This is a genomic window from Arthrobacter sp. BPSS-3 (assembly GCF_044628475.1).
In the GTDB taxonomy this organism is placed as follows: domain Bacteria; phylum Actinomycetota; class Actinomycetes; order Actinomycetales; family Micrococcaceae; genus Arthrobacter.
The window spans coordinates 55,701-110,252 of sequence record NZ_JBIMMV010000001.1; the positions used below are offsets into that span (position 1 = coordinate 55,701).

The 54,552-nt window shown below is 70.3% G+C and carries 56 protein-coding genes (2 of these 56 running past the window's edge); 33 read left to right on the forward strand and 23 right to left on the reverse strand.

All coding sequences use genetic code 11. The annotated features are described in order from the left end of the window. The 3 genes from ACFVY3_RS00280 to ACFVY3_RS00290 all read left to right on the forward strand — a co-directional run. Positions 1–92, forward strand: partial view of an aminoglycoside phosphotransferase family protein gene (locus ACFVY3_RS00280; RefSeq protein ID WP_400158375.1) — the end only. 1,132 nt of this gene lie to the left of the window's left edge; 92 of the gene's 1,224 nt are visible here — the last part of the coding sequence; the start codon falls outside the window, past its left edge; its stop codon occupies positions 90–92. 87 nt (positions 93–179) lie between these two features. Continuing rightward, positions 180–1,868, forward strand: coding sequence for a long-chain-fatty-acid--CoA ligase (locus tag ACFVY3_RS00285; RefSeq protein WP_400158376.1), 1,689 nt, complete (start codon positions 180–182; stop codon positions 1,866–1,868). A 282-nt stretch (positions 1,869–2,150) separates the two neighbouring features. Then, a complete protein-coding gene (locus ACFVY3_RS00290; protein WP_400158377.1) occupies positions 2,151–4,001 on the forward strand; it encodes a hypothetical protein in 1,851 nt (616 codons plus the stop codon). Positions 4,002–4,144: 143 nt separating this feature from the next. Here the strand turns inward: ACFVY3_RS00290 and ACFVY3_RS00295 are convergent, their stop codons facing one another. Next, the gene (locus tag ACFVY3_RS00295) at positions 4,145–5,599 is read right to left on the reverse strand and encodes a lipopolysaccharide biosynthesis protein (protein ID WP_400158378.1); all 1,455 of its coding nucleotides are present in this window, start codon (positions 5,597–5,599) and stop codon (positions 4,145–4,147) included. Continuing rightward, the gene (locus ACFVY3_RS00300) at positions 5,596–6,771 is read right to left on the reverse strand and encodes a glycosyltransferase (RefSeq protein WP_400158379.1); all 1,176 of its coding nucleotides are present in this window, start codon (positions 6,769–6,771) and stop codon (positions 5,596–5,598) included. Before ACFVY3_RS00300 ends, ACFVY3_RS00295 begins: the two co-directional genes overlap by 4 nt. 166 nt (positions 6,772–6,937) lie before the next feature. Here ACFVY3_RS00300 and ACFVY3_RS00305 point away from each other — a divergent pair, with 166 nt between their 5' ends. Further along, positions 6,938–7,531: a DUF1992 domain-containing protein gene (locus tag ACFVY3_RS00305; protein WP_290256220.1), complete on the forward strand. Its 594-nt coding sequence runs from the start codon at positions 6,938–6,940 to the stop codon at positions 7,529–7,531. A 15-nt stretch (positions 7,532–7,546) separates the two neighbouring features. On the opposite strand, the gene ACFVY3_RS00310 is transcribed toward ACFVY3_RS00305, so the two are convergent. The 6 genes from ACFVY3_RS00310 to ACFVY3_RS00335 all read right to left on the reverse strand — a co-directional run bounded on the left by ACFVY3_RS00310 (position 7,547) and on the right by ACFVY3_RS00335 (position 14,164). Then, positions 7,547–8,188, reverse strand: a complete 642-nt coding sequence (locus ACFVY3_RS00310; RefSeq protein ID WP_377971703.1) for an NADPH-dependent F420 reductase — start codon at positions 8,186–8,188, stop codon at positions 7,547–7,549. A 125-nt stretch (positions 8,189–8,313) separates the two neighbouring features. Next, a complete protein-coding gene (locus ACFVY3_RS00315; protein WP_400158380.1) occupies positions 8,314–8,643 on the reverse strand; it encodes a DUF6221 family protein in 330 nt (109 codons plus the stop codon). Between the two features lie 94 nt (positions 8,644–8,737). Further along, the gene (locus ACFVY3_RS00320) at positions 8,738–10,612 is read right to left on the reverse strand and encodes a Na+/H+ antiporter (RefSeq protein ID WP_400158381.1); all 1,875 of its coding nucleotides are present in this window, start codon (positions 10,610–10,612) and stop codon (positions 8,738–8,740) included. Positions 10,613–10,654: 42 nt separating this feature from the next. Then, positions 10,655–12,025, reverse strand: coding sequence for an ammonium transporter (locus tag ACFVY3_RS00325; RefSeq protein ID WP_400158382.1), 1,371 nt, complete (start codon positions 12,023–12,025; stop codon positions 10,655–10,657). 290 nt (positions 12,026–12,315) lie between these two features. Further along, positions 12,316–13,737 carry a S8 family peptidase gene (locus ACFVY3_RS00330; protein WP_400158383.1) on the reverse strand — a complete coding sequence of 474 codons (1,422 nt, stop codon included), beginning with the start codon at positions 13,735–13,737 and terminating at the stop codon, positions 12,316–12,318. Between the two features lie 175 nt (positions 13,738–13,912). Beyond that, the gene (locus ACFVY3_RS00335; protein ID WP_290256214.1) at positions 13,913–14,164 is read right to left on the reverse strand and encodes a DUF2630 family protein; all 252 of its coding nucleotides are present in this window, start codon (positions 14,162–14,164) and stop codon (positions 13,913–13,915) included. Positions 14,165–14,431: 267 nt separating this feature from the next. Here ACFVY3_RS00335 and ACFVY3_RS00340 point away from each other — a divergent pair, with 267 nt between their 5' ends. Together ACFVY3_RS00340 and ACFVY3_RS00345 are read left to right on the forward strand one after the other, a co-directional pair. Next, positions 14,432–14,998 (forward strand): type 1 glutamine amidotransferase domain-containing protein, encoded by a 567-nt coding sequence (locus ACFVY3_RS00340; RefSeq protein WP_364133985.1) that lies wholly within the window; start codon positions 14,432–14,434, stop codon positions 14,996–14,998. Positions 14,999–15,189: 191 nt separating this feature from the next. Further along, positions 15,190–15,603, forward strand: coding sequence for a VOC family protein (locus tag ACFVY3_RS00345; protein WP_400158384.1), 414 nt, complete (start codon positions 15,190–15,192; stop codon positions 15,601–15,603). Here the strand turns inward: ACFVY3_RS00345 and ACFVY3_RS00350 are convergent. After that, a complete protein-coding gene (locus ACFVY3_RS00350; protein WP_400158385.1) occupies positions 15,600–15,842 on the reverse strand; it encodes a hypothetical protein in 243 nt (80 codons plus the stop codon). The genes ACFVY3_RS00345 and ACFVY3_RS00350 overlap by 4 nt on opposite strands. 199 nt (positions 15,843–16,041) lie before the next feature. On the opposite strand from ACFVY3_RS00350, the gene ACFVY3_RS00355 reads away from it, so the two are divergent. From ACFVY3_RS00355 to ACFVY3_RS00365, 3 genes are all read left to right on the forward strand, one after another. Then, positions 16,042–16,383 carry a cytoplasmic protein gene (locus ACFVY3_RS00355; protein ID WP_364133976.1) on the forward strand — a complete coding sequence of 114 codons (342 nt, stop codon included), beginning with the start codon at positions 16,042–16,044 and terminating at the stop codon, positions 16,381–16,383. A 181-nt stretch (positions 16,384–16,564) separates the two neighbouring features. Then, positions 16,565–17,413, forward strand: a complete 849-nt coding sequence (locus ACFVY3_RS00360; RefSeq protein WP_400158386.1) for an alpha/beta fold hydrolase — start codon at positions 16,565–16,567, stop codon at positions 17,411–17,413. Then, a complete protein-coding gene (locus ACFVY3_RS00365) occupies positions 17,410–18,090 on the forward strand; it encodes an esterase/lipase family protein (protein ID WP_400158387.1) in 681 nt (226 codons plus the stop codon). The genes ACFVY3_RS00360 and ACFVY3_RS00365 overlap by 4 nt, the downstream gene beginning before the upstream one ends. Here ACFVY3_RS00365 and ACFVY3_RS00370 read toward each other — a convergent pair. Beyond that, positions 18,087–18,821: a GAF and ANTAR domain-containing protein gene (locus ACFVY3_RS00370; protein ID WP_364133967.1), complete on the reverse strand. Its 735-nt coding sequence runs from the start codon at positions 18,819–18,821 to the stop codon at positions 18,087–18,089. The genes ACFVY3_RS00365 and ACFVY3_RS00370 overlap by 4 nt on opposite strands. Positions 18,822–19,120: 299 nt before the next feature. On the opposite strand from ACFVY3_RS00370, the gene mgtA reads away from it, so the two are divergent. From mgtA to ACFVY3_RS00385, 3 genes are all read left to right on the forward strand, one after another. Beyond that, positions 19,121–21,856, forward strand: coding sequence for a magnesium-translocating P-type ATPase (gene mgtA / locus ACFVY3_RS00375; RefSeq protein WP_400158388.1), 2,736 nt, complete (start codon positions 19,121–19,123; stop codon positions 21,854–21,856). A 102-nt stretch (positions 21,857–21,958) separates the two neighbouring features. After that, positions 21,959–23,311 (forward strand): phosphoribosyltransferase family protein, encoded by a 1,353-nt coding sequence (locus tag ACFVY3_RS00380; RefSeq protein ID WP_400158389.1) that lies wholly within the window; start codon positions 21,959–21,961, stop codon positions 23,309–23,311. Positions 23,312–23,314: 3 nt separating this feature from the next. Beyond that, a complete protein-coding gene (locus ACFVY3_RS00385; RefSeq protein WP_400158390.1) occupies positions 23,315–23,740 on the forward strand; it encodes a DUF302 domain-containing protein in 426 nt (141 codons plus the stop codon). 37 nt (positions 23,741–23,777) lie between these two features. Here ACFVY3_RS00385 and ACFVY3_RS00390 read toward each other — a convergent pair whose 3' ends face one another. The 3 genes from ACFVY3_RS00390 to ACFVY3_RS00400 all read right to left on the reverse strand — a co-directional run bounded on the left by ACFVY3_RS00390 (position 23,778) and on the right by ACFVY3_RS00400 (position 25,348). Then, positions 23,778–24,044, reverse strand: coding sequence for a DUF6480 family protein (locus tag ACFVY3_RS00390; protein ID WP_290256203.1), 267 nt, complete (start codon positions 24,042–24,044; stop codon positions 23,778–23,780). Positions 24,045–24,146: 102 nt separating this feature from the next. Further along, positions 24,147–24,857, reverse strand: a complete 711-nt coding sequence (locus ACFVY3_RS00395) for a hypothetical protein (protein WP_400158391.1) — start codon at positions 24,855–24,857, stop codon at positions 24,147–24,149. Positions 24,858–24,874: 17 nt separating this feature from the next. After that, positions 24,875–25,348, reverse strand: coding sequence for a universal stress protein (locus ACFVY3_RS00400; protein WP_400158392.1), 474 nt, complete (start codon positions 25,346–25,348; stop codon positions 24,875–24,877). Positions 25,349–25,507: 159 nt separating this feature from the next. Between ACFVY3_RS00400 and ACFVY3_RS00405 the strand changes: the two genes are divergently transcribed. Then, on the forward strand, positions 25,508–26,380 hold the full coding sequence (locus ACFVY3_RS00405) for an NAD-dependent epimerase/dehydratase family protein (RefSeq protein ID WP_400158393.1): 873 nt from the start codon (positions 25,508–25,510) through the stop codon (positions 26,378–26,380). A gap of 8 nt (positions 26,381–26,388) precedes the next feature. Continuing rightward, entirely contained in the window at positions 26,389–27,420 is a 1,032-nt protein-coding gene (locus ACFVY3_RS00410; RefSeq protein ID WP_400158394.1) for an aldo/keto reductase, read from the forward strand. Between the two features lie 6 nt (positions 27,421–27,426). Here the strand turns inward: ACFVY3_RS00410 and ACFVY3_RS00415 are convergent, their stop codons facing one another. Beyond that, a complete protein-coding gene (locus ACFVY3_RS00415) occupies positions 27,427–28,230 on the reverse strand; it encodes a FadR/GntR family transcriptional regulator (protein WP_400158395.1) in 804 nt (267 codons plus the stop codon). A gap of 133 nt (positions 28,231–28,363) precedes the next feature. Between ACFVY3_RS00415 and ACFVY3_RS00420 the strand changes: the two genes are divergently transcribed. The 7 genes from ACFVY3_RS00420 to manD all read left to right on the forward strand — a co-directional run bounded on the left by ACFVY3_RS00420 (position 28,364) and on the right by manD (position 35,761). After that, the gene (locus ACFVY3_RS00420) at positions 28,364–29,659 is read left to right on the forward strand and encodes an ABC transporter substrate-binding protein (RefSeq protein ID WP_400158396.1); all 1,296 of its coding nucleotides are present in this window, start codon (positions 28,364–28,366) and stop codon (positions 29,657–29,659) included. A gap of 109 nt (positions 29,660–29,768) precedes the next feature. After that, on the forward strand, positions 29,769–30,737 hold the full coding sequence (locus ACFVY3_RS00425; RefSeq protein WP_400158397.1) for a carbohydrate ABC transporter permease: 969 nt from the start codon (positions 29,769–29,771) through the stop codon (positions 30,735–30,737). Further along, a complete protein-coding gene (locus ACFVY3_RS00430) occupies positions 30,734–31,627 on the forward strand; it encodes a carbohydrate ABC transporter permease (protein ID WP_290256195.1) in 894 nt (297 codons plus the stop codon). Before ACFVY3_RS00425 ends, ACFVY3_RS00430 begins: the two co-directional genes overlap by 4 nt. A gap of 6 nt (positions 31,628–31,633) precedes the next feature. Beyond that, positions 31,634–32,782 (forward strand): galactonate dehydratase, encoded by a 1,149-nt coding sequence (gene dgoD, locus ACFVY3_RS00435; RefSeq protein WP_290256194.1) that lies wholly within the window; start codon positions 31,634–31,636, stop codon positions 32,780–32,782. Between the two features lie 5 nt (positions 32,783–32,787). Then, positions 32,788–33,453, forward strand: coding sequence for a bifunctional 4-hydroxy-2-oxoglutarate aldolase/2-dehydro-3-deoxy-phosphogluconate aldolase (locus ACFVY3_RS00440; RefSeq protein WP_400158398.1), 666 nt, complete (start codon positions 32,788–32,790; stop codon positions 33,451–33,453). After that, positions 33,450–34,469, forward strand: coding sequence for a sugar kinase (locus ACFVY3_RS00445; protein WP_400158399.1), 1,020 nt, complete (start codon positions 33,450–33,452; stop codon positions 34,467–34,469). The genes ACFVY3_RS00440 and ACFVY3_RS00445 overlap by 4 nt, the downstream gene beginning before the upstream one ends. Before the next feature lie 62 nt (positions 34,470–34,531). Continuing rightward, complete coding sequence (gene manD / locus ACFVY3_RS00450) at positions 34,532–35,761, forward strand: D-mannonate dehydratase ManD (protein WP_290256191.1); 1,230 nt, start codon at positions 34,532–34,534, stop codon at positions 35,759–35,761. Between the two features lie 175 nt (positions 35,762–35,936). Here manD and ACFVY3_RS00455 read toward each other — a convergent pair whose 3' ends face one another. Continuing rightward, entirely contained in the window at positions 35,937–36,146 is a 210-nt protein-coding gene (locus ACFVY3_RS00455; RefSeq protein ID WP_290256190.1) for a hypothetical protein, read from the reverse strand. Between the two features lie 236 nt (positions 36,147–36,382). On the opposite strand from ACFVY3_RS00455, the gene ACFVY3_RS00460 reads away from it, so the two are divergent. Beyond that, positions 36,383–37,165: a phosphatase PAP2 family protein gene (locus ACFVY3_RS00460; protein ID WP_400158400.1), complete on the forward strand. Its 783-nt coding sequence runs from the start codon at positions 36,383–36,385 to the stop codon at positions 37,163–37,165. Positions 37,166–37,188: 23 nt separating this feature from the next. Here ACFVY3_RS00460 and ACFVY3_RS00465 read toward each other — a convergent pair whose 3' ends face one another. Next, positions 37,189–37,494: a MerR family transcriptional regulator gene (locus ACFVY3_RS00465; RefSeq protein ID WP_400158401.1), complete on the reverse strand. Its 306-nt coding sequence runs from the start codon at positions 37,492–37,494 to the stop codon at positions 37,189–37,191. A gap of 170 nt (positions 37,495–37,664) precedes the next feature. On the opposite strand from ACFVY3_RS00465, the gene ACFVY3_RS00470 reads away from it, so the two are divergent. From ACFVY3_RS00470 to ACFVY3_RS00485, 4 genes are all read left to right on the forward strand, one after another. Beyond that, complete coding sequence (locus ACFVY3_RS00470; protein ID WP_290256484.1) at positions 37,665–38,090, forward strand: Hsp20/alpha crystallin family protein; 426 nt, start codon at positions 37,665–37,667, stop codon at positions 38,088–38,090. A 106-nt stretch (positions 38,091–38,196) separates the two neighbouring features. Then, positions 38,197–38,517 carry a J domain-containing protein gene (locus ACFVY3_RS00475; RefSeq protein WP_400158402.1) on the forward strand — a complete coding sequence of 107 codons (321 nt, stop codon included), beginning with the start codon at positions 38,197–38,199 and terminating at the stop codon, positions 38,515–38,517. 56 nt (positions 38,518–38,573) lie between these two features. Beyond that, complete coding sequence (locus ACFVY3_RS00480) at positions 38,574–38,963, forward strand: hypothetical protein (protein ID WP_377971828.1); 390 nt, start codon at positions 38,574–38,576, stop codon at positions 38,961–38,963. Positions 38,964–39,083: 120 nt separating this feature from the next. Continuing rightward, positions 39,084–40,610: a GH1 family beta-glucosidase gene (locus ACFVY3_RS00485; RefSeq protein WP_400158403.1), complete on the forward strand. Its 1,527-nt coding sequence runs from the start codon at positions 39,084–39,086 to the stop codon at positions 40,608–40,610. On the opposite strand, the gene ACFVY3_RS00490 is transcribed toward ACFVY3_RS00485, so the two are convergent. Then, on the reverse strand, positions 40,607–41,677 hold the full coding sequence (locus ACFVY3_RS00490; protein ID WP_400158404.1) for an App1 family protein: 1,071 nt from the start codon (positions 41,675–41,677) through the stop codon (positions 40,607–40,609). The genes ACFVY3_RS00485 and ACFVY3_RS00490 overlap by 4 nt on opposite strands. A gap of 20 nt (positions 41,678–41,697) precedes the next feature. After that, positions 41,698–42,468, reverse strand: coding sequence for a DUF72 domain-containing protein (locus ACFVY3_RS00495; protein ID WP_400158405.1), 771 nt, complete (start codon positions 42,466–42,468; stop codon positions 41,698–41,700). Positions 42,469–42,510: 42 nt separating this feature from the next. Here ACFVY3_RS00495 and ACFVY3_RS00500 point away from each other — a divergent pair, with 42 nt between their 5' ends. The 4 genes from ACFVY3_RS00500 to ACFVY3_RS00515 all read left to right on the forward strand — a co-directional run bounded on the left by ACFVY3_RS00500 (position 42,511) and on the right by ACFVY3_RS00515 (position 46,674). After that, a complete protein-coding gene (locus tag ACFVY3_RS00500) occupies positions 42,511–44,304 on the forward strand; it encodes a glycoside hydrolase family 15 protein (protein ID WP_400158406.1) in 1,794 nt (597 codons plus the stop codon). Between the two features lie 111 nt (positions 44,305–44,415). After that, positions 44,416–44,715, forward strand: coding sequence for a DUF1508 domain-containing protein (locus ACFVY3_RS00505; protein WP_290256181.1), 300 nt, complete (start codon positions 44,416–44,418; stop codon positions 44,713–44,715). Then, a complete protein-coding gene (locus ACFVY3_RS00510) occupies positions 44,702–45,394 on the forward strand; it encodes an HAD family hydrolase (protein WP_400158407.1) in 693 nt (230 codons plus the stop codon). The genes ACFVY3_RS00505 and ACFVY3_RS00510 overlap by 14 nt, the downstream gene beginning before the upstream one ends. Positions 45,395–45,498: 104 nt before the next feature. Beyond that, positions 45,499–46,674, forward strand: coding sequence for a zinc-dependent alcohol dehydrogenase (locus ACFVY3_RS00515; RefSeq protein WP_364133903.1), 1,176 nt, complete (start codon positions 45,499–45,501; stop codon positions 46,672–46,674). Between the two features lie 13 nt (positions 46,675–46,687). Here ACFVY3_RS00515 and ACFVY3_RS00520 read toward each other — a convergent pair whose 3' ends face one another. Further along, the gene (locus ACFVY3_RS00520) at positions 46,688–47,593 is read right to left on the reverse strand and encodes a CHAD domain-containing protein (protein WP_400158408.1); all 906 of its coding nucleotides are present in this window, start codon (positions 47,591–47,593) and stop codon (positions 46,688–46,690) included. Positions 47,594–47,677: 84 nt separating this feature from the next. On the opposite strand from ACFVY3_RS00520, the gene ACFVY3_RS00525 reads away from it, so the two are divergent. Beyond that, positions 47,678–48,436 (forward strand): SDR family oxidoreductase, encoded by a 759-nt coding sequence (locus ACFVY3_RS00525; protein WP_400158409.1) that lies wholly within the window; start codon positions 47,678–47,680, stop codon positions 48,434–48,436. Positions 48,437–48,551: 115 nt separating this feature from the next. Here ACFVY3_RS00525 and ACFVY3_RS00530 read toward each other — a convergent pair whose 3' ends face one another. From ACFVY3_RS00530 to ACFVY3_RS00540, 3 genes are read right to left on the reverse strand one after another with little or no spacing between them, the layout of a single operon-like run. Next, on the reverse strand, positions 48,552–48,917 hold the full coding sequence (locus tag ACFVY3_RS00530) for a sterol carrier family protein (RefSeq protein ID WP_400158410.1): 366 nt from the start codon (positions 48,915–48,917) through the stop codon (positions 48,552–48,554). Between the two features lie 4 nt (positions 48,918–48,921). After that, positions 48,922–49,938, reverse strand: coding sequence for an asparaginase (locus ACFVY3_RS00535; RefSeq protein WP_290256175.1), 1,017 nt, complete (start codon positions 49,936–49,938; stop codon positions 48,922–48,924). 36 nt (positions 49,939–49,974) lie between these two features. Further along, entirely contained in the window at positions 49,975–51,513 is a 1,539-nt protein-coding gene (locus tag ACFVY3_RS00540; RefSeq protein WP_400158697.1) for a molybdopterin-dependent oxidoreductase, read from the reverse strand. Positions 51,514–51,679: 166 nt separating this feature from the next. Between ACFVY3_RS00540 and purD the strand changes: the two genes are divergently transcribed. Continuing rightward, complete coding sequence (gene purD / locus ACFVY3_RS00545; RefSeq protein ID WP_400158411.1) at positions 51,680–52,984, forward strand: phosphoribosylamine--glycine ligase; 1,305 nt, start codon at positions 51,680–51,682, stop codon at positions 52,982–52,984. Positions 52,985–52,986: 2 nt separating this feature from the next. Continuing rightward, the gene (locus ACFVY3_RS00550; RefSeq protein ID WP_400158412.1) at positions 52,987–53,928 is read left to right on the forward strand and encodes a phosphoribosylaminoimidazolesuccinocarboxamide synthase; all 942 of its coding nucleotides are present in this window, start codon (positions 52,987–52,989) and stop codon (positions 53,926–53,928) included. Positions 53,929–53,946: 18 nt separating this feature from the next. Here ACFVY3_RS00550 and ACFVY3_RS00555 read toward each other — a convergent pair whose 3' ends face one another. Beyond that, positions 53,947–54,552, reverse strand: partial view of a helix-turn-helix domain-containing protein gene (locus ACFVY3_RS00555; protein WP_400158413.1) — the end only. It continues 678 nt past the right edge of the window; the window shows 606 of its 1,284 coding nt (coding positions 679–1,284); its start codon lies off the right edge, out of view; it ends in the stop codon at positions 53,947–53,949.

Genomic DNA, 54,552 nt, shown 5'->3' on the forward strand with positions numbered 1-54,552 from the left:
CGCCGCGCGGCCCGGCCGAGGTGCGGCGGGCGGTCTTCGGGGACCGGGATTTTTGGCTGTGGCGGCACGCCGCCACCGCCGGGGTGCTCTGACCCGGCGCGGACAACTAACCGCCCCCGGACCTGGCCCCTGACCCGGGAAATTACCTGTCCGCTGACAGTTCACGGCAAGATGTGACCATGCACAACACGGACTCCCGGCCCTGGCTGAAGAACTACCAGCCGGGCGTCCCGGCCGACATCGAGCTGCCCACGGAGTCGCTCGTGTCCATGTTCGAACGGTCCGTGAGCGAGGCCGGTACCGCCCCCGCCATGGAGTTCTTCGACCGGCGGACCAGCTACACCGAGCTCGGCGAGCAGGTGGACCGGGCAGCCGAGGGGCTGCGCCGCCTGGGCGTGCGCGCCGGCGACCGGGTGGCCCTGATCCTGCCCAACTGCCCCCAGCACGTCGTCGCGTTCTACGCGGTCCTCCGCCTGGGCGCCGTCGTCGTCGAACACAACCCGCTGTACACCTCCCGCGAGCTGCGCCACCAATTCGAGGACCACCAGGCACGCGTGGTGATCGCCTGGGACAAGGCCGCCGCCGCCGTCCGCGAGTTCCCGGCCGACATCGAAATCGACCACGTCGTGTCCGTAAACCTCCTCGAGGCGTTCCCGGCCGTCAAACGGCTGGCCCTCTCCCTGCCGGTGAAGAAGCTCCGCCGGACCCGGGAATCGCTCTCCGCATCGGCCCCCGGCACCACGCCGTGGAAGGAGCTGCTGGGTCACGGCCGGATTGACCCCTCGCACCCCCGCCCGGTGGTCACGGACCTCGCCGCAATCCAGTACACCTCCGGCACCACCGGCCGGCCCAAGGGCGCCATGCTGACGCACTTCAACCTCTACGCCAACGCGCTGCAGGGTGAGGCCTGGATGGCCGGCGCGGAATACCGCAAGGAGATCTTCTACGCGATCCTGCCGATGTTCCACGCCTTCGGCATGACGCTCTACCTGACCTACGGGATCCGCAAGCAGGGCCTGCTGGTGCTCTTCCCCAAGTTCGACCCGGACCTGATCCTGGCCGCCATGAAGAAGTCGCCCGCCACCGTCTACTGCGCCGTTCCGCCAATCTACGAGCGCACCGCCATGGCGGCGAAGGAGAAGGGCATCTCCCTGCGCTCCTGCAAGTACTGCATCTCCGGGGCAATGAACTTGCCAGACCACGTGGTGGAACTCTGGGAATCGGTCTCCGGCGGCCTGCTGGTGGAGGGCTACGGGATGACCGAGTCCTCCCCGGTGGCGCTCGGCAACCCCTTCCACCCCACCCGCCGCACCGGGACCATCGGCGTGCCGTTCCCCTCCACGCTGATGAAGGTGGTCGAGGTAGACGATCCCTCCGTGGAGGTCCCGCAGGGCCAGCCCGGGGAGCTGTTGATCAAGGGCCCGCAGGTCTTCCAGGGCTACTGGAACAACCCCGAGGAAACCGCCAAAACCCTGACGGCCGACGGCTGGCTCCGGACCGGCGACGTGGTGACCGTCGATGCCGACGGGTTCACCACCGTGGTGGACCGGGCCAAGGAACTGATCATCACCGGCGGCTTCAACGTCTCACCCACCGAGGTGGAGGCCGTGCTGCGCCTGCACCCGGACGTCCGCGATGCCGCGGTGGTGGGCAAGCCGCTGGAACGTGGCGGCGAGATGGTGGTGGCCGCCGTTGAACTCGAACCCGGCACCGCCCTGGACGAGGAAGCCCTGCGGACCCACTGCCGGGAGCACCTGGCCGGCTATAAGGTTCCGCGCCGGGTGGTGGCGGTCCCCGACCTGCCCCGGTCCATGCTCGGCAAGATCCTCCGCAAGCAGGTCCGCGAGGACGTCCTGCCGCGGCTCTGATCTTCCGGCGCCGAGCCGGGTTCGCGTTTACGGGTAGCGGCCAAGTACCCGGGCGCCGGCATCCCCGTGCCGCTACTCGTGACAGGCGGGGCGGCCGCTCCTAGGCTGGAAACACATTTTCCGGCGGCGGCAACGCCGTGCCAGCCCCCTGCGGGCTGATTGTCCCCGGGCTGACAGCGGCCGTCTTTGCGGCCGTGGGCGGGAGTCCGCGGGACTGGCCGGATCCGGTCTAGGAGGTCTCGCGGACATGGCACACTCGACGGACGACGGCGGGTGCGCGCCGTGAGCATCCACCCCCAGACTCGCCTCCCGGCCGCCCACCCCACCGTGCTTGAAGCGTTTCGCGCCCTCGAGGACACCGGCCTGCCGTGGGTGCTGCTGCGCGGCGAGGACGACTTGGCCTGCCCGGACGGCGACGTGGACCTGCTGGTGGATCCGCGGATGCTGCCGCAACTGGACGGGCTGATGGCACGGATCGGACTGTGCCGCGTGCATGCCACCGGGCACGGCAGCCACCGGTTCTACTTTGGCTACATGGACGCCGACGAATTCTGGCTCAAACTCGACGTCGTGTCCGAGGTGTCCTTCGGACGTTTCCAGCAGTGGAGCACACCCTTGGCCGCCGGCTGCCTGGACCGCCGTGTCCGGCAGGATGGGCTGTGGCTCCCCGCGCTGGCCGACAAGGCGTGGCTGCACCTGCTGCACCTGGTCCTGGACAAGGGCGGGATAGCGGCTGACCGCCAGGCCGCGGCGCTGGCGTCCGCCGGCGTCGCCTCTGCCGCCGGACCGGTCGCCGAGTACGTGGACCGGCGAAGTGGGGGCGGGGCGGCGTCCGCCCTGCTCGACGCCGTCAACGCGGGGAACTTCGACGGCGTCCGCGATCTCGCCGGACGGTGGCGGCGTACTTGGACCCGGACCCAGCCGCTGGCCAGTCGCGGCCGCTGGTTGGGCCACCGCACGCTCCGGCTGATGACCCCGCGGCTCCCCGGCCCCGGCCCGGTGGTGGGCGTCATGGCGCCGGACGGTGCCGGCAAAACCACGCTCCTGCACGGGCTCCGGGCAGACTTTCCCATCCCCACGTCCTATGTCTACATGGGGCTCTGGGGTGCCGGCCCGTGGGACCGGTGGCTCGAGCGGCTGCCCGGCGGCCGGACCGCCAAGAAGATGTTCCGGGTGCTCAAGGGCGGCACCAAGGCCCGCTATCACAGCCTCCGCGGCCGGGTGGTGCTGATGGACCGGGTGGCTTACGACGCGCTCCTGCCGCAGGTCGGCGGCGGCCACACCAGTGCTGGCCTGACCAATACCCTGGCGGTGAAACTGGGACCGGCGCCCGACGTGCTGCTGGTACTCGATGCCCCCGGCGAGGTGATGTTCGCCCGGAAGGGCGAGCACACGGTGGAGCTGCTGGAGCACTGGCGCAAGTCTTACCTGCAGCTGGCCACTAGGCTGCCCGGCGCCCGCGTGATCGACGCCGGGCTGTCCCGTGAGCTGGTCCGCCGCCTGGCCACCGAAACGGTCTGGAACAGCATCTCCTCCCGGACCCTTCCGGCCCCGGAGGCGGATCCGGGCGGACGTCCCGGACTGACCCTGCACCGCTGGCGGATGCTGGACTGGCGTTTCCTGACCCCCGTGCTGCAGCCCCGGCACCTGGGCTACGGGGGATCGATCGACCCGGAGCTGCTGGCCGCACTCCAGCTGCTGGACCCTGATGCCCGGCCGGTGGGCACAGGCACGGGCGCGCCCGGGGCGCAGTTCGACGTCGTGCTCCTGCGTGAACCCGACGCCGGCCTCTTCGAGCGGGCGGCAGCGGACGTGGAACCCGGGGGATGGGTCTGCGCCCAGGTCCGGCGCACCGCCGCCGGGCGCGGACCGCACACGGTGGCGGGCTGGAAGCGGACGTTCCGCAAGCACGGCTTCGAGGACATCACGGTGCACTGGAACGTCCCCGGCCTCGACGGCCCGGCCCGGCTGGTGCCGGTCGATTCCCCGGAGGCGGTACGCGGTACCCTGGCGCTCCGGCAGGGGGTCCGCTTCGGCCTGCTGAAGGCCGTCGCGGGGCGCATGGCACTGGGGCTGCGGCTGTTCCCGGTTGCCATCCCGGCCGGCACCGTCACGGGCCGGCGGCCGGCCTAACAGCACTACCTGCCGCCGGATCATCACGGCGGGTCGACATAGCGGTCCCGCCGGACCGCCTCAGCGGGCCCCTAGCCGGTAAGTCCTCCTCCTAGGAGCTGCGGACCATGCCTGCTACTAGGAGCTGCGGACCATGCCTGCTACTAGGAGCGGCGGACCATGCCCAGCAACTCGTCATGCAGCGGCCGGTAGGCGAACCGTACGATCGCGTAGACCGCCCCGACCGCCACCACGACCACCAGCACCATGCAGGGCACGGACCCCAGTTCCGGAGCCAGGAGGTTCCCCAGTCCGGTCAGCGCCACCGCGGCACCGCAGACCAGACCGGGGGCGATGGCGCCCAGCAGTGCACGGGGCCGCAACTGGATGACCTTCGCCGCGACCACCTGCATTCCCACCGCGAACACCACGGCCACCACCAGTTGCGCCACTGCCACGCCCACGATGCCCCAGCGGGTGGCATAGAGCAGGACGGGCAGGAGGATCAGGAGGCGAACCAGGGACACCACGATCGAGAGACCGGGCCGGCCCAGGGCCTTGTAGACATCATTGGCGCCGGCGCCGAGGGACCGGGCCGCGGCGTAGAGGGCCAGGAAGACCAGCGGCAGCACGGCCTCGTCCCACTTATCGCCGAACACCAGCGGCACCAGCACCGGCGCCACCACCGAGAGGCCCACCCCGGCGGTGACGCCGTAGAGGGACTGGATCCGCACGCTGGTCAGGTAGCCGGCACGGAGCCGTTCGGGTTCGCCGCGGACGCGGGCGTAGAGCGGGAAGAGGACTGTTGAGAGGACGAAGAAGACGTTCAGGATCACCACTTCCGGAAGCCGGAACGCCAGCGTGTAATAACCAAGGGCCTGGGCGCCCAGGATGATCCCGATGATCAGGTAGTCGATGTCGAAGATCAGCCGGGCGAGCAGGCTGCTGCCGGCCACGGGTGCGCCGTATTTGACGTTGGCCATCAGCGCTGCCTTGCTGATCCGCCAGATCTGCCAGGGTGCCTGCCTCCCGACCAGATACCAGCAGGTCGCCGCATACGCCACGGATCCGGCGGCGGTGCCCACGGCAAGCGACCATGCACCGTGGCCGGTGAACGCCAGGGACAGGGTCACCGTCCCCATGGTGACGGCCTTCAGGACCGGGGCGGCAGTGAGCTTCTTGAAGTGCAGGTCCCGGCGGAGCAGTGCCTCGGGGACCGCGCCTAGCGACGTGGCCAGCACGGAGACGCCCAGGATCTGCACCAGGGGGACCACATCCGGGAGCTGGAACAGATCGGCGATGAGGGGCGCGGCGAGGAAGGCCGTGAGCCCCAGCAGGGAGCCCAGGATCGCGGAGATCATGAGCGCGGACCGGGCGATGATCCCGGTCCGGGGGAGGTACACCAGGGCCTGGGCCACGCCGGCGTCGGCAATCGTCTCCGCGTAGCCCATCAGGACCAGGGCCAAGGCCACCAGGCCGTATTCGTGCGGGGACAGCAGCCGGGCCAGGACCACGGTGGTGATGAGGACGATGATGCGGCCGCCGGCGAAGGCCAGGCCCTGCCACATCGCGCCGCGCACGCCGGTCCGGGCCAGTTCCCCCGGCGGTGCCTGCGTCATGCGGAGCTACTCCGCGCCGGAAGCCCCGCCCCCGCGGAGCCGATGGCCGCGTGCAGTTCCGCCAGGTACTCCAGCGTTGCGGTCTGCCAGGAGCGGACCGATGCCGTGGTCTCGGGTCCTGCCGTCCCCGCGCCGCTCCCGCGGTTCGTGAGCGCCTCCACGACCCGCCGGGCGAAAGCCTCCGGGTCCCCGACGACGGTCAGCAGCGGGTGGGCTTCCTGCTCCCGGGCCGCCACGGGCGTTGCCACGACGGGCACACCGGCGGCCAGGGCCTCCCGCACCGAGTTGCGGATCCCGACGCCGTGTTCGTCCGGGAAGGCGGCCACGTCAGAGGCCCGGTAGATGTCAAGGACGGACGGCACGTTGCCGGCGACCTCCACCCGCGGGCCGGCCAGGGCCAGGACGGCGGGGTCCGGCCGGCGCCCGGCGAGGACAAAGGTGGCCCGGGGGACGCTTTCCCAGACCAGCGGGGCGATGGTCCGGACCAGGACCTGGGCGCTGTCGATGTTCGGGCCATAGTTCAGGCTGCCGAGGAAACAGACCACGGGGTCCTCGCGCCGGGCGGCCGGCTGCGCTGCCTGGTCGGCGCCGTTGGGGATGCTGCGGACAGGGCGGCCCAGGCTGGCGGACCACCGGGCGGCGTCCTTGGCTCCGACGGTGAGCAGGCGGGCCCGGGCGGGGAGCCGGCGTTCGGCGCGCAAGGCCAGGAATTCCCGGGCCCGGTAGGCGGCCTTCAGCCGACCGGCGATGGCAGTGTCCATCTGCGTCCGGACTGACCAAGGGTCAACGGTCTGCAGCACCAGAGGACCGTGGACGTACCGGGAGAGGAACAGGGCGTGGGGTCCGTGAATGAGGGTGGCGTCGGCGCGGGCGGAGAGCGAAGCGGTCAGCTCCGCCGCCTCGCGCGTCGCCCGTTCCTGCCGGCCGGCACCGTTGAGGCCGCCCAGGGAGCGGACGAGGGCGGCCGCACGCGGGCGGGGGGTGAGCATCTGGACCTCCGCGCAGCGCTCGCGGATCTCCTCCGGCAGCCCGACCCGGCCCTCGAAGCTGAGCAGGGTCACGTCGACGTCGCCGGGCAGATTCCGCAGGATTTCGTACGGGATCATGGAGCTGCCATCCCCGTACACGGGGTCGCGGTTGGGCGCACTTTCTGTGATGTACAGAAGCCTCATTGCATGAGTGTACTTGACCCCACCTACCCGTTATCGGGGGCCACATGGCCCTGTTCATAGGGACAAGGAGGGTCTAGATTACCGCCTGCGAGATGCTGGGGTTCCGTCGTCGTGGCCCGGCTGGTCATACTGGAGAAAGGCATCGGACCCGGGAAGGGGTGCAGGTATGGTCGACGGCGGGAACCCGGCATTCCGGCGCCGGGTGGAACGGGCCGCCGAGCTGAGGTCCCTCCGGATCAGCGGCAGTTCGGTCGAGGAACAGGCCGAGTTGGACGCCGCCGAGGAGAACCTGAGGCGGAAGCGCGCCGCGGTGGACGACGCCGCCCGGGCCGAGTACCTGGTCCGGGACGCCATGGCGCAGGGGAAGTTCGACAATCTCAAGTACGCAGGCAAGCCGATTCCGGGCCTGGGCGAGGTCTACGACCCGGACTGGTGGGTCAAGGGGTTGCTGCAGCGTGAGGACCTCAGCGGACTGGGTCCGGCCGCGATCCTGCTGCGGACCGAGGACGCCGCCTTGGATGACCGGCTGGACCAGCAGGTGGCGGAATCCCAGGTGCGGGAGATCATCGCCGACTTCAACGCCCGCGTCATCGAGGCGCGGCGCCAGTTGCAGGGCGGTCCGCCGGTGATTACGAAGACCCGGGACGCCGACGTCGAGGTGGCCAGGTGGCGGGAGCGTCGTGCCGCGGCGGAGCCGGAGGTCCCGGCAACGGAGCCGGACCGCCGGCGCCCGTGGTGGCGCCGGCGGTCCGGGGGGTAGCGCCGGAGAGCTCGGCTAGAGGGTGCGGGGCGCCTTGGCCAGGTTCTCGCGCAGTTCCTCGGCGTTTTGGCGGCTGCCGTAGGCAGGGCGGTCGCGTTCCACGCGCCAGCTCTCGGAGAGCGGGCCGATGTTGACGGTGTCGAAACCGAACTCGTCGTACAGCCGGGTGACCAGTTCCGCGGCCTCCGGGTAGTCACTGGCGGTGGCCAGCGCCCGGCGGTTGTCTGTGCCGGCCGGGGTGCCGTCTGTGGTGATCTGGGTGTACATGATGTGGTTGAAGCCCTTGGCCACCTTGGACTGCGGCAGGAGGTCCTGCAGCATGCCGGAGGTGGTGGCCTCGCCATTATCCAGCGCGGCGATGCGGCCGTCGCGCTCCCAGTAGTAGTTGTTGGTGTCCACCACGATCTTCCCGGCCAGCGGTTCCGCCGGGATGTCGCCGATGTTCTTCAGCGGGACGGTGACGACGGCGAAGTCGCCTGCCGCGGCGGCTTCGGCGGCCGTGGCCGCGCGGGCCTTCGGGCCCAGTTCCGCGACGAGGTCGCCCAGCGTCTCGGGTCCGCGGGAGTTGCTGATGACGACGTCGTAGCCGAGTTCGACCGCCTTGCGGGCGACCTGGCTGCCAATGTGACCTGCACCGATGATTCCAATAGTTGTCATAGTGGGGGCAACGGCCCGAGGTCCCGGGATATTTCGTGGTGTGCGGGCCGTTCGCTCTGCGCGGAGCTTTCCGTTCCCGGACGAACGCCAGAGGGACGAACGCCAGAGGCCTGACGGCCGGCGCGTCAGGGCCTCAGCCAGTCCTCGTTGAAGTCGGGGTGGTCGACGTAGGGCAGCGCCACCGCCCGCAGCGACCGTTCCATCCAGTCCAGTGACCGGGGCGCCCAGCCGCCGTCCCCGGAGCCCCCGTCAACCGATTCGGTGACCATGGCCGTCAGGGCGGATTGCCGGGCGGCCTCCACCACCTGGATCAGCCGCCGTTTGGCCTCGCACTCGAGCAGCAGCCGCTGTTCGTACCATTCGCCGGACTTGGAGAGGGTCCTGTCGGTCAGCAGCGATTTGGCCGCGGCCTCGTCCTCGCCGATCCGTTGGGACAGGAATTCAACGATGTCCACAGCTCCGAGGGTACGCCCGGGTACCACCGGCAGGCACGTGCCGGCGCCGGGATCCGTCTGCAGTTGGCCCCGGCCGATGCAAGCGAAGCGGTGCCTAGCCCAGCAGGTCGTCCTCGTAGCACCAGCGCCACTCCTCGCCGGGTTCGGCGCTGCGCATCACGGGATGGCCGGTAGAGCGGTAGTGCTTCGTGGCGTGGGTGCCGGGGGAGGAATCGCAACAGGCGACGTTTCCGCACGCCAGGCACATCCTGAGGTGGACCGGCGTCGTGCCCTCCCGCCGGCATTCGGCGCAGAAGGGGTCCTCGGGGACCTCGCGGTCCGGGGCGGATTCCAGGTGCCCGCAGGCGCCGCCGGGCTGCGCGAGGCCCTCGCCGCCGCCGTCGCCGGCCGTGTCCAGCTCATCGAGGGAGATATCCAGCATCGATTCCTCGACGTCCAGCCGGTCCAGGACCTCGCTGAGCACCTCGTGGGCGTACTCCCCGCCGCGCCTAAGCTCCAGCACCTTGGCCCGTTCCGCCTCCAGCATGGCCAGGCGCAGCTCCGCATAGCGCTGGCTGGGGGTGGCGGCCTCGGAGGTGGGCCGGCCCAGGCGCTCCCACGCTGCCAGGCCGCGCTCCTGGGTGCGCCGCTTCAGCATCGCCATCACTTCGGGCGGGTCGTTGTCGGTGCGCAGTTCCTGCAACCGCTCCACGCCCGCCGCCGTCGCCAGCTGCATCAGGGACGCCTGGTTGAGCGCGTCCTCGCGCCGGTCGGGACCCTGCACCCGCAGCCACCGGACCAGCGGGGGCAGCGTGAAGCCCTGCAGGGTGAGGGTGCCGGCCACCACCACCAAGGCCGCGAGGATCAGCACGGAGCGGTGTTCCAGGTCCGCCGGCAGCACCAGCACCGCGGCGAGGGTCACCACCCCGCGCATGCCCGCCCAGGACACGATCGCTGCGAACTGCCAGGGCGGGGCCGGGTCCTTGCGCTTGATGCTGGGGATGAGCCGCGGCAGGTAGGTTGCGGGAAAGACCCAGACCGGCCGCAGCACCAGCACCGCCAGCAGGATCACGGCGCACCCGGCCCAGATCCGGCCCGCGCCGAGCGAATCGTCCTGGACACCCTCGATGATGGTCCGGACCTGCAGGCCGATCAGCAGGAAGACGGAGTTCTCCAGCAGGAACTGCACGGTGTTCCAGTTGCTGCGCTGGCTGAGCCGGGCCGCGCCGTTGGGCATCGACGGCGCCTTCATCCCCATCACCAGTCCGGTGACGACGACGGCGAGGACCCCGGAGGCGTGGATGGCCTCGGCCGGGAGGTAGGCGACGAACGGGGCCATCAGCGACGTCGAAGTGTTGATCGCGACGTTGCGGATCCGCTTGCGCAGCATGGTCAGGACGTAGGCCGCGGCCAATCCCACCACCAGGCCGCCGCCCGCGGCGAGCACGAAGCCCCCCGCGATGCCGGCCGCCGAGACGGTTCCGGCGATGGCGGCGATGGCGCTGCGCAGGCAGACCAGGGCGGTGGCATCGTTGACCAGCGATTCGCCCTCGAGGATGGTCACGATGCGGCGCGGCATGCCCACCTTGCGGGCGATAGCGGTGGCGGCCACGGCGTCTGGCGGGGCGACGACGGCGCCGAGGGCGATCGCCGCCGCGAGCGGGATTTCCGGGAACAGCCACCAGACCACCAGACCCACGGCGATGGTCCCGAAGATCACGTAGCCCACCGAGAGCAGGCCGATGGCGCGGCGGTTGGAACCGAAGTCGAACAGCGAGGTGCGCAGCGCCGCCGCGTAGAGCAGCGGCGGCAGCAGGCCCACCAGCACCAGTTCGGGGTTCAGCTCGATGTCCGGGACGAAGGGGATGAAGGACCCCGCGACGCCGGCGAGGACCAGCAGGAGCGGGACGGAGATGTCCAGCTTCCGGCCCAGGGCGCTTCCGGCGCAGACAACCGCTACGAGCACCAGCAAACCGAGGGCTATGTCCATAGGCTCATTCTGTCAGGCGCTCACCGCGGTGCAGGCCGGCACTCAGGCGGCGTTGCCCGCCGTGACGGACTCCTTGACACGACCATGTTCTTCTGCCGGTTCCCCGGTCCGTTGGTGGTCCGCCGGAGCCGCCGCGTGCACGGGGTGGGGGAGGCCGTGGTGTCCGAAGGGGTTGAAGCGGCTGTGTGCCAGGCCGTCGAATTCGTAGGCGGTCTCGGCGTGCTCGGACCGGTCGACGCCGGCCACCTCGGCCTCGTGGCTGACCCGGAAACCGATCGTCTTGTGGATGGCCAGGCCGATGACCGCCGTCGCCAGTGCCGAGAGCAGCACGGTGATCAGCACGGCAACCGTCTGGGCCACCAGCTGCTGCAGCCCGCCGCCGTAGAACAGCCCGCCGCCCTGGCCGTCCACGGGCAGGGCGATGAAGCCCAGGGCCAGGGTGCCGATCAGGCCGCCGCCGAGGTGGACGCCGACGACATCGAGCGAGTCATCGAAGCCGAAGCGGAACTTCAGGTCCACGAACACGCAGCAGGCGGCGCCGGCCAGCAGGCCCAGGCCGACGGCGGCGAGCGGGCTGACGTTGGCGCACGACGGCGTGATGGCCACCAGGCCCGCGACGACGCCGGACGCGGCGCCGAGCGAGGTGGGGTGGCCGTGGCGGACCTTCTCGACGGCGAGCCAGCTGAGCATGGCGGCAGCGGGGGCGGCGAGGGTGTCGACCCAGATCAGGCCGGCCTGTTCCACGGTGGTGGCGGCGCCGGCGTTGAAGCCGAACCAGCCGAACCAGAGGATGCCGGCGCCCAGCATGATGAAGGGGATGTTGTGCGGGCGGTGCGAGGGGTCCTTCGCGAAACCGTGGCGGTTGCCGACGATCAGGACCATGACCAGGGCCGCGGTGCCGGAGGCGATCTCGACGACGGTGCCGCCGGCGAAGTCGATGACCTGGCCGAAGATCTTGCTGACGGCCCCGCCGGGGCTCATCAGCCCGCCGCCCCAGACCATGTACGCCAGCGGGCAGTAGACGGCGGTGATCCACACCGGGACGAAGAGGGCCCAGGCGGAGAATTTGGTGCGGTCTGCGATGGCCCCGCTGATGAGGGCGACGGTGATGATGGCGAAGGTGGCGCTGAAACCGGCCTTGATCAGGTCCGGGGAGCCGATCAGCCGGGAGAGACCAGCGTTGGCGAACGGGTCTCCGAAGATGCCCAGCACGCCCTGGCCGGTGGACATCGAGTAGCCCCAGAGGACCCAGACGACCCCGACGATGCCCGCCGAGACGAAGCTCATCATGATCATGTTCAAGGAGGCCTTGGCGCGGGTCATGCCGCCGTAGAACAGGCCCAGGGCCGGGGTCATGAGCAGCGCGAGGGCTGCAGAGATGATGATCCAGACGCTTCCCGCGGTGAGCTGCACCTGCGTGTCCCTTCGTCAACCGTCGTACCGGGACACTTCGCCGCCGGCCCCCAACCGGGTTTAATCCTCGCGTCGGAGTGTTTCAGGCAGTCGGGCTCTGCGTTGCGGGAAAGTTACAGGATTCGGGCTTTCGTGTCAGGGCGTTAACGGGCATGTTTCGGGGATGTTAACGATGGCTCACGCGAGCCGAATCGACGGTTCCCTGCCGGCTCGACGTTTGGAAGCGTCGAAACTGCAGGGAACCGTCGAAACGGGCGCGACAAGAGGCAACCGGAGCGGGCGGCGCAAAATCAGAAGTGGGCGATTTCCGTCAGGTAGCCGTAGTACTTGGCGTCAACGGGCCGGAGCGGGTCGCCGGTGAAGCCGAAGTCCCGGTGCCGGTGGTTGTACGCCTCGATGTGGTCCAGGAATTGCTCGCCCACCTCGGCCCCGGAACCATGGCAGGCCCCGTCGCTGATGCAGAGGGCGACGGCGCCGGCCACGGCGGGGCTGGCGAAGCTGGTGCCGTGGTTGATGCCGTAGCCCCCGGGCGCGGTGGAGAGGACGCAGACCCCCGGCGCCGCCACCGTATGGCGGCGCTCCTTGGCGGCTACCGCGTAGTTGGAGAAGAAGGCCGGGGCGTCGTCCTTCTGGCCGAAGATGCCGAAGTCCACCGTCCCGCAGACGGTGCCGGCGAGTCCGCCCGGCTGTCCGTCAAAGTCGGCGACCGCGGTGGCCGTGAGGACCTCGTGGTAGCTGGCCGGAACGGTGCCGGCCAGGTTGGAGGACTCGTTCCCCGCGGCCACGGCGTAGGTGACGCCGGCGCGGATCGAGCGGCAGATGGCGTAGTGCATCGGGTCGGTGCCCTTGCCGCAGTTGGCCGTGTCCGAGCCGGGGCCGCCGATGCTGATGTTGGCCACGGAGATGTCGTTTGTCGGGTCGTCGTCGCGGCGGGTGGAAGTGGCCCAGTCGATCGCGCAGATGAGGCTCGCCTCGGTGATGACGTCGTCGTCCGTCACTACCCGGACCGACCAGAGCGGGGTGCCGGGCGCCGTGCCGATGATGCCGAGGTTGTTGTTGCGGGCGCCGATGACGCCGGCCACGGCCGTGCCGTGGCCCAGCTTGTCGATGGGGGTGACTTTGACGGGCTGGCCCGAGGTGCAGTCGACGCCGCCGCGGACGTTCAGGTCCGGGTGGTTGCCGTCGATGCCGCTGTCGATCACGGCCACGTTCACGCCGGTGCCTTTGTCGCGGGCCGGGTTGGCCCGGGCCGATTCCTGGGCCTCCTCGGGGTCGCCGCCGATGCGCTGCCACCACGCCGGCGCCACCTGGGACCCGGCCGGTTTCGGCTCGTCAGGCTGGCCGAAGCGCCGGTCCGCGGTGACGAAGTCCACGCGCGGATCCTTGGCCACCTGGGCCGCCTGGGCTTGGGTCATGGTGCCGGCGTAGCCGCTGACGGCGTTGCGGTAGACGGTGGCGGCGGTGACCCCAAAGCTGCTCCGGTGCGCGGCCGCGATTGCCCCGGCGTCGCCGGTGCCGTCCTTGAAGACCACGATGAAGCTTTGAGTGGGTGCGGCCGCGGAGGCCGGGGAGCCGCCCAGAGTCGCCGCTCCGAGCGCGACGACGACGGCGGCGGCCGCTGCCCAGGGCCGGGAGCGGCGGGGGCGGCCCGGCGGGGCGGCCACGGACTCCTTCTGCGCCGACGGGAAAAGTGTGCGGACAAAAGTGAACATCGTGGCCTCCATTAAGCGACAGCGCTTCCGGGTGCCCCCCGTCCATATGGTAGGCCGGTGCCACCGAAAAATCAGGGGCCCTTTGGTCCTTGGCCGCCCCGTAAAGTGCCGGCCGCCGTCGGGCGCCGCCTCCGTGCGCCGCGCCAACCAAGGGCGCTTCGGCCGCCCTGCCACGTCAGCCCTTGTAGCCCTCCACCTGGCTGACCGGGCGGGCCTCGGCTTCATCCGGGTTCTCCCCGTACTGCCGCTTCGCGCGCCGCTGCCGGAGCAGGTCCCAGCACTGGTCCAGGTCCTCCTCGAGCTGCTGGAGGCGGAGACGGTCCGGAGCGTGGTCGTGGTCCGGGCTGGACGCCTCGGCCTGCTCCCGGAGTCCGCGCTCCTCGTCCACCAAGGCGGTGATGCGCTGCAGAATGTCGCGTTCGTCCATGATTGCCTGCTTCCTGCGGTGAGCCCGCGGTTCCGGTGCCGGATTGACCCCGACAGCGTAGCCACCGCCCGCCCCTGCTGAATAGAGGGCTGGTCCAGAGGGCCGGTGTGCCGGGCGGCGACTCCGGGCGGCTTACACCCATCATATGATCAGCTTGCTTATTATTTTCGAAGTTCCTAGAGTGGGAACCGCAAGCCACCAATCTTTCTGCGCGGGGCACCGCGGCCGGCAGGCCGCCAGCGACGCGCACCGCTTAGAGGAGGACGTATGTCGGAACACAACATCTCGGGCAAGAAGGTCGCTTTCCTGCTGACGGACGGCGTCGAGCAGGTCGAGCTGACCGGCCCCTGGAACGCGGTCAAGGAAGCCGGCGGCGAGCCCACCCTGGTGTCGCCGAAGAGCGGCACCCTGCAGGGCTACGACGGTACCGACAAGGGTGAGACGTTCACCGTGGACCTGACCGTCGACCAGGCCAACGCCGACGATTTCCACGCGCTGGTCATCCCCGGCGGCGTCGTCAACGCCGACCACCTCCGTGCCGACAAGGGAGCCCAGGCCTTCGCCCGCAGCTTCTTCGAACAGCACAAGCCGGTCGCCTCGATCTGCCACGGCCCGTGGCTGCTGATCGACGCCGGTGTGGCCAACGGCCGCAGCCTGACCTCGTACTACACGCTTGAAACCGACCTCAAGAACGCCGGCGCCAACTGGTCCGACGAGCAGGTCGTGGTCGATCAGGGCCTGGTCACCAGCCGGACCCCGGACGATCTCGAGGCTTTCAACGCGAAGCTGATCGAAGAGATCGCCGAGGGCGAGCACGCCGGCCAGACCGCCTAGCAGGCAGCCCCAGCCGCGCCGCAGGCCGCGTCCCCATCACGGTGGGAACGCGGCCTGCGGCGTTTGGACCCTGTGCAGCGCGACCTCGATCCGGCAGGATGTCACCCAGCGGGAACCGGTCCCTCCGCGGGGTCCGGCACCCGCGGGCAACTGACCAGCAGCACCTGACCAGCACCCGGGAGGCCGGAACTATGACCACGCTGAACCCCTACCTAGGCTTTCGCGACACCGCCAGAGAGGCCATGACGTTCTATCAGTCGGTCTTCGGCGGCAAGCTGACCATGAGTACCTTCGCCGATTTCCACGCCAGCGAGGACCCCGCCGAGCAGGACAAAATCATGCACGCCATGCTGACGGCGGACTCAGGCATGGTGCTGATGGGCGCGGACACGCCCAACAGCATGGATTACACGCCCGGCAACAACTTCTCCGTGTCCCTCAGCGGCGCCGACGAGGCCGAGCTGCGCGGCTACTGGGACAAGCTGTCCGACGGCGGATCGGTCACGGTCCCGCTGGACCGGGCGCCATGGGGCGACATGTTCGGGATGTGCAAGGACAGGTTCGGGGTGGACTGGCTGGTCAACATCGCCCCGCCCGCGACCTAATCCGGGGTGGTGTCGGTGGTGAGACCGCGGTCATCCGTCGTCTCGGCGTCGTCCTCTTCCGCGGGGCCGGGGACCTTACGCGAGTCGGGGGTCCCGCCGCCGTCCTGCTGACCGTCCGTCCCAGGCTCGCCGGCGGACCGGCCGGCGGCGTTGCCTTCCTCTTCGCGGGGGACCGGATTGCTGCCCTCCTGCACTCCGTCGCTGACGATCTCTTCGGGTTCAACCGGCTTGTCGCTCACGTGTTCCTCCGATGACTCGCATATTTCGATGACTCGCGCGGACCGGCGGACCCGGGCCGTCCTGCCACGCTACAGGGACCCGCCGCGGCGGTACAGGCCCGCGGCTGCGGACCGGCGTGGCTGTTCCGGCGCGGCACCGCGGGGGCGGCCGGGCAGTTAGGCCGTGGTGCCCGGGGCCGTCCGGGGCTACAGTCCGGACATGAACCAGGATCCCGTGGAGACCAACCCCGCCCTCTACCGGGTGGTCTTCGAAAATGAGAGGGTCCGCGTGCTGGAATACGTCGATGCCCCGGGCGACAAGACCGTGGAGCACCGGCACCCGGACTCGGTGATGGTCACCCTCAGCAGCTTCCGGCGCCGCCTCACCGCCAACGGACGGGAGACCGCCGTCGAGCTCCCCGCCGGGCAGGCACGGTGGCTGCCCGCCCAGTCCCACTCCGGTGAGAATATCGGCGCGAGCGCCACGCACGCCCTCTTCGTCGAACTCAAGGAACCGGCTCCGGCCCCGTCCACCGGTCCGGCGCCGCTCGGTCCGGCCTAGCCGCACTGACCGGGGCGGGCGCCCCAACCGACCCGCCCGCGGCACGCCTCCGATTCGACGGTTCCGCGCCGGAGCGACGCTTCCGCGCGTCATATGGGCAGGCAACCGTCGAAGCGGCGCCCAGCACCCGCTCAGGTGTAGTCAGTATGCTTACGGGACGCCGAAAGAAACGAGATACCCCATGAGCAGGCCCGTGCGCATCGAGGTTAAGGTGGCCGGGCACCTGGGCCACGTGTTCGCCTCCCGCAGGACCGCGGACACCGACGACGCCGGAACCGCCGGCAGCGGCATCGGAACCAAGGGCACCGCGGAGTCTGCGCCGGGAGCGCCCGCCGTCGTCCTGATCCACGGAATCGGCGCCTCCCACCGCTACCTAGAGCGGCTGCACCGGAACCTCGCCGCGACGGTGGACACCTACTCGATCGACCTGCCGGGCTTCGGGGCCACACCGGAACCGGACCACACCCTCAACGCCGCCGAACAGGCCACCTACATCATCGGCGCGCTGGAGCGGCTGGGAGTGCTGGACTTCGTCATCGTCGGGCACTCGATGGGCACCCAGTTCGCCACGGAGGTGGCCGTGCAGCAGCCGGCCCGGGTCCGGCACGTGGTCCTGATGGGGCCCGTGGTCAACGACCGCAGGCGCACCGTGGCCCGGCAAGCGCTGGCCCTGGGCCGGGACTGCCTGTTCTTCGAGAGCCCGTCCTCAAACGCCGTCGTCTTCACCGACTACCTGCGCTGCGGACCCGCGTGGTACCTGAAAAACCTCAGGGTGATGATGGACTACCGCCTGGAGGACCGGATTATGGACGTGTCCGCCCCGGTCCTGGTGCTCCGCGGCGAGCACGATCCGGTGGCGCCGCGGGACTGGTGCCACCGCCTGGTGGCCGGGGCCGCCGCGGGTGCGTTCCTCGAGATCGAGGGCACCGGACACGTGGTCCAGCACAATAAATCCGTCGAAGTGGCCGAGGCGATCCTCCGCTTCGCCGGCCGGACCGAAACCGTCAACGCCGCGGAGCCCGCCGCATGAGCAGTCCTCTCCGGGTCGCCGGCTGGTGGGCGCTGGACTACGTGTACGCCGTCGGCCGCCAACTGCGAAGCGCCGTCTCCCGGGTGAGCCCGGATGAATTCCTCAGCGGGACGGGCCGCCCCGTCCTCGTCATTCCCGGCATTTTCGAGGACTGGCGCTTCATGCTGCCGCTGATCCGGACCCTGCACGACGCCGGGCACCCGGTGCACGTGGTGACCGTGCTGCAGCGGAACCGGCTGGCCGTGCCGAAGGCCGCCGAACTGATCGCCGGATACCTGCGGGACCGGGACCTGACGGACACCCTGATCGTGGCGCACAGCAAGGGCGGCCTGATCGGCAAGTACGCCATGATGGCCCTGGACCCCGAGCGCCGGCTGGTCCGCATGGTGGCCGTGGCCTCGCCGTTCTCGGGCTCGCGCTACGCCGGGTTCATGCTGCTGCCGAGCCTCCGGGCGCTCTCCCCGCGCAGCGCCGTGACCCTCCAGCTCTCCCGCGAGCAGCGGGTCAACGAGCGGATCACCTCCATCTACGGGCTCTTCGACCCGCATATCCCGGAAGGCAGCGTCCTGCCAGGGGCGCGGAACATCCAGCTCGACACCGGCGGACACTTCCGCATCCTGGCCCACGAACAGACACTGAAGACCGTCCTCGAGGAGGCGGCCGCCCCGCCGGACTAGCTGTCGAAGTGCGTCCGCGCCGGTCCCTGCCCCAGGGAATCGACGATGCTTGCCGCCACGGTGTGCAGCTTGACGTTGCGGGTGCTGGAGGCGGTCTTGAGCAGCTCGAACGCCTCCGCCTGGCTGCAGCGGTTCTGCGCCATGATGATGCCGACGGCGACGTCGATGCCCGTGCGGGTCTCCAGGGTCGCCTTGAGGTTGCTGGCCTTCTCGCTGTAGTGGGCGAACCGGACCGCGAGGCGCAGCGCCATAGAGGTCTGGTTCACGAAGCCGTGAGCCAGATCGCGGGCCCGCTCGTCGAAGCGGTGCGGGCGGCGCGAATACAGATTGAGCGCGGCCCGGGTGTCGCCGTCGAGGAGGAACGGGACCGCCAGAATCGAGCGCATGCCGTGTTCCCGGATCCGCGCCGTGCACTGCGGCCACCGGTCGTCCGCTTCCAGGTCCTCGATGTGAACCGGGACCTGTTCGCGGGATGCCGTGACGCACGGGCCGTCGCTGAAGCCGTACTGGATCTCGTCCATGGCCTGCGCCGCGGCGCTGCTGCTGGCCACGGTGGCAGCCTTGCGTTCCCTGAGGAGGGTAATGCCGCAAAGTACCTCGTCGCCGTCCTCGGAGAGGGTGCGTGCGGAGACCTTCGCCAATTCGCCGAGGAACTCTTCCATGTCAGCGCTGGTGAGCACGAATTGGTTCAGGTGTTGGCTGATCGAAGCCACAGATGAATCACTTGCCACTGTTTGATAATGCCGTTTCGCTCGAGGTGTCGATCCGGCAGCTGCGGCACCACGGCGAGCAAGTTCACGGTGGGAACGGTGGCAGGGCCGGACCAAATTCGTCCAACGGCCTTCTGCTAAACCGTACCGAGAAAAAGTATATACAGGACGCCGGACTCTTTTGGCGACGACAAATCCGGCCGGCCGCCGTCAGCGGACGGCGCCCCGACCGCTGACGGCAAATCCGCCAAACCGCATGACGGGTGCCGGTGCCGGTCGTAGTCTTAGGCCTAACTGGCAGGCACTCGGACGGACACCGCATGTCACAGCTTGAACTACGGGAGGCCGCCTCCCCGCCGTTGACCATCACCGACGCCGCGCGGCTGGCGCCCGACGCCGTCCTGGCCGCCCTCGGCTCCGGGCCGGACGGGCTGTCCCGGGCTGCGGCCGCGGATCGGCTGGACGCGGTGGGTCCCAACGCGGTCCGGACCCACGAGGCCAGCGCCTGGTCTGTGCTGGCGCGGCAGTTCCGCAGCCCCATCCTGATCCTGCTGCTGATCACCGCCGGGCTCTCGCTCTTCCTGGGCGACGCCACCAACTCCCTAGTGATCGGCGTGATCCTCCTGGTCAGCGTCGGCCTGGGGTTCAGCAACGAATTCCGCGCCGAGCGTGCCGCCGAGGCCCTGCACTCCCGCGTCACCCACACCGCCGTCGTGGTCCGGGAGGGGGCGGCCGCGGAGCTGGACGTCACCGCCCTGGTCCCGGGCGACGTCGTCCGGCTGGGCCTGGGCGCCATAATCCCGGCGGACCTCCGCCTCCTCGCCGCCAAGGACCTGCTCTGCGACGAGAGCATCCTCACCGGCGAGTCCCTGCCGGTGGCCAAGACGCCCGCGCCGGTGACGGAGAAGGCCTCCCTGGGCGACCTGACCTCCTGCCTCTTCATGGGCACCGTGATCCAGTCCGGCAGCTGCACCGGGGTGGTGGTCGCCACCGGCGGACGGGCCGAATTCGGCCGGATCGCCCTGGGACTGGGGGAGCGGCAGCCGCAGACGGAATTCCAGCTGGGACTCAAACGGTTCTCCTTCCTGTTGCTGCAGGTCGCGATCGGGCTGACCACCCTGATCTTCGCCGCCAACCTGCTGCTGCAGCGGCCCGTGATCGAGTCGCTGCTGTTCTCCCTGGCGATCGCCGTCGGCATCACCCCGCAGCTGCTGCCCGCCGTCGTCAGCACCAGCCTGGCCACCGGTACCCGGCAGCTGGCCCGCCGCCGCGTGCTGGTCAAGCGGCTGGTCTGCATCGAGGACCTCGGCGACATGGACATCCTGGTCACGGACAAGACCGGGACCCTGACCGAGGGCCAGATCACCTTCACCGCCGCACTGCCCGTCGCCGCCGGGCCGGACCCCGGGGAGCTGTTCACCCTCGGCCTGCTGGCCACGGAGGCGGACTACAGCGCGGCGAAGGCCTCGGTGATCGGCCAGAACCCGCTGGACGCCGCGCTCTGGGAGTCCCCGCAGGCCGCCGGCTTCACCCCGGCCGGCCACGAACGGCTGGACATCATCGGTTTCGACCACGTCCGGCGCCGCACCTCGGTGCTGGTCCGCGACGGCGCCGGCACGCCGCGGATCATCACAAAGGGATCCCCGGAGGACGTCCTGGCCCTCTGCGGACCCGTCACGGCCGAGGTGCAGGCGCTCCTGGACGCACAGTTCGACGCCGGCTCCCGCGTCGTGGCGGTGGCCACCCGGGAAGCGCCCGGGCTGGCAGACCTCACCCCCGCCGACGAAACCGGGCTGCGGCTGGCCGGTTTCCTGGTCTTCCTCGACCCGCCCAAGGCCAACGCCCGCGAATCGCTGGACCGGCTGGAGGCACTCGGCATCACGGTCAAGATCGCCACCGGGGACAACGCGAAGGTGGCCGAGCGGGTCTGCGACGAACTCGGCGTGCTCTCCGGCGGCACCATCACCGGCGCCGAGGCCGAGGCCATGTCCGACCCGGAGCTGAGCGCCGCCGCCCGCGAGGCCAGCATCTTCGCCCGCGTCTCGCCCGAGCAGAAGGCCCGGATCATCCGGCTGCTGCGCCAGAGCGGCGGGGCCGTGGGATTCATGGGTGACGGCGTCAACGACGCGCTCGCGCTGCACCAGGCGGACATCGGCATCTCCGTGGACAGTGCCACCGACGTGGCCAAGGACGCCGCCGACGTCGTGCTCCTGGACAAGGACCTGGGCGTCCTGGCCGACGGCGTGATGGAGGGCCGCCGGATCTTCGCCAACACCATCAAGTACGTGCTGATGGGGACCTCCAGCAACTTCGGCAACATGTTCAGTGCGGCGACGGCCTCGGTGGTGTTGAGCTTCCTGCCGATGCTTCCGGGACAGATCCTGCTCAACAACCTGCTCTACGACACCGGCCAACTGGCCATCCCGGGGGACCGGGTGGACCGCGAGCAGCTGCTGGCCCCGGCGCACTGGAACATCGGCTTCATCAGGCGCTTCATGTTCCTCTTTGGCCCGATCAGCTCCCTCTTCGACTTCGCGACCTTCGCCCTGATGCTGTTCGTCTTCAACGCCGCCCCGGGGGAGTTCAGGGCCGGCTGGTTCATCGAGTCGATCGCCACGCAGACGCTGATCATCTTCGCCATCCGCACGCGACGGGTTCCCTTCCTCCGCAGCCGGCCGTCCATGGGACTGCTCGGCGCGTCCCTCGGCGTCGTGGCCCTGGGCATCTTCCTGCCGCTGTCCCCGCTGGCCGGGCTACTGGGATTCGACCCGCTGCCGGTGCCTTTCTTCCTGGCGCTGCTGGGCATGAGCGTGGTGTACCTGGTGCTGGTGGAACTGGCGAAGCAGTGGTTCTTCGCCCGGACCGCCCAGCAGCCCCCGGCGCCGGTCCTGCCCCGCGTCCGGCGCCGCGGCCGGGACCACCGCATGGCCCGCCGCGCAGCCCGCTTCAGCACCCCCGGCGCGGCCCGCCGGGGCCCGCTGGAACCGCGCCGCGGCAGGGCAAACCGGCGCAAACGAAACCGGGTCCAAGGGCCCTCACGCCCCCGAAAGCCGTGAACGATAGTGAGATGAAGCGGCCCGGCCGGGCATCCACAGCCCCCGTGGCCCGCTCCGCCGGCAGCGCCCGGCGGCCGCATGCCTGATCGGAAAGCCGGGACCATGAGCATTTTTGAAGACCGGGTCGACGCCGGGCGGCAGCTGGGGAGGCGCCTCTGGGACCTGCGGGGCAAGGACATTGTGGTGCTGGGACTTCCCCGCGGCGGCGTGCCCGTGGCGGCGGAGGTAGCCGCGGCCCTGGACGCCCCGCTGGATGTGATCGTGGTCCGGAAACTGGGCCTGCCCTACCAGCCGGAACTGGCCATGGGAGCGATCGGGGAGGGCGGGGCCCGGGTCCTCGAAGAACACGTCCTGGCCCAGTCCCGGGTGGGCGAGGACGAGCTCCTTGCCGTCGAGGACCGCGAGCGTGCGGTCCTGGAGAACCGGGTGGCCCGGTTCCGCAAGGGCCGGCGCCGCCAGGACCTGACCGGCCGGATCGCCGTGATCGTCGACGACGGGATCGCCACCGGCTCCACGGCACGGGTCGCCTGCAAAATCGCCCGCCAGCTCGGCGCCGCCCGGGTGGTCCTGGCCGTGCCGGTGGCGCCCGCGGACACCCTCGCCCGGCTGGTGGAGCCCGACGAGGTGATCTGTCTTGCCACCCCGCGCCAATTCACCGCCGTCGGCTACCACTACCGGGACTTCTCACCCACCGAGGATGACGAGGTGGTCCAGCTCCTCGACGCCGCAGCCCGCCGGCTCCACGACGCCCCGGCGTATCCGGGCACGGGCGCGGCCGTGCCACCGGAACCGGCGGAGGTCGAGGAAGAAGTGGAGATCCCGGCCCACGGCGTGCGGCTGGCGGGGCAGCTGCACCTTCCGGTGCCGGCGCGCGCCGTCGTCGTCTTTGCGCACGGCAGCGGCAGCAGCCGGCACAGCCCCCGGAACCGCTTCGTGGCCGGGGTGCTGCAGCACGCCGGGCTGGGGACCCTGCTGCTGGACCTGCTGACCCCGGCCGAGGAACGCGACCGGGCGAACGTCTTCGACATCCAGCTGCTCGCCCGCAGGCTTACGGCCGCCACGGAATGGCTGGGTACCCGCAACGACACCGCAGTGTGCGACGTGGGCTACTTCGGGGCCAGCACCGGCGCGGCCGCCGCGCTGTGGTCCGCCTCCGAACCCTTCGCCCGCGTCACGGCCGTGGTCTCCCGCGGCGGCCGGCCGGACCTGGCCGGCCCGCGGCTCGCCGCCGTGCGCGCCCCGACGCTGCTGATCGTGGGCGGCCTGGACACCGAGGTCCTGGAACTGAACCGCCAGGCCAAGGCCCAGCTGCGTTGCCCGAACCAGCTGGCCGTGGTCCAGGGAGCCACGCATCTCTTCGAGGAACCGGGGACCCTTGCCGCCGCGGCCATCCTGGCTAGAGACTGGTTTGGCAAGCACCTCGCCCCCGCCAGGGCCGCCACCGTCAAGGAGTGATGCATGCAGTACACCTACACCGCCGTCGTGCCGGCCAGCTGGGAAGAGGTTGTGGCGAGGACCAAGGCGGCGCTCGCCGCGCAGGGCTTCGGGGTGCTCTCCGAAATCAACATCCGGGACACCTTCGCGGCAAAGCTGGGGGAGGAGGCCGCGGCGGCCGTGGGCGACTACGTGATCCTCGGCGCCTGCAATCCGCACCTGGCCAGCCGTGCGCTCGCCGCTGAACCGGAGCTTGGTGCCCTGTTGCCGTGCAACGTGGTGGTCCGGCGCGGCGCAGGGGAGCCGGCCACCACGGTCCAGGCCATCGACCCGCAGACCATGGTGCAGCTCAGTGACAGCGATGCGGTGCGTGAGGTGGCGGACGACGCCGGTGCCCGGCTCCGTGCCGCCCTCGACGACCTGGTGCAGGGCTCCGACGCCGGCTCGTAAAACCAGGGCCGGGCCGGAGTCCCTGCCCTGGAAACCGCTACTCGGCGTGCCCTTGGTCCCGGCTCATCTGGCCCTCCGCCGGGGGAGTCTCGCCGGGCGGAACGCCGCCGCCGGGCTCCAGCCCGGTGATGTTTCCCTCCAGCGGGTCCGGGTTCGGGGACGCCGCGGCATCGGGCTGGCCGTCGCCGCGGGCCGCGGCATGCCGGGCCTTCAGCGCCTCCGCGGCCTCCGGGTCCGCCGAGCCGCCGCCGGGCTTGGGCGGGTCCGGGTTGGCCGGGTCATTTTCGGGGTGGTAGCTGCTCATGGTGATGCCTTCCGTCGGGCCTGCTCGGGACGCTTTGATAAGCATGCTGACTATCCTAGCCGCCCGCGGCACCCGCCGGACAGCCTTCGCCCGGAACTCCGCCTACGTGCCGTGCCGGCGGTTGCCCCCGTGCCGGTGCGCCCGGACCGCGTACGCGAGCAGCGCGACGCCGGCGAGGATCACCACCGCCGGGACGACGACGGCGGACGGTACCAGGACGGCCGCCGCCTGCACCAGGAACAGGATTCCCAGCACGCCCAGCACGGCGGCGGGAGCCAGCGGCCACCGCATCCGGACCGGGGTTCCGCCCGCGGCGGTAGGCGACGCCCCGGACTCCGGTTCCCCGTGGACCGGGACCAGGGCGAGCACGGCGAAGGTCACCGCCAGGCCCAGGAAGAAGACGGCGGCGGTGGTGGCATCCGGGAGGCCTGCCGGCAGGGCCACCACCACCGCCAGGGTCAGCATCACCCCGCACGGAATCAGCGCCCACCAGAAACCGGGGACCCGCAGGAAGACGGCCGCGAACCCCGCCGCCATGAGGACGAACAGGAAGGCGCCGGCCCGGCCGCCCGCGCCTGCCTGGCTTGCCAGGATCGTGGCGGCCAGGCCCAGGAAGACAGAACCGGGGATCGCCGCCCACCAGAAGACCTGGTCCCGGACGAAGAGCACCGCGAAGGCCACGCCCACGGCCGCGAAGATCAGCGGCGGGATCACGGCGGCGCCCGCCAGCACCCCGAGGACGTCGAGCAGCCACAGCAGCCCGACGCCCATCAGGGCCAGGCCCGCTACGATGCTGGTTCGTGCCGACTGCATGGGTTGCCTCCCGGGCGTCACGCCGTCCCGGCTGCCCCGGCCTCTGCGGCGTCGTCCTGGCCCACGATCAGGACCGGGCACTTGGCGTGGGCGGCGCAGGCGCCGCTTACCGATCCCATCACCTGGGCGAGGAAGCCGCCGCGGCCCCGGCGGCCCACCACCAACAGCTGGGCGTCGGCGCTTTCATCGACCAGCACCTTCGCCGGCGGGCCGAACTTCACCTCACGGCTCAGCCGCTCCGGGCGCTCGCTGCCAAAGGCCCGCTCCAGCGTCTCCTCCAGCAGCCGTTTGGCGGTCTCCTCCAGCTCTTCGGTGGACGCGGCGCGCTCCTCCGGCAGGTGGGAGGCGAAGAAGTGATCGGAACTGCCCAGGCAGGTGACCACGGCCAGGGGGGCACCCAGACCGTCGGCCATGCGCCCCGCGAGGCGCAACGCCGTCGTCGAGAATTCCGAGCCATCGACACCCACGACAATCCGCTGATCTGCGCCCATGCCCCCACCATCGCCGCCGCCCCGTCCGCCGCCTAGGGCCGAAAGTCACCGCGGGAGGAGCCGGTGTAGCACTGTCCTCTGGGCGGACCCTGTGTGCGGCGGGGCCGCGGCCGATCTAGGGTGGAGCCACGGCAGCGTCGCGATCACCGAGGAGAACCGATGAGAATTGCACTAACCGGAGCAAACGGAAAACTGGGACGGCACGTGGTCCGCAGGCTTAGGGCCGACGGCCACCAGGTGACCGCCCTGGACCAGACCGGGGAACGGGACCCCGGCTTCACCCGGGTGGACCTGCGCAACTACGGCCACGTGGTGGACGTCATCCTCGGCCTGGACGACCGGCACGAGGGCTTCGACGCGATCGTGCACCTGGCCGCCATCCCGGCGCCCGGACTGGCCCCGGACGCGGCCACCTTCGAGAACAACATGCTGGCCACCTACAACGTCTTCCAGGCCGCCCGCCGGGCCGGCATCAAGAAGATCGTCTACGCCTCCAGCGAGACGGTGCTGGGCCTGCCCTTCGACGTCGACCCGCCCTACATCCCGGTGGACGAGGAATACCCCGCCCGCCCGGAGAGCACCTACTCCCTGGTCAAGCACCTGGAGGAGCAAATGGCGATCCAGCTGACCCGCTGGGACCCCACCCTGAGCATCAGCGCCCTGCGGTTCTCCAACGTCATGGACGCCGAGGACTACGAGGAATTCCCGTCCTTCGATGCCGACGCCCGGCTGCGCAAGTGGAACCTCTGGGGCTACATCGACGGCCGCGACGGCGCACAGGCCGTGGCCCGGGCGCTGGCGTACACCGAGCCCGGCTTTGAGGCCTTCGTGATCGCCAACGCCGACACCGTCATGAGCCGGCCCAGCGCCGAACTCACCGCGGAGGTTTTCCCCGGTGTGAAGGTGGTCAAGGACCTTGGCGAGCACGAGACCATGCTCTCGATCGACAAGGCGCGCCGCGTCCTCGGGTACGAACCGGAACACAGCTGGCGCGACTACCACTCGCTCGAGACCACCCCCACCGAAGACTGAGGACCCGCATGGACTACCGCACCCTGGGCGCCAGCGGCGCCGTCGTCTCCAACTACGCCCTCGGGACCATGACGTTCGGCGCCGAGGCCACCGAGGAACAGTCGCACGCGATCCTCGACCGGTACGTCGCCGCGGGCGGTAACTTCATCGACACCGCCGACGTGTACTCCGCCGGCGTCTCGGAGGAAATCATCGGCCGCTGGCTCGCAGCCCGGCCGGACGCGCGGGACTCGGTGGTGATCGCCTCCAAGGGGCGCTTCCCGATGGGTGCGGCGCCCAACGACGTCGGCACCTCCCGGCGGCACCTGACCCGGGCGCTGGACGATTCGCTGCGCCGGCTGGGCGTGGACCACATCGACCTGTACCAGCTGCACGCGTGGGACCCGATCACCCCGCTGGAGGAGTCCCTGCGGTTCCTCGACGACGCCGTGCGCAGCGGCAAGATCGGCTACTACGGCTTCTCGAACTTCCTCGGCTGGCAGCTGACCAAGGCCGTGCACCTGGCCCGCGCCCACGGCTGGAACCCGCCGGTGACCCTGCAGCCGCAGTACAGCCTTTTGGTGCGCGAGATCGAGTCGGAGATCGTGCCGGCCTCCCTCGACGCCGGGATCGGCCTGCTGCCCTGGTCGCCGCTGGGCGGCGGTTGGCTCTCCGGCAAGTATCGGCGCGACCAGGCCCCGCAGGGCGCCACCCGCCTGGGTGAGAATCCGAAGCGCGGCATGGAGGCGTGGGAGGCGCGCAACGCGGATCCGCGCACCTGGGAGATCGTCGACGCCGTGCACGCGATCGCGGAAGGGCACAACGTCAGCGACGCCCAGGTGGCGCTGGCGTGGCTGGCGGAGCAGCCGGCGGTCACCTCGGTGATCCTGGGCGCGCGGAGCGTGGAGCAGTTGGAGGACAACCTCGCCGCGGCCGGGCTGGAGCTCTCCGCCGACGAGCTGGCGCGCCTCGATGAGGTCAGCGCGCCCCGCGTGGGCGTCTACCCGTATGGGCCGATGGCCCGGGAACAGCGCAGCCGCAAGATCACCGGCGGCCGCTAGGTCGGCTCACGGGGCGGCGGCCGTCCCCGGTTGCGGGGCGGCTCCCGGCCCGGGAGCCGCCCCGGCGTCGTCCTTGCCGGCGCTTTGCTGGTGGCTGCTGGACCAGATGTCGCCGATTTCCTCGGTGGACTGCTCCACGATGCGCCGCATGGCGGCATGGGCGGCGTCCATTTCGCCGCGCTGGATGGCGCTGGCGACGTCGACGTGCAGCTGCAGCGCCTCGTGCTGGGGCAGGTGCGGCATCAGGCCGTGCTCGGTGCGGCCGGTGAGGACCTCGGCCACCAGGTTGTGGAGCTGGGAGAACATCGGGTTGCCCGAGGCCCGGAGCACGGCGGCGTGGAACTCGATGTCCAGGCGGAGGAACTCGTCCTGATTGCCGCGCTGGCCGGCCGCCCAGAGGCGGGCGGCCTGCGCCACCAGGTCGCTGCCGGCCTCCCAGGTGGCCCGCTCCGCGGCGAGCCGCGCCGCCTGCGGTTCGATGGCGCCGCGCAGTTCGTTCAGGGCCCGGAGCTGGTCCACCCGGCGCGAAGAGGCCAGGCGCCACCGGATCACCTGCGGATCGTAGAGGTTCCAGCATTCCTCCGGCCGGACCACGGTGCCGAGCCGGCGGCGGGATTCCAGCATGCCCATGGCCGAGAGCACCCGGGTGGCCTCGCGCACCACGGACCGGGACACCCCGTGCCGGGCCTCGAGTTCATCCAGCCGCAGGATTGAGTGCGGCGCCAGGGTCCCCTCGGCAATGGCGAGGCCCAGCGTCTGGACCAGCACGGAGTGCAGGTCAGCTGAAGACTCCGCCCTTGGGGTTTGCATGAATAAAGCATACGGGTGGGCGCAAGGGGTTGTTTAAGTCTGCTTTATTTCACTAGGATCGCTCCAGAGCAGATGTAAAGATGCATCCGCGCACGGCTGGACCGGGTCCGGCCCTGAAGACAAGGGAGTCGTAATGAAGCGGCGTTCTATGGTGAAATACGCGGCGGTGGCCGCGGCCCTCTCGCTCGGACTGACAGCCTGCGGCGGTGGCAGCGGCAGCAGCGATGCCAAGGCAGCCGGCACCGTCCGGGTCACCCTGGCCAACCACGTGTGGACCGACGGCATCAAGGCCGCGATCCCCGAGTTCGAGAAGGCCACCGGCCTCAAGGTCGAACTCACCCAGCTCGGCGAGGACCAGCTCTCCGACCAGTACAACGTCAAGCTCAACGCCGGCAGCGACGAGATCGACGTCATGATGTACCGCCCGCTCCAGGAGGGCAAGGCGTTCGCCAAGAACGGCTACCTCGCGGACCTGACCTCCAAGGTCACCGGCGACGCCGGCTGGGACTGGAAGGACTACCAGGAGGGCCCGGTCAAGGCTTCCACCGTCGACGGCAAGGTGGTCGGCGTCCCGATCATCACCGAGCGCGAGGTCCTCTACTACCGCAAGGACCTGCTGCAGGCCGCCGGTATCGAGGTTCCCAAGACCATGGACGAACTGCAGGCCGCCGCGCAGAAGATCTCGGCCGCCAACCCTGACACCGCCGGCTTCGTGGCCCGCACCGGCAAGTCCGCCGCCGTCACCCAGTTCTCCAGCTTCCTCTACAGCTTCGGCGGCGACTTCATCGATGCCAACGGCAAGTCCGCCATCGGCAGCGACGCGGCCAAGAAGGCCTACTCCTTTTACGGCGGCCTGATCAAGAACTCCGGCCCCAAGAACGTCAGCACCGACATGAGCTGGCCCGAGGCGATGGCCATCTTCACCCAGGGCAAGGCTGCCTTCTACACCGAGGCCGACTCGCTCTACAAGAACGCCACCGACCCGGCCAAGTCCAAGGTCGCCGACAAGGTGGGCTTCGCCGCCCTCCCCGCCGGCCCGGCCGGTTCCAAGCCGTACAACATCCCCTCGTGGGGCCTGGCCATCAACAAGGCCTCCAGCAACCAGGACAACGCCTGGAAGTTCATCCAGTGGGCCACCAGCAAGGACCGCACCCTGGCCGCACAGAAGGCCGGCGTCCCCGGCCCGCGCGCCTCGGTCTGGGCCGACCCGGCCGGCACCTCCACCTACCCGAAGGACCTCGCGGACGCGATCGCCGTCAGCGCCAAGAACGGCGTCGGCCACGACCGTCCCGAGGTTGTCACCGTCGGCAAGGCCCGCGAAATCGTCGGTGCCCCGATCGTCGCCACGATCACCGGCGCTGATGCCTCCACCGAGGCCTCCTCGGCGTCGGACGCGTTCCAGAAGTTCCTGGACAGCGAAAAGAAGTAGCGCTCCCTCCCCCGCGGGACGGCCGGTTTCCGGCCGTCCCGCGGGGGACCGCTCCACTCCGGGCCGGAACGCCGGCCCCACCTTCACCCCCTGACTCCTTAGGTGAACCATGTCTGTTCTGAACACCACCCGCAGCGACACGCCGCCGGGGACCGCCGGCCGTGGCCCGGCCCGCTCAGCCGGCCCGCAGCGCAGTTTCTCCGCCTGGGCCAACCGGCACCGCAAGTGGCTCTTCGCCGCCCCGGCGATGATCTTCGTCGGCGTCCTGATCATCTTCCCGCTGGCCTGGACCCTGTACCTGAGCCTGACCGACTCGCAGGGCTCGGTCCGCGCGGCGTCGGAGTTCATCGGCCTGGACAACTACGTCACGGTGCTCTCCGACGTCGAACGGTTCTGGCCCGCCGTCGGCCGCACGCTCTCCTTCACCGGCGTGGCCCTGATCTGCGAAGTAGTTCTGGGCATGGGCATCGCCCTGCTGCTCTGGCGGCCGTTCCGCGGCGAGAAGTGGGTCCGCGTAGCGATCCTGCTCCCGCTGGTGGCCACCCCCGTGGCGGTCGGCATGATGTGGCGCCTGATCTTCGATCCCAACATCGGCTTCGTCAACCAGCTCCTGGGCATGATCGGCATCCCGCCGCAGCCGTGGCTCTCCGGCCAGGACACCGCCCTGGGCACCACCGTCTTCATGGACATCTGGCAGTGGACGCCCATGGTGGTGCTGATCCTTCTCGCCGGCCTGACTTCGCTCTCGGACGAACCCGACGAGGCCGCCCGGATGGACGGCGCCAACTCCTTCCAACGGTTCTTCTTCATTACCCTGCCGCTGATGATGCCGACCGTGATCGTCGCCATCCTGCTGCGCGGCATCGACGCGCTGAAGACCTTCGACATCCTCTACGCCACCAAGGGCAAGGGCGGCGGCTCCTTCCACGAGGTGGAGACCCTCAACGTCTACGCCTACGGCCTGAGCTTCGACTACAACCAGTACGGGCTCTCCTCCGCGGTGCTGATCCTGTTCTTCATGATCATCATCGGCACCATGTGGCTGCTGACCATGCGCAAGAAAGCGGTAAGCAAATGACCGTCCCCACCCAGACCCCGGCCGGCACCGTCCCCGCCCCGTCCGCGGCGCCCCGTCCCGCCCGCCGCCGCAAGCCGCTGGCCACCCGCGCCTATAAGGTCTTCCGCGTCGTCGCGCTGATCGCCGTCGTGCTCTTCCTCATCGCCCCGCTGATCTGGATGCTGCTGGCCTCCTTCAAGACCAACGTGGACATCTACGACACGGCCAAGTCCTTCGTCTTCACGCCCACCGGCGAGAACTACGCCAACGTGCTGCAGCGGAACAACTACTTCATCTTCATCTTCAACAGCTTCTGGGTGGCCTTCGTCTCCACGGCGCTGTCCCTGGTGCTCGGCGTCCCCGCCGCCTACGCCATGAGCCGGTTCACCATGCACCGCTCTGCCCTGGTGGTCCTGATGGCCCGCGTCATCCCCGGCGTCTCGCTGCTGGTGCCCTGGTACTACGTCTTCTCCAACCTGAAGATGGTGGGCGGCTTCGAGGTGCTGATCCTCAGCCACATGTTCGTCGCGCTGCCGCTGATCGTCTACATCATGATGAGCTACTTCGACTCGCTGCCGCTGGAACTCGAGGAATCCGCGCAGGTGGACGGGCTCACCCCGATCGGGGCGTTCCGCCGGATCACCCTGCCGCTCTCCGTCTCCGGTATCGCCACGGCCGGCATCCTGTCCTTCATCTTCTCGTGGAACAACTTCATGTTCGCCCTGGTGCTCTCCGGCTCGAAGACCAAGACCCTGCCGGTGGCGATCTTCGACTTCGTCTCCTACGCCAGCATCGACTGGGGCGGACTGATGGCCGCCGCCACGGTGGTCACCATCCCGATCATGATCATTGCGCTCTTCACGCAGAAATACATCGTCTCCGGCCTCACAGCCGGGGCCACCAAGGGCTAGGCACGAATGACACGCATCAGCAGAATCGAAACCTTCCTCGTCGCGCCGCGCTGGCTCTTCGTCCGGATCGAGACCGAGAGTGGAATCGTCGGCTGGGGCGAGGCCACCTGCGAGGGCCGCAGCGAAACCGTCCGCACGGCCGTGGACCAGCTCTCCGAGGTCCTGATCGGCCAGGACGCGCTGCGGATCGAGGACCACTGGCAGGTGATGACCAAGGGCTCCTTCTACCGCGGCGGCCCCATCCTGGCCAGCGCCGTCTCCGGCCTGGACCAGGCCCTCTGGGACATCGCAGGCAAGCACTTCAACACCCCCGTGCACCAGCTCCTGGGCGGCCACGTCCGGGACCGGATCCGGATGTACGGCTGGGTGGGCGGCGACGAACCCAACGAGGTGGCGGACCAGATCAGCGCGCAGCTGGAGGTGGGCCTCACCGCGGTGAAGATGAACGCCAGCGGACGGATGAGCCCGCTCGCCTCCGTGGCCGAGCTCGACGGCGTCGTCCGCCGGGTCGCCGCCGCGCGCGAGGTCCTGGGCGAGCACCGCGACGTCGCCGTCGACTTCCACGGCCGCTTCAGCCTGGCCAACGCCCGCCGGGTGGCGCCGCTGCTGGAGCCCTACCGGCCGTTCTTCCTTGAGGAGCCCGTGGTGCCGGAGAACACGCACCTGCTGCGGGAGTTCACCGCCTCCACCACCACCCCGGTCTCCACCGGCGAGCGGCTCTACAGCCGGCAGGAATTCCTGCCCGCCCTGCAGGCCGGCATCGCCGTGGCCCAGCCGGACCTCTCCCACGCCGGCGGCATCACCGAGGTGCGCAAGATCGCCTCGCTGGCCGAAATCTACGAGGTCCAGCTGGCCCCGCACTGCCCCCTGGGGCCGCTGGCCCTGGCCGCCTGCCTGCAGGTGGGGTTCGCGACGCCGAACTTCCTGATTCAGGAGCAGAGCATCGGCATCCACTACAACCAGGGCGCCGAGGTCCTGGACTACGTGGTGGACAAGACGCCGCTGAAATTCGTCGACGGCCACATCGAGCGGCTCACCGGCCCGGGCCTCGGCATCGAGATCGACGAGGCCGTGGTCCGTGCCGCGGACAAGCGCGGCCACGCCTGGCGCGGCCCGGTCTGGCGCCACAACGACGGCGCCTTCGCAGAATGGTAGGAAGCGTGAACACCACCCTCACTTCAGCGGCCCTGCTGGGCGGCATCAGCGCCACCCGCCTGGTCGCCATCGTGCGCGGCAACGACGGCGGAGCCGCCGCCCGCGCGGCCCTCGCCGCCCTCGGGGAGGGCTTCCGCTTCGTCGAGATCGCCCTCACCACCCCCGACGCCCTGAGCGCCATCGCGGCGGTCCGGGCCGCGGCGCCCGAGGGCTGCTACGTCGGCGCCGGCACCGTCCTGACCGCCCACGACGTCGCCGACGTGGCGGAGGCCGGCGGCCAGTTCATCGTGACCCCCTCGCTGGCTTCCTCCATCGAGGAAGCGGTCCGGCTGGAGCTGCCCGTCCTGGCCGGGGCGTTCACCCCCAGCGAGTCCTACGAGGCGATGAACCGCGGCGCCACGGCCGTGAAACTCTTCCCCGCCTCCGTCGGCGGCCCCGGCTACCTGAAGGCCGTCCGCGACCCGTTCCCCGGCATCCCCTTCATCGCGGTGGGCGGCGTGGGACTGAACGAGGCCGAAAGCTACTGGGATGCGGGCGCCGTGGGCGTGGGCCTGGGCGGTCCGCTGTTCGGCGACGCCGCCTCCGGCGGGGACCTCGAACCGGTCCGGGAACGCGCCCGCGCCTTCGTGGAACTGGCCTCCGGCTACGCCGCCCCGGCGGCCCGTCCGTGAGCGTCGACCTGCTCACCCTCGGCGAGGCCATGGTCTCGCTCCGCTCCGCCGGCCCGCTCTCGGCCGGCGGGAGCCTGGGCATGCACGTGGCCGGGGCCGAATCCAACGTGGCGGTCGGCGTCGCCCGGCTGGGCCACCGCGTGGCCTGGGCCGGCGTCGTCGGGGCCGACCCGCACGGCGAATTCATCCTGCGCGGGCTGCGCGGCGAGGGCATCGACGTCCGCCACCGGGTGGAGGAGTCCCGCGGCACCGGGGTGATGTTCCTCGAACGGCGCACCGCGGACATCAGTCGGGCGTTCTACTACCGGGCCGGGTCCGCCGGCTCCACGCTCAACCGGTACGACGTGGACCGGGCCTTCGCCGCCTCGCCCCGGGCGCTGCACCTGACCGGCATCACCCCGGCTCTCAGCCCGGACGCGCGCCGGGCCGTGGAGTACGCCGCCGCCCGCGGCGCCGCCGAGGGGCTCACCGTCTCCCTGGACGTGAACTACCGCGCCAAGCTCTGGTCCCGCGACGAGGCACGCGCCGTGCTGACGCCGCTGGCCCGGCATGCCACGGTGCTGATCGCCTCCGACGACGAACTGGACCTGGTGGCCGACGGCGGCGCACGCGGCCGCCAGGGGACCGGGGTCACCGCCGATCCGGTTGCCGGTGCCGCTGCCCAAAGCGCCGGCGCGGAGCGGGAGGCGGCCATGGCCGCGGAACTGCTGGGCCGAGGCGTCCTCGACGTCGTGGTCAAACGCGGCGCCGCCGGCGCCGGCGTCTACACCGCCGCAGGGCGCCTGGAGGCCCCCGCCGTCCCCGTCACCAGCATCGACACCGTCGGCGCCGGCGACGCCTTCACCGCCGGCTACCTCTCGGCCCTGCTCGAGGGCCTCGGCACCGCTGAACGCCTGCGCCGCGGCACCCTGGCCGGCGCTTTCGCCGTCAGCTCCGCCGGCGACTGCGAGGGACTGCCCACCGCCGCCGAACTGGCCCTGCTGGGCGCCGTCCCGGACGGCGGCACGCAGCGCTGAGGCGCCCTCATCCTTTGTCACCGTCCGCCGTCACTGTCCGCCGCGAAAGGACCGCTCCACCCATGAAAATCATTGCCGCCGACGTCTTCGTCACCAGCCCGTCCCGGAACTTCGTGACCCTCCGGATCACCACGGAGGACGGGGTGACCGGCATCGGGGACGCCACCCTCAACGGCCGCGAACTGGCCGTCGCCGCGTACTTGAAGGAACACGTCGCCCAGCTGCTGATCGGCAAGGACCCGCACCGGATCGAGGACACCTGGCAGTTCCTCTACCGCAGCTCCTACTGGCGCCGCGGCCCGGTCACCATGGCCGCGATCGCCGCCGTCGACATGGCGCTCTGGGACATCAAGGGCAAGCTCGCCGGGATGCCCGTCTACCAGCTGCTCGGTGGCGCCTCCCGCAACGGGCTCCGCGCCTACGGCCACGCCTCGGGCTCGGACCTGCCCTCCCTGTTCGACTCGGTCCGCGAACACCTGGAGCTGGGCTACAAGTCCATCCGGATCCAGACCGCGGTCCCCGGGATCAAGGCCGTCTATGGGGTGGCTGCGCAGGCCCAGGCCTCCGGTGAGCGGTACGACTACGAACCGGCCGGGCGCGGCGCGTTCCCGCAGGAGGAGGACTGGGACACCCGCGCCTACCTGCGACACCTCCCGACCGTTTTCGAAGCGGTCCGGAACGAGTTCGGCCCGGAACTGCCGCTGCTGCACGACGGCCATCACCGCATGACGCCCATCCAGGCCGCCAAGCTGGGCAAGGCTCTGGAACCCTACGACCTCTTCTGGCTGGAGGACTGCACCCCGGCCGAGAACCAGGAGGCGCTGCGGCTGGTGCGGCAGCACACCACCACCCCGCTGGCGATCGGCGAGGTCTTCAACACCGTTTACGACTTCCAGGCCCTGATCAAGGAACAGCTGATCGACTACGTGCGGGCCGCCTCCACCCACTTCGGCGGCATCAGCCCGCTGAAGAAGGTGATGGACTTCGCCGCCCAGTACCAGGTCAAGTCCGGCTTCCACGGCCCCACGGACATCTCCCCGGTGGGCTTCGCCGCACAGCTGCACGTGGGCCTGGCCATCCACAATTACGGCATCCAGGAGTACATGCAGCACTCGGCGGCCACCAACGAGGTCTTCGAACAGTCGATGACCTTCACCGACGGCTACCTGCACCCGGGGGAGGAGCCCGGACTGGGAGTGGAATTCAACGAGGAAGCCGCCGCCGCGTACCCCTACCAGCAGGCCTACCTGCCCTACAACCGCCTGGTCGACGGGACCGTCCACGACTGGTGACCGGCAGTGCCGGGGGCCGGGCGGGGCCGGCGTCGCCCGGCATCACAGGGCCGGGCGTCCCAGGAGCTGACAACGCACAGAAGGCCCCGGGCGGCGAGTCGAGGCTCAGCCGGCCGGGGCCTGGTCTGTGGATGGTGCGGCGCGCCGGTATTCCGGTCTGCGCCGTCGGGCGGGCCTAGTGGATCAGTTCCCGGGTCATGCCGAAGGGGACCTGGTCCGAGAGCGCCGCGGTGTAGTGGCCGGGCTTGTGGCGGGTCAACAGGATGCCGTGGGTGCCGGTGAGCATGGCCACCCGCTGCAGGCCCTGGACCGCGTCGTTGAGCCGCTCGTCCAGCAGCCGCCGGCTGTCCACCTGGATCTCAATGCACTCGTTGGCTGTGGTCATCGGAACTGCCTCTCCCGGAGCGTCCCCTGCGCACCATTTCACCCCGCTGTGTCACCGTGCGGACCACGGCTGAAGTGAGATTAGCCTCTGGGTTAAATGTGAGTCAAATCACCACGCGGGCGGCGCGCCGGAGCATTTTCCCGGGGTCCGGCGCCGTCAAGAGCCCGGCTCCCAGCAAACCGGGATAATCTTCCCTGAACATTAATGGCCACGGAGTGAAAAGGCGGACGCGGGCAATGGCGCAAGACCAATCAGGAGAACGCCCGGGCTGGTGGCGGGTCTTCCACGACAAGTTCGTCGTCGAAGAGCGGTACATGGAGCCCGAGGACCGCCGCAGGCTCTACCGCACCGGCGCCATCCTCATGGTCGTCGGCGCCGCGCTGTTCACCTTCATCCTGATCAGCGTCCTGACCCACACCGGCATCAGCGTGGTGGACGAGCCGATCCGCTCCGGCCTGGTGGCCCTGCGCGGCGAGCCCGCCACCACCATCATGATCATCCTTGCGATCGTCTTCGGCCCGATCGGCCTGCCCATCATCATCCTGGTGGTGACCGTCGCCTGGGGCCTGCTGGCAAAGCACGCATGGCGCCCCATGGTGCTGGCCGGCGCCATGCTGACAGGCGTCATCCTGGCCCAGCTGATCGGCCACGCCGTCGAACGCCACCGCCCCCCGGTGGACCTGATGCTCTTCGGCGCCGACGCCACCTTCTCCTTCCCCTCCGGCCACGTCCTGGGCGCCTGCGACTTCCTGCTGATCACCAGCTTCCTGGTCTTCTCGCGGCGCCGGAACCCGCGGGCCGCCGTCGTCGGTTTCACCGTCGCCGGGATCGGCATTGTCTTCGCCGCGCTCAGCCGGCTGTACCTGGGGTATCACTGGACCACCGACGCACTGGCCTCGCTGTCCATCTCCTTCGTGATCCTGGGCGCGGTCATACTGCTCGATACGTGGCGGACCGTCCGCATCCCGGGCGAGCCGGTCACCGGCGAGCTCTCCAAGAAGGAAGCCGCCGCGGAGTAGGCCCCCGACGGCGCGCCGCTCCTCTAGCGGGCCGCGCGCCGCTGCGCCTCCTTGCGCCGCTCAAGCTCCCGGCGAAGCCCGGCGTTGGCGGCCTCCAGCTCCAGCACCTTGGCGACGCCGGCCAGGTTCAGGCCCTCCGCCAGCAGCTCACCAATCCGCCGCAGCACGGCAAGATCCGTCTCGCTGTATTGCCGGGTGCCGCCCGCCGTGCGGTCGGGCGTCAACAGGCCCTTGCGCTCGTACAGCCGGATGTTCTGCTGCCCCGTGCCCACGAGGCCGGCCACCACCGAAATCGCGTAGACCCCCACGTCGTCCCCCCGTTGCGCCATGCTGCCCTCCTTCGGGTCGACGCCGCCGCGGCGCCGGAAAATCCTCTTGCACCAGTTTCACGCCGGTGCTATAAAAAAACTATATCCGCCACCATAGATAATCCATAGGTGGGAGGGGCGGCGGATAGCCCGAAAACCTGAAGGACTCTCGGATGAAGGAGTGGGAAATGATGTTGATGCGTACGGACCCGTTCCGTGAACTGGACCGGCTGACCCAGCAGGTCTTCGGAACCACGGCGCGGCCTGCCGCGATGCCGATGGACGCCTGGCAGGAGGACGGCGAATTCGTCGCCGCCTTCGATCTCCCCGGCGTCAACGTCGACTCGGTGGACCTCGACATCGAACGGAACGTCCTGACCGTCCGGGCCGAACGCCGTGACCCGACCCAGCCGAACGTCGAGATGATCGCTTCGGAGCGGCCCCGCGGCGTCTTCAGCCGCCAACTGATCCTGGGCGATTCGCTGGACACGGAAAACATCAAGGCGAGCTACACCGACGGCGTGCTGACCCTGCGCATCCCGGTCCTGGAAAAGGCCAAGGCGCGCAAGATTGAGATCACGCACAGCCAGGACAGCATGCACGAGATCGCCAAGTAGCGCCGGCGGCATTGCTGCCGGTTTGGGGCGGGATCCGGTGCCCTCGGGCGCCGGGTCCCCGCCGTCCCCAAGTAGCAGTCGAAAGGTGCCGTCCGAAGGAGGGGCCGTGAACCGTGACCCGCGGGGTCTGTATGCGGCGCTGGGCGTCGGGCCGGATGCCACCGGCGCTGACATCCGGCGCCGGTACCGGGCGCTGCTGCGTAGCCTGCACCCCGACGTCGGGGCGCCGGGAGGGGAGGACGTGCGCCGGGTCCTTGAGGCCTTCGCCGTGCTCCGCCACCCGGAATCCCGGGTCAATTACGACCCGGCCTACGGGCGGACCGATGGCTTCGAGCGCGCCGCCGGCCGGGACATCCCGGTGCGGCGGCATGCGACGCAGCCGCTGGTCCGGGTCACCCCGGTGCGCTGGGAACGCGGACCGTGGTGACCCGCGGCCGCCGGGACCCTGCACCCCCACCACAGCTGGATAAGAGGAGGGCAGCCATGAGCGCATGGCGGCAATACGATTCACACCTGATTCCCGCCTTCCACGAACGCTTCGAGGAACGCTGGGGCGAGGGCACGGCACCGTTCCTTGACCCGGAGGCGCACGAACTTCCCCTGCCGCGCGCCCAGTGGATCAACGTCGACACCGGCGCGGCGCTGGCGGTGGTGCCGATCTGGGCCGCCGAGGACAGCCAGCACCGCTCGTTCGGGGTCTTCTACCTGCCCCCGGCGGGCGACATCTGGGTCCTGCGCCCCGGCTTCACCGCCTACCTGGAGCCCGCGGCGGACGACGCCGAGCAGCTGCTCACCCTGCGCAATGACGCGTTCAAGAAGGCCGTGACGCACGCGAAGGAGTTCCTGTTCGGCCCCGACGGCGTGCACTACTGAACCTGCACTCCGGGCGGCGGCCGGCCGCGGCACGGCGGCTCGGGCCTGGGGTTTAGGAAGCGCCCCGCTCCGGGCCTAAGATCAATCAATCACCAGCGCAACTGCATAGGGGAACCACCGATGAAAGCTTCCGCCCGCGATCTGGCCGCCATCCTGCCCGCAGGGTTCACCATGGGCGTGGCCACGGCCGCGTTCCAGATCGAAGGCGCGCTGGACGAGGACGGCCGGGGCAAATCCGGCTGGGATGTCTTCGCCGCGGTGCCGGGCGCGATCGTGGACGACCACAGCCCGGTCATGGCCTGCGACCACTACCACCGGATGCCCGAAGACGTCGCGCTGATGAAGGACCTGGGCATCGACTCCTACCGGTTCTCGCTCTCCTGGCCGCGCATCCAGCCCGGCGGCAGCGGCCCGGTCAACCCCAAGGGCCTGGACTTCTATGACCGGCTGATCGACCTGCTGCTGGCCAACGGAATCGCCCCGATGGCCACCCTCTACCACTGGGACACCCCGCTGGAACTGGACGAGGCCGGCGGCTGGATGAACCGGGACACCGCGTACCGCCTGGGCGAGTTCGCCGAGATCGCGGCCGCGGCCTACGGTGACCGCGTGGCACGGTGGGTCACCATCAACGAACCCGCCACGGTCAGCGCCAACGGGTACATGCTGGGCGTCCACGCCCCCGGCGAATCGCACATGCTCAAGGCCCTGCCCAGCGTCCACCACCAGCTCCTCGGCCACGGCCTGGCGCTGCAGGCCCTCCGGGCCGCCAAGGTCCCGGGCGGGATCGGCATGACCAACGTCTATTCGCCGATGGTCCCGGCGTCCATCAACCCCCTGGACAAGGTCAGCGCCGGCATCATGGACATGGGGCAGAACCGGCTCTACGCCGATCCCGTCCTGCTGGGCAAATACCCGGACGCCATCCGTGCCGCCACCTTCTTCTCCTCCTTCAGCCCCTCCAAGGAGGACATGGAGCTCATCTCGCAGCCCCTGGACTTCTATGGGCTGAACTACTACATGCCCACCCGGGTCGCGGCCGGCCCCGGCGAGGGCACCGTGCCGGAGGGCATGGCGGAGGCCATGGGCAACGACCTGAACGGCGGCGGGGGAGCGACGCCGTTCCACGTCGAGAGCTTCCCGGACACCGAGCTCACCGCCTACGGCTGGCCGATCAAGCCCGACTACATGGCCGTGGCGCTGGCCGAGATGGCCGAGCGCTACCCCAACCTGCCGCCGGTCTACATCACCGAGGGCGGCGCCAGCTTCCAGGACCTGGAAATCCACGACGCCGAAGGCCGGCTGATCGTGCCGGACGAGCGTCGCGTGCGCTACCTCGCCGAGCACATCGAGGCGGCCATCGAGGCGACCTCCCCGGGCGGTTCGGCGGAATCGATCGACCTGCGCGGCTACTACGTGTGGTCCCTGCTGGACAACTTCGAATGGTCCGCGGGCTACCACCAGCAGTTCGGCCTGCTGCACGTGAACCGGGACACCATGGAGCGCACGCCCAAGGCCTCGTTCCACTGGCTCCGCGAGGTCATGGCGGCCCGGCGGGCGGCGGCAAGCACGCCGGCCGAAACCAGCCCGAAGGAATCCGCACCGGCCGAAGCCGGCCCGGCGGAAACCGCGCCGGCGGCCGGCTAGAGCAGGTTGAGTTCCTGCAGGCGCTTGACCATTCCGGCGCCGTCGGGAGAGTAGATCCACGGCACCCCGGACGCGCTGTGATCGCCGCTGCCCGAGTGGCCGCCGGCCAGCACCGCCTCACCGGCGGAGAGCTGCCGGATCCCGATCGCCGCCACCTGGCTGGCGTGCTCCCGCACGAAGTCCGAGTAGATCTCCTCATCGTGCTGGCCGTTGTCGCCGAAAAGCAGCCAGCGCATGTTGGGGAACTCGGTGGCCAGCAGTTCCAGGTTCCGGCGCTTGTGGTCCTGGCCGCTGCGGAACCAGCGGTCGTGGGTCAGGCCCCAGTCGGTGAGCAGCAGCGTCCCCTGCGGGTAGAGATTGCGGGTCATGAACCGGGCCAGGGTGGGCGCCGCGTTCCACGGCCCGGTGGACAGGTAGATCACCGGCGCCTCCGGGTACTCCACCATCAGCCGGTCCATCAGCACGGCCATGCCCGGGGTGGCCATCCGGGCGCGTTCGTTCAAAACGAAGGTGTTCCACAGCGCCAGGAACGGGCGGGGGAGGGCGGTGACCATGATCGTGTCGTCGATATCGGAGACGATGCCCAGCGTGGTGTCCGGGGAAATGACATAAATCCGGGCCTCAGCGGGCTCGGTGCCCTCGGCGTGGATCGTGGCGGTGTGCCAGCCCGGTTCGAGCCGCACGGGGATCACGGTGTCCACGATCCCGCCGCGGTCGGCGTGGACCGTCGTCGTGACGCCGCCGATCTCGATCTCCACCTCGACGAACTGGATCGGCACCGAGGTGAACGCGCGCCAGCCGCGGATGTTTTGGTTCCCGTTGAGTGCCACCTGCTCGGCCCGGCTGCCGGGTGCCGGTTTGCTGGTCAGCAGCACCCGGGCCAGGACCCGGACCCATTCGGTGGAGCCGTACCCCTGGTAGGCGATGGTCTGCGGCGAGAACTTCCAGCGGCGCGCAGCCTTCAGGCGCAGGTGGTTTACCGAATCCGAGACCACGTGCGCGAGCCGCAGCGCCTGACTGGCTGACGGGGCGGACCTGGGGGCGGGTTGTTGGGGCGCCATTTCCATGACACCACTCTCCCACAGCGTCAGGGCGGCCCCAGCAGATCCCGCAACGACAGGGCGTTGCGCACCGCGTGCCCGCCGCCGTCGTTGTTGAAGTAGACGTAGACGTCCCGCCCGGCGTCCAGCCACTCGCCAATCCGCGCCGCCCACCAGCGGAGGTCGTCGTCCGGGTAGGAGCCGGCGTACAGCCGGTCCGGGTCCGGGCCGTGCAGCCGGACGTAGACGAACGGCGCGGTGGCGCGCAGGATGCAGGGCAGGCCGGCGCCGCTCATCACGCAGTACGCCGCGGCATGGCGCTCCAGCAGGGCGTACACCTCCGGATGGTCCCAGCTGGGGTGCCTGAACTCCACGCTCACCCGGATCCACCCGGGCAGCGCCGCGAGGAAGTACTCCAGCCGCGCGTCGTCGCGTTCCAGGTCCGGGGGCAACTGGACCAGCAGCACACCCCGCCGCTCGCCCAGCTCGTGCCATCCGCGGACGATCCGCTCCGTCCACGCCTCCGGCCCGTAGAGCTTCCTGCCGTGGGTCAGGCCCCGCGGTGCCTTGACGGACAGGACGAACCCTTCCGGGAGCCGCTCCCGCCAGCCGGCGAACGAGCTCTCCCGCGGCCAGTGGTAGAAGCTCGCGTTCAGCTCAACCGTGTCGAGACGGGCGGCGTAGTAGGCCAGCCGCTTGGCCGCGGGCAGCCCGGGCGGGTAGAATACGCCCGCCCAGTGGTCGTAGCTCCAACCGCTGGTCCCGATGTGGGCCGTCCCGCGCGGAGGCCGCGCCTGCCCTGGCTGATCCTCCGGCATGGGAGGGATCCTAGCCCAGGCCCGTATGGCACGCTAAGAGCCATGGCACGCATCGAGGATTATGCAATGGTCGGCGACCTGCACACCGCCGCCCTGATCAGCACCGAGGGTTCGATCGACTGGCTCTGCCTGCCGCAGTTCGACTCGCCGGCCTGCTTCAGCGCCCTGCTGGACACCCCGGAGGCCGGCCGCTGGCTGCTCGCACCGGCCGGGGGCGGCGAATGTACCCGCCGGAAGTACCGCAAGAACACCCTCATCCTCGAGACCGAGTGGGAAACCCCGGAGGGCAAGGCCAAGGTCATCGACTTCATGTCCCCGCGCGACGGCGCCGCGGACATCGTCCGGATCGTGGTGGGCATCCGCGGCAGTGTCCGGATGCGCGGCCAGCTGGCGCTCCGGTTCGACTACGGCAACATCATCCCGTGGGTCCGCCACGACGAGCACGGCATCCACGCGATCGCCGGGCCCGACGCCGCCTACCTCGTCACCGACGCCCCGCTGCGCGGCGAGCACCTGCAGACCGTCTCCGATTTCACCGTCAAGGCCGGCCAGCGGATCCCGTTCGTCCTCACCTGGTCCCCGAGCCACCTGGGCCGGCCGCGGAAGGTGGACCCGGAGGCGGTGTTGGAGGCCACCGAATCCTTCTGGCTGCAGTGGGCGGACCGGTGCCGGATCACCGGCCCGTACCGGGAGCCCGTGCTGCGCTCGCTGATCACGCTCAAGGCCCTCACCTTCGCCCCGACCGGCGGGATCGTTGCCGCCGTGACCACGTCCCTGCCGGAGGAACTCGGCGGCGAACGCAACTGGGACTACCGGTACTGCTGGCTGCGGGATGCGACCCTGACGCTGCAGGCGCTGCTGGCGTCCGGCTACTCCGAGGAGGCCGGGGCGTGGCGGGACTGGCTGCTGCGCGCCGTCGCCGGAGACCCCGCGGACCTGCAGATCATGTACGGCCTGCACGGCGAACGCCGGCTGCCGGAACTGACCCTCGACTGGCTGGCCGGCTACGAGAAATCGACGCCGGTCCGGGTCGGCAACGCCGCCGCCGGGCAGCTGCAGCTGGACGTCTGGGGCGAGGTGCTGGACGGGCTGGCGCTGACCCGCTCGGCCCTGCTGCAGCATCCCGACGAGTCCTGGGATGTCCAGGTGGCCCTGATGGAGCACCTCGAGACGGCCTGGGACCAGCCGGACAACGGACTCTGGGAGATGCGCGGACCGCGCCGGCACTTCACCCACTCCAAGGTGATGGCCTGGGTGGCGGCGGACCGGATGGTCAAGGGCGTGCGCGACTTCCACCTGCCCGGCCCCGCCGACCGCTGGGAGGACCTCCGGGACCGGATCCACGCAGACGTCATGGCCAACGGGTTCGACGCCGAACGCAACACCTTCGTCCAGTCCTATGGCCGGCCGGAACTGGACGCCAGCCTGCTGCTCATCCCGCGGGTGGGCTTCCTGCCGCCGGACGATCCGCGGGTGATCGGCACCATCGAGGCCATCCAGCGGGAACTGACGCACGACGGTTTCGTACTGCGCTACCGGGTGGAGCAGAGCGACGACGGCGTCGCCGGCGGGGAGGGCGTCTTCCTGGCCTGCTCGTTCTGGCTGGTGGAGGCCCTGCTCGGGGCCGGTCGGCGCCGCGAGGGCGAGGAGCTGTTCAAGCGGCTCCTGGCGCTGCGCAACGACGTCGGCCTGCTGAGCGAAGAATGGGGCGTCGAGGAGGCCCGGCAGCTGGGCAATACCCCGCAGGCCTTCAGCCATTTCGCCCTGGTCCGCACCGCGTTGCAGCTGGAGCCGGAGAAGGCGGACCTCGGCAGCTCACCGCTTCGGCCGCATTAAGCGCGGCGCCGGCAGCCGCCCCCGCAGGACGCCGGGGACTTTCCTCCAGAGCTTAGATAAGTATACTTACTAACGTCCCCCACGAGGGGAACAGCACTGAAGGAGTTGGCGATGGCAGGATACTTTGAGCTCGTAGACGCACCCGACGGCGGGTACCGGATCCGGATGATTGACGCCGCAGGGGACCTGATGGCGGTCTCCGTGACCTTCCCGACCAAGCGTGCGGCGGTGGCCGGGATCGCCCAGGCCCGCGAGATCGCGGGGACCGGACTGGTCCGGGACCGCAGCGGCGACGGGCAGACCGCGATTATGGCATCCATGGCCAAGCGGCGCACGGCGGGTGCGGGGCGTGGATCCTCCCTCACCGGCGGCACGCTGGCTGCGACGAAGCGAACCCGTGCCCATCACTGACCACCCGCGCGCGGCCGTCCTCTTCGACGTCGACGGCACGCTGGTCGACTCCTCCTACCTTCACACCCTGGCGTGGTGGCAGTCCTTCCGCCAGGCCGGCCTCGACGTGCCGATGGCGAGCATTCACCGCTCGGTCGGCATGGGCGGGGACAAGCTGCTGGATCATCTGCTGCCGGACCGGGACCGGGACGGCGACGACGCCCTCACCGCCTCGCAGGCGGCGGTCTTCGCCACGTACTGGCCGGCGCTGCGACGCACCGACGGGGCCCGCGAACTCCTGGTCCAGTGTCACGACGTCGGGCTCGCCGTCGCCCTCGCCTCCTCCGCCCACGGGCGGGACCTGGAGATGCTGCGCGCCGCGATTGACGCCGACGCCTTCCTGCACGCGGCCACCAGCTCGGCCGACGCGGAGGAGAGCAAACCGCAGCCGGACATCCTGGTCGCCGCGCTGGAGGCCGTGGGCGTTGCCGCGGCTGACGCGGTCTACGTCGGCGATTCGGTCTGGGACATCAAGGCCGCCGCCAAACTCGGCATTCCCACGGTCGCCGTGACCTGCGGTGGCACCAGCGAGGCCGAATTGCGCGACGCCGGCGCGGCCGAGGTCTACGAAAATCCGCGCGCCCTGCTCGCCAACCTCGCCGGCAGCGCCATCGGGAAGCTCGCCGCGCGGAGCCGCTGACGCACTGGCACCCGGCGCTGGCCGCCGGTGGAGTGAACCGTGCCCCGCGCCGGTCCCGCCCATAGTTTTCACCGAAAGATTCGACCCGAGAGAGAGGAATGCGCATGCAGGCACTCACATGGCAGGGCAAACGATCCGTGAGCGTGGAAGAGGTCCCGGATCCGGTCATTCAGGAACCGACGGACGCAATTGTGAAAATCACCTCGACCGCCATCTGCGGCTCCGATCTGCACCTATACGAGGTCCTCGGCCCGTACATGCACAAGGGTGACGTGATCGGCCATGAGCCGATGGGCGTCGTCGTCGAGGTAGGCAGCGCCGTCACCAATCTGGCGATTGGCGACCGCGTGGTCATTCCCTTCAACATCTCCTGCGGCAATTGCTTTATGTGCAACATGGGGCTGCAGTCCCAATGCGAGACCACCCAGGTCAAGGAGAAGGGCTCCGGCGCGTCGCTGTTCGGCTTCTCCGAGCTGTACGGCTCGGTGCCTGGCGGCCAGGCCGAATACCTGCGCGTCCCGCACGCAGATTATGGTCCGATCAAGGTGGGCTCGGAACTGCCGGACCAGCGCTACCTCTTCCTCTCGGACATCCTGCCCACCGCGTGGCAGGGCGTGAAGTACGCCGATGTGCCCAAGGGCGGAACCCTGGCCGTGATGGGGCTGGGACCCGTGGGGCAGTTCGCCTCGCGGATCGGCCGGCACCTAGGGCTGCGGGTCATCGCCGTGGATCCAGTGGCCGAGCGGCGTGCCATGGCCGAGCGGCACGGCGTGGAAACCCTCGACTTCTCCAAGGACGTGGCCGAAGAGTTGCGCTCCATGACCCAGGGCCGCGGCGCCGACTCCGTGGTGGACGCCGTCGGCATGGAGGCGCACGATTCGCCGGTTGCCTCCTTCATGCAGCACGCGGCCGGGCTGCTCCCGGACAAGCTGGCGCAGAAGACGTTCGAGAGCGCCGGGGTGGACCGGCTCTCGGCCCTGCATACCGCCCTCGACGCGGTCCGCCGCGGCGGCACCGTCTCCCTGAGCGGCGTCTACGGCGGCGAGGCCTCGCCCATGCCGCTGATGTCCATGTTCGACAAGCAGATCCAGCTGCGGATGGGCCAGTGCAACGTCCGCCGGTGGACCGAGGACCTGTTGCCGCTGGTGGAGGACGACGCCGACCCGCTGGGCGTCATGGACCTTGTCACCCACGAGGCCAGCCTGAGCGAGGCCCCGGCCATGTACGAGATGTTCCAGAAGAAGCAGGACGGCTGCATCAAGGTGGTCCTGAAACCCTAGGCTGCCGCCGGACTTACAGCTTGCGCCGCAGCTTCCGCCAGGACTTGTGGAACTTCCTCTCGGCCGCCGCTGCACGTACGTCCTCCGCGGCGTGCAGCCGGCCGAGGCCGAAGCCGACGGCGGACCCGGCGCCGGCACCCGGGTCTGATTCCCGGGCCAACTCCACGAGAACCGCCCGTGCCATGACGCTGTCCTGGTGCAGGCCCAGGACCTGCTGTATTGTCCGTGCGCCCTTGGCCGTCCGGCGTGCGTGCTTCAGCCGCCTGGCCGGGCCGTCCGGCACGGCCTCGTGTACCAGCTCGGATGAGTACCGCAGCCGCTTAGCGGCCTTCCGCACCGTGTGCAACGCGACGTCGTGCTCCGCGCCCCCATTGGCTTCAGCCAGGGCTGCGGCGGTCCGGACCAGCCGCTTTGAGTCCCGGCGCACGGCGCGGTGCACCCGGCGCGCCGGGGCAGCGGCGGCAGGGGCTAGCGGCGGGGCGGCGAGGAAGGTATCGATGGCCACCAGCAACTGCTCATAGCGGATACCCGTGAGGGCGTCCGCGGCCGCGGCGAGCCCGGCCGCCGCAGCGGCGTCCAGCCGCGTCCGGATCAGGCCCGCCGCGGGGTCCCCCGCCCAGCGCAGGGCCGCGGGCTCCCGGGCCGCCGCTTCAAGGAGCCGGTCCCGCACCACGCCGGGGTCCCGGGCCGCGCCCAGCACTCCCGAGAGCCAGCGCAGTTCGTCGCGCAGCGGGTCGACCGCACCGCCGTCGAACAGGGGGTAGCAGGAACCCAGGACAGAGCGGAGCCGCCGAACGGCGACCCGCATCTGGTGGATGTCCTCGACCCGGCCTGTCGCGGCGCCGGGCGCCAGGCGGCGCACCTCGGCCACTTGCCGGGCCAGGTAGGCCAGTACGACGTCTCCCGCGGTGGATGCCACGCTTCACTGTACGTCTTCAGCGACCGGCCCCGCCCGGCATAGGCTGGGCTGAACCGCACCCGCCGCCACGCCCCAGGAGAGCCCATGACACACCACCACGCCGGCCCGGTCGCTGTCGTCACAGGAGCGGGATCCGGCATCGGACGGGCTGTGGCCCGGCTCATGCTGGCCGAGGGCTACCGCGTGGTCCTGGCCGGCAGGCGGGAAGAGAAGCTGCTGGAGACCGGTGCCGGGCACGCCCTGGCGCTCCCCGTACCGTGCGACATCAGCCGGCCCGACGACGTCGAACGCCTCTTCGCGGCGACGCTGGAGCGCTGGGGCCGGGTGGACGTGCTGTTCAACAACGCCGGCACCTTCGGGCCGTCGGCGGGCGTGGACGAGCTCAGCCCCGAGGACTGGGAGGCGACGGCGGCGGTGAACATCACCGGGTCCCTGCTCTGTGCCGGTGCCGCAGTCCGGGCGATGAAGGAGCAGACGCCGCAGGGCGGCCGGATCATCAACAACGGCTCCATCTCCGCGCACTCGCCCCGGCCCCGGTCCGTGGCCTACACCGTGACGAAGCACGCCATCACCGGGCTGACCAAGAGCATTGAGCTGGACGGCCGCGGCTTCGGTATCACCTGCGGCCAGATCGACATCGGGAACGCCGCCACCGGGCTGATGGACACGATCGGCGTGGGCGAGGGGGCCCTCCAGGCGGACGGCAGCCGGAAGGTGGAGCCGACCTTCCCGGTGGAGGATGCGGCCAGGGCGGTGCTTATGATGGCCGGGATGCCGGCCGCCGCCAGCGTGGGATCGGTGGTCATTACCGCCGCCGGCATGCCCTTCATCGGCCGCGGCTGAGGTTCCCCGCACCGGCGCAGCGGCACTGCGGCGGCCCTGCCGCCGTGGCCGGGCTCAATCGTAGGGCCCGGCTCAATCGCAGTTGCCCGGCCCTTCCGCCCCCGCCCTGGCGGGACTAGAGCGGAAGCAGCCGGGACAGGTCCGCCCGGAGGCCCGAGGCGGCCACCTTGCCGGCGTCCACCGCGTCCGCCCAGGTCAGGGAGCCGGTGACCATGGCAAGCCAGGTGGCGGCGTCGCACTCGATGACGTTCGGGGGAGTGCCGCGGGTGTGCCGCGGGCCCTCCACGCACTGGGTGACGCCGAACGGGGGCACCCGGACCTCCACGGAGTTCCCGGGCGCCCGGGCCGTGACTTCCTCCAGGGTGTAGCGGACGGCGGTGGCCACGGTGGCGCGGGGTACCGCCCCGTCCGTGGCTGCACGCCAGGCCGCCAGGGCCGCGCGTCCTTCGTCCACCGGGATCCGGCGCCGTGCCACTGCCATGGCCCTAGTCCAGCAGCGCCGAGACGGCGTGGCCGAGGCGGATCTTGCCCACCGGCCGGCCACCTCCCAGCACCGGGTCGATGACCTTTTCGAGCACGCTGGAGACCTCGGGAATGTCCACGGCGCCGGCTGCGGCCAGCAGGGTCAGCCCCACCAGGGTGGTGGCCCGGATATTTCCGTCGAGGACCTTGATGGCCACGGCGACGCCCTGCGGGGTGGCCATGGCCAGGACGCCCTCGGCCCCGATCTTGGCGATGATGCCGAGGTCGTTCATCACGATGGTGTTGGCCTCGCCGCGGCCCTGGACGGCCCAGGGGTAATCCAGCATGGAGGTGGCGATGGTGGCGGCCCGGGCGTTGGAGTGGTGGTCACCGGGGGCCTTGGCCAGCTGGGAGTAGGCGCGGGCCAGGCCGGTGAGGGAGACGGCGGCCACGGGGGCGCCGCAGCCGTCGATGCCCAGGTGGGCGATCCGTTCCCCGCAGTATTCCTCAATCACGGAGCGGACCCGCTGCTGCAGCGGGTGGTTCGGCTCGAGGTAGCTGTGCGTGTCCCAGCCGTTCTCCGTGCAGGCCCAGAGAAACGCGGCATGCTTGCCGGAACAATTGAAGGCCAGCCGGGACTTGCCGCGCTCGGTCTGCACCAGCCAGGTCCGGGCGGTCTCGTCGGCCGGCCAGTCGGCCGGGCACTGCAGCTGGTCCTCGGTCACGCCGGCGGCCTTGAGCATGCCCTCCACCACGTCCATGTGGTCGAGGGACCCGACGTGGCTGCCGCAGGCGATCGCTACCTGGGCGCCGCGGAGGGGGACGCCGGCCTGCATAGCGGCGAGCGCCTGCAGCGGTTTCAGGGTGGAGCGGGCGAACACCGGGGCGGCGATGTCGCCCAGTTCGGTGACCACCTGGCCGTCGGCGGAGAGCACGACGGCGGACCCGATGTGCCGTGATTCGATGAAGCCGCTGCGCTCCACCACCGCCAGTTCGACGGCGGAATCGACGGAGAAGGTGGCATGCGGGTTCAGAGGCATGCTGCCAGTCTAGGTGCCCGGGCCGCCGTCGCCCGGTTACTCCACGGTGACCATGACGGACTGCCAGCCGGAGGCGCCGTCGGGGACCGGATCGGCCCGCTTGTCCGTCTGCACCTCGCCGGTTCCGTCGGTGGCGCGGACCTTGAGGTAGTGCGGTCCGGGGGTGGCGTCCCACTCATAGGACCACTGCCGCCACGTCACCAGGGACGCCTCGGTGGACAGTTCCACCGGGGTCCAGGGTCCGTTGTCGATCTGGATCTCCACCTTGGTGATGCCGCGGGTCTGCGCCCAGGCGGTGCCGCCCACCGCTACCTTGCCGGCGGGGACCTTGGCGAAGGACTTGGGCACCTCCACCCGGGCCATGGTCTTGATCGGTCCGCGCTCGGACCAGCCGCGCTGGGTCCAGTAGGCCTTGGCGTCCGCGAACCGGGTCACCTCCAGGTCAACGACCCATTTGGTGGCGGAGACGAAGCCGTACAGGCCCGGGACTACCATCCGCACCGGGTAGCCGTGTTCCAGCGGCAGCGCCTCGCCGTTCATGCCGATGGCCAGCATCGCGTCGCGGTCATCCCGCAGCACCTCGATGGGGGTGGAGGCGCTGAAGCCGTCCACGGAGGTGGAGAGCACCATGTCGGCGCCGTCCTTGGGCCGGGCCATCGCGAGGACGTCCCGGATGGGCATGCCGAGCCACTTGGCGTTGCCGGCCAGGTTGCCGCCCACCGGGTTGGAGACGCAGGTCAGCGACACGTGGGACTCGATCAGTTTCGCGTCCAGCAGGTCCTGGAAGCTGAGCCGGACCTCCTGCTCCACCATGCCGTGGACCCGCAGTTCCCAGTCCTGGGCGTTGACCTCGGGCACGCTGAGGGCGGTGTCGATGCGGTAGAAGTCCTTGTTCGGGGTTAGCCACGGCGTAACGCCGGGAACCTTGGACTGCACCCCGGCAGGCACCGGCGCAGCGGCCTTGGCCGGGGTGGGCAGGGTCAGGCTCTCGCGGGCCTTGGCGACGTTGCTGCGGGCGGCGCTGAGCAGCCGGCCACCGGTGGCGGCCACGGCGGCCCCGACAGCGGTGATGCCGGTCGCGGCGAAGAAGGCGCGACGGCTGGTGGCCGGACGGTCCGGTTCCTTGGCGCTGCGCCCCACCTCGGCGTCGGGCCAGGACCGCATCCGCCAGACTTTGCCGATCAGGAACCGCAGCGCCACCAGGCCCGCAGCGGTGCCGATCAGCGAGGGGATCGCGTCCAGTGGTTTGACGCTGGCGCGCGTCACCACGCTGGCGACGATCACGGCGCCCATCAGCAGCACGCCGGCGACGCCCAGCGACCAGCGCCGGTAGGCGACGATGCCGAGGACGCAGGCGAGGAGGAAGATGGTCAGGCCCATCCCGGCGAAGAGGGCGGCCTTGTCATTGGTGCCGAACGTGGCGATCGCAAAGTCCTTCATCCACGGCGGGGTGAAGTCGATGAAGGTCGAGCCGAGGGCGATCAGCGGTGTGGCGCGGGCCGTGAAGAAGGCGCCCACGAGTTCCGCGACGGCCAGGACGACGCCGGCGGACACCACCCCGGCCAGGGCGGCCATGACCGTGTGCCCCGAGGGCAGGAAACGCTTCCGCGGCCGTGCGGTGGTGCCGGGCTTGGTGCTGCTGGACGATGTCATATCCCTTATTCGGAGCCGCCGGCCCGGGGGATTGATGGCCCGACACAGCTTAGGAGCCTGCCGGGTGCACAAAGTACCCTAGGGAACTGTGAAGGTACTCGTCATCGGCCCCGGCGGCCGCGAACACGCCATTGTCCGTTCCCTGCTCGCCGATCCGAATGTCTCCGAGGTCCACGCGGCCCCGGGGAACGCCGGCATCAGCACCCTGGTCCCCACCTACGCCATCGACGCCAACGATCCCGACGCCGTGGCCGCCTTGGCGACCCGGCTGGCCGTCGACCTGGTGGTCGTCGGCCCCGAGGCGCCGCTCGCCGCGGGTGTGTCGGACGCGGTCCGGGAAGCCGGGATCCCGGTCTTCGGCCCCAGCAAGGCCGCCGCCCAGCTCGAGGCCTCCAAGGCCTTCGCCAAGGACATCATGGCCGAGGCCGGCGTGCCGACGGCCATGGCCCGCGTGGCCTCCAACGTCGAGGAAGCGGCCGACGCCCTGGACACCTTCGGCGCCCCGTACGTCGTCAAGGACGACGGGCTCGCCGCGGGCAAGGGCGTCGTCGTCACCAACGACCGCGACGAGGCGCTGGCCCACGCGCAGAGCTGCTTCGACGCCGGCGGTTCCGTGGTCATCGAGGAGTTCCTCGACGGCCCCGAGGTCTCGCTCTTCGTCCTCTGCGACGGCAGTACCACGGTGGCGCTCTCGCCGGCCCAGGACTTCAAGCGCATCTTCGACAACGACGAGGGCCCCAACACCGGCGGCATGGGCGCGTACACCCCGCTGGAATGGGCGCCGGAAGGCCTCGTGGACGAGGTCCTGGAACGGGTGGCGCAGCCCACCGTCAGCCAGATGGCGCACCGCGGCACCCCGTTCGTTGGCGTGCTCTTCATCGGCCTGGCGCTGACCTCGCGCGGCACCCGGGTGATCGAGTTCAACGTCCGCTTCGGGGACCCGGAGACGCAAGCGGTCCTGGCCCGGCTCAAGACCCCCCTGGGCGGCCTGCTGATGGCGGCTGCGAGGGGCGAACTCGCCGAGGCCCAGCCGCTGCGCTGGTCCAGGGACACCGCGGTGGCCGTCGTCGTGGCTGCCGAAAACTACCCCGGCACTCCGCGCACCGGTGACCGGATCCGCGGGCTCAAGAAGGCCGAGGCCCTGGAGGGCGTCCACGTGATCCACGCCGGCACCCGGCTCGACGACGACGGCAAGGTGGTCTCGGCCGGCGGCCGCGTCCTGGCCGTCGTCGCACTTGGAACGGATCTGGTCGAGGCCCGGGAACGGGCGTACGACGGCGTCGAGCTGATCCAGCTGGAGGGATCCCAATACCGCACCGACATCGGTGCCAAGGCCGCGCGCGGTGCGATCACCGTAGCCGGCCCCGCCGCCGCGACGAAAGCGAAGTCCTGACCATGAACGCACACGAATCCCTCGCCGGCGGCCTCCAGACCCAGGCCCCCGAGCTGCCGGGCTGGAAGCACATCTACTCGGGCAAGGTCCGCGACCTTTACGCGCCGGCGGACCCCGCCATCACGGAGCGGATAGGCCAGGACTGCGTCCTGGTGGTGGCCAGCGACCGGATCAGCGCCTACGATCACGTGCTGGCCAGCGAGATCCCGGACAAGGGCCGCATCCTGACCCAGCTGAGCCTGTGGTGGTTCGAACAGCTCGGCGTCGAACACCACGTCCTCGCCGCCACGGCCGCCGACGGCGTCCCGGCAGAGGTGGAGGGCCGGGCCATGATCTGCAAGAAGCTGGACATGTTCCCGGTCGAATGCATCGCCCGCGGCTACCTCACCGGCTCCGGCCTTGCCGAATACCAGCAGTCCCGCACGGTCTGCAGCATCCCGCTGCCGCCCGGGCTGGTGGACGGCTCCCGGCTGGAGCACGCCATCTTCACCCCCTCCGCGAAGGCCGAGGTGGGCGAGCACGACGAGAACATCACCTACGACGCCGTCGTGGACCTGGTCGGGGCCGATACCGCCGCGCGGCTGCGGGACCTGACCCTGGAGGTCTACACCAAGGCCGAGGGCATCGCCCGGGGACGCGGGATCATCCTCGCGGACACCAAGGTGGAATTCGGCGTGGATGCCGCCACCGGCGTGATCACCCTTGGCGACGAGGTGCTGACGCCGGACTCGTCACGGTTCTGGGACGCCGCCACCTACGAGCCGGGCAAGGCGCAGCCCTCCTACGACAAGCAGTACGTCCGCGACTGGCTGACCTCCGCCGCGTCGGGCTGGGACAAGTCCTCCGATACGCCGCCCCCGGCGTTGCCGGACGACGTCGTCGCCCGCACCCGGAGCCGCTACGTGGAGGCCTACGAGCTGCTGACCGGCCGCACCTTCGCCTGACGTTCGGCCCGCCCGCTGCTAACTGGTGGCCGGCTGCTGGCTGCCGGCGGACGCCGCCTCGGCGCGGCGCTGGGCCAGCTTGATCTCCAGGACCGCGTCCAGTGCCTGCTGGACGCGGTCCGAGGCCCCGGCAGCGCTGAAGTCCTTCTGCGCCTCGTCCAGGTAAACCAGAGCCTCCTCCACCTCGCCGGCGGCTTTGAGGGCCTTGCCCAGCAGCAGCGACACCTCCCCGGCCGTGTGCCGTGCCAGGAGCGAGCGCTCCGCGTGGATCTCGCGCAGTTTCTGCACCGCCCCCATGATGTCCCCGGTGAGGTAGAGCCACCGGGCGCGGATGAACGCGACCTCCAGCCGGTCCGTGTCCGTGCCGCCGACGATCGAGAGGGCCAGCTCCGCCCGTTCGATCGCGGACAGAGTTTCCGGCTCGACGATGCCAGAGGAGAGCCGCACCGCGGCGGAGGCCTTGTTGAACCGGGCCCAGAGGTCGATGTCGTAGGCGGGGGAGAGGAGCTTGCCGGCCTCCTCGTGGTACTTGATGCCCTCCGCGTAGTCGTGGCGCATGAAGGCGACGTTGCCCACCACCCAGGCCACCTCGCCGGCCAGTTGCGGCAACGATTGGCCTTCCAT

What these genes read in the sequence shown, in the direction of transcription:
- ACFVY3_RS00500 (WP_400158406.1), top strand. Translation starts at nt 42,511, where the DNA reads ATGGCACGCATCGAGGATTATGCAATGGTCGGCGACCTGCACACCGCC.
- ACFVY3_RS00460 (WP_400158400.1), top strand. Translation starts at nt 36,383, where the DNA reads ATGGCGCAAGACCAATCAGGAGAACGCCCGGGCTGGTGGCGGGTCTTC.
- ACFVY3_RS00355 (WP_364133976.1), top strand. Translation starts at nt 16,042, where the DNA reads ATGAACCAGGATCCCGTGGAGACCAACCCCGCCCTCTACCGGGTGGTC.
- ACFVY3_RS00320 (WP_400158381.1), bottom strand. Translation starts at nt 10,612, where the DNA reads ATGGACATAGCCCTCGGTTTGCTGGTGCTCGTAGCGGTTGTCTGCGCC.
- ACFVY3_RS00495 (WP_400158405.1), bottom strand. Translation starts at nt 42,468, where the DNA reads ATGCCGGAGGATCAGCCAGGGCAGGCGCGGCCTCCGCGCGGGACGGCC.
- ACFVY3_RS00505 (WP_290256181.1), top strand. Translation starts at nt 44,416, where the DNA reads ATGGCAGGATACTTTGAGCTCGTAGACGCACCCGACGGCGGGTACCGG.
- ACFVY3_RS00430 (WP_290256195.1), top strand. Translation starts at nt 30,734, where the DNA reads ATGACCGTCCCCACCCAGACCCCGGCCGGCACCGTCCCCGCCCCGTCC.
- ACFVY3_RS00335 (WP_290256214.1), bottom strand. Translation starts at nt 14,164, where the DNA reads ATGGACGAACGCGACATTCTGCAGCGCATCACCGCCTTGGTGGACGAG.
- ACFVY3_RS00525 (WP_400158409.1), top strand. Translation starts at nt 47,678, where the DNA reads ATGACACACCACCACGCCGGCCCGGTCGCTGTCGTCACAGGAGCGGGA.
- ACFVY3_RS00305 (WP_290256220.1), top strand. Translation starts at nt 6,938, where the DNA reads ATGGTCGACGGCGGGAACCCGGCATTCCGGCGCCGGGTGGAACGGGCC.
- ACFVY3_RS00485 (WP_400158403.1), top strand. Translation starts at nt 39,084, where the DNA reads ATGAAAGCTTCCGCCCGCGATCTGGCCGCCATCCTGCCCGCAGGGTTC.
- ACFVY3_RS00345 (WP_400158384.1), top strand. Translation starts at nt 15,190, where the DNA reads ATGACCACGCTGAACCCCTACCTAGGCTTTCGCGACACCGCCAGAGAG.
- ACFVY3_RS00530 (WP_400158410.1), bottom strand. Translation starts at nt 48,917, where the DNA reads ATGGCAGTGGCACGGCGCCGGATCCCGGTGGACGAAGGACGCGCGGCC.
- ACFVY3_RS00340 (WP_364133985.1), top strand. Translation starts at nt 14,432, where the DNA reads ATGTCGGAACACAACATCTCGGGCAAGAAGGTCGCTTTCCTGCTGACG.
- ACFVY3_RS00535 (WP_290256175.1), bottom strand. Translation starts at nt 49,938, where the DNA reads ATGCCTCTGAACCCGCATGCCACCTTCTCCGTCGATTCCGCCGTCGAA.
- ACFVY3_RS00385 (WP_400158390.1), top strand. Translation starts at nt 23,315, where the DNA reads ATGCAGTACACCTACACCGCCGTCGTGCCGGCCAGCTGGGAAGAGGTT.
- ACFVY3_RS00390 (WP_290256203.1), bottom strand. Translation starts at nt 24,044, where the DNA reads ATGAGCAGCTACCACCCCGAAAATGACCCGGCCAACCCGGACCCGCCC.
- dgoD (WP_290256194.1), top strand. Translation starts at nt 31,634, where the DNA reads ATGACACGCATCAGCAGAATCGAAACCTTCCTCGTCGCGCCGCGCTGG.
- ACFVY3_RS00300 (WP_400158379.1), bottom strand. Translation starts at nt 6,771, where the DNA reads ATGAGGCTTCTGTACATCACAGAAAGTGCGCCCAACCGCGACCCCGTG.
- ACFVY3_RS00405 (WP_400158393.1), top strand. Translation starts at nt 25,508, where the DNA reads ATGAGAATTGCACTAACCGGAGCAAACGGAAAACTGGGACGGCACGTG.
- ACFVY3_RS00480 (WP_377971828.1), top strand. Translation starts at nt 38,574, where the DNA reads ATGAGCGCATGGCGGCAATACGATTCACACCTGATTCCCGCCTTCCAC.
- ACFVY3_RS00295 (WP_400158378.1), bottom strand. Translation starts at nt 5,599, where the DNA reads ATGACGCAGGCACCGCCGGGGGAACTGGCCCGGACCGGCGTGCGCGGC.
- ACFVY3_RS00540 (WP_400158697.1), bottom strand. Translation starts at nt 51,513, where the DNA reads ATGGCCGCCCTGGCCGGGGTGGTGTCCGCCGGCGTCGTCCTGGCCGTC.
- ACFVY3_RS00395 (WP_400158391.1), bottom strand. Translation starts at nt 24,857, where the DNA reads ATGCAGTCGGCACGAACCAGCATCGTAGCGGGCCTGGCCCTGATGGGC.
- manD (WP_290256191.1), top strand. Translation starts at nt 34,532, where the DNA reads ATGAAAATCATTGCCGCCGACGTCTTCGTCACCAGCCCGTCCCGGAAC.
- ACFVY3_RS00420 (WP_400158396.1), top strand. Translation starts at nt 28,364, where the DNA reads ATGAAGCGGCGTTCTATGGTGAAATACGCGGCGGTGGCCGCGGCCCTC.
- ACFVY3_RS00470 (WP_290256484.1), top strand. Translation starts at nt 37,665, where the DNA reads ATGTTGATGCGTACGGACCCGTTCCGTGAACTGGACCGGCTGACCCAG.
- ACFVY3_RS00490 (WP_400158404.1), bottom strand. Translation starts at nt 41,677, where the DNA reads ATGGAAATGGCGCCCCAACAACCCGCCCCCAGGTCCGCCCCGTCAGCC.
- ACFVY3_RS00550 (WP_400158412.1), top strand. Translation starts at nt 52,987, where the DNA reads ATGAACGCACACGAATCCCTCGCCGGCGGCCTCCAGACCCAGGCCCCC.
- ACFVY3_RS00410 (WP_400158394.1), top strand. Translation starts at nt 26,389, where the DNA reads ATGGACTACCGCACCCTGGGCGCCAGCGGCGCCGTCGTCTCCAACTAC.
- ACFVY3_RS00415 (WP_400158395.1), bottom strand. Translation starts at nt 28,230, where the DNA reads ATGCAAACCCCAAGGGCGGAGTCTTCAGCTGACCTGCACTCCGTGCTG.
- ACFVY3_RS00400 (WP_400158392.1), bottom strand. Translation starts at nt 25,348, where the DNA reads ATGGGCGCAGATCAGCGGATTGTCGTGGGTGTCGATGGCTCGGAATTC.
- ACFVY3_RS00330 (WP_400158383.1), bottom strand. Translation starts at nt 13,737, where the DNA reads ATGTTCACTTTTGTCCGCACACTTTTCCCGTCGGCGCAGAAGGAGTCC.
- ACFVY3_RS00380 (WP_400158389.1), top strand. Translation starts at nt 21,959, where the DNA reads ATGAGCATTTTTGAAGACCGGGTCGACGCCGGGCGGCAGCTGGGGAGG.
- ACFVY3_RS00465 (WP_400158401.1), bottom strand. Translation starts at nt 37,494, where the DNA reads ATGGCGCAACGGGGGGACGACGTGGGGGTCTACGCGATTTCGGTGGTG.
- ACFVY3_RS00360 (WP_400158386.1), top strand. Translation starts at nt 16,565, where the DNA reads ATGAGCAGGCCCGTGCGCATCGAGGTTAAGGTGGCCGGGCACCTGGGC.
- ACFVY3_RS00455 (WP_290256190.1), bottom strand. Translation starts at nt 36,146, where the DNA reads ATGACCACAGCCAACGAGTGCATTGAGATCCAGGTGGACAGCCGGCGG.
- ACFVY3_RS00365 (WP_400158387.1), top strand. Translation starts at nt 17,410, where the DNA reads ATGAGCAGTCCTCTCCGGGTCGCCGGCTGGTGGGCGCTGGACTACGTG.
- ACFVY3_RS00425 (WP_400158397.1), top strand. Translation starts at nt 29,769, where the DNA reads ATGTCTGTTCTGAACACCACCCGCAGCGACACGCCGCCGGGGACCGCC.
- ACFVY3_RS00310 (WP_377971703.1), bottom strand. Translation starts at nt 8,188, where the DNA reads ATGACAACTATTGGAATCATCGGTGCAGGTCACATTGGCAGCCAGGTC.
- mgtA (WP_400158388.1), top strand. Translation starts at nt 19,121, where the DNA reads ATGTCACAGCTTGAACTACGGGAGGCCGCCTCCCCGCCGTTGACCATC.
- ACFVY3_RS00285 (WP_400158376.1), top strand. Translation starts at nt 180, where the DNA reads ATGCACAACACGGACTCCCGGCCCTGGCTGAAGAACTACCAGCCGGGC.
- ACFVY3_RS00515 (WP_364133903.1), top strand. Translation starts at nt 45,499, where the DNA reads ATGCAGGCACTCACATGGCAGGGCAAACGATCCGTGAGCGTGGAAGAG.